The 47604-nt window shown below is 64.4% G+C and carries 45 protein-coding genes and 1 tRNA gene; 17 read left to right on the forward strand and 29 right to left on the reverse strand.

The annotated features are described in order from the left end of the window. Positions 1 to 1021: 1021 nt before the first annotated feature. Positions 1022 to 1189, forward strand: coding sequence for a hypothetical protein (locus tag AC0QTX_RS22265; RefSeq protein ID WP_474606010.1), 168 nt, complete (start codon positions 1022 to 1024; stop codon positions 1187 to 1189). A gap of 76 nt (positions 1190 to 1265) precedes the next feature. On the opposite strand, the gene AC0QTX_RS22270 is transcribed toward AC0QTX_RS22265, so the two are convergent. Both AC0QTX_RS22270 and AC0QTX_RS22275 read right to left on the reverse strand, forming a co-directional pair. Then, the gene (locus AC0QTX_RS22270; RefSeq protein WP_474606011.1) at positions 1266 to 1406 is read right to left on the reverse strand and encodes a hypothetical protein; all 141 of its coding nucleotides are present in this window, start codon (positions 1404 to 1406) and stop codon (positions 1266 to 1268) included. 499 nt (positions 1407 to 1905) lie between these two features. Beyond that, a complete protein-coding gene (locus AC0QTX_RS22275) occupies positions 1906 to 2598 on the reverse strand; it encodes a LuxR C-terminal-related transcriptional regulator (protein WP_474606012.1) in 693 nt (230 codons plus the stop codon). 743 nt (positions 2599 to 3341) lie between these two features. Between AC0QTX_RS22275 and AC0QTX_RS22280 the strand changes: the two genes are divergently transcribed. After that, positions 3342 to 4220 (forward strand): tyrosine-type recombinase/integrase, encoded by an 879-nt coding sequence (locus AC0QTX_RS22280; protein WP_474606013.1) that lies wholly within the window; start codon positions 3342 to 3344, stop codon positions 4218 to 4220. A gap of 67 nt (positions 4221 to 4287) precedes the next feature. Here the strand turns inward: AC0QTX_RS22280 and AC0QTX_RS22285 are convergent. Continuing rightward, positions 4288 to 4364, reverse strand: a tRNA-Arg gene (locus tag AC0QTX_RS22285). A 156-nt stretch (positions 4365 to 4520) separates the two neighbouring features. Here AC0QTX_RS22285 and AC0QTX_RS22290 point away from each other — a divergent pair. From AC0QTX_RS22290 to AC0QTX_RS22310, 5 genes are all read left to right on the forward strand, one after another. After that, positions 4521 to 4733, forward strand: a complete 213-nt coding sequence (locus AC0QTX_RS22290; RefSeq protein ID WP_199046244.1) for a sugar phosphorylase — start codon at positions 4521 to 4523, stop codon at positions 4731 to 4733. Positions 4734 to 4879: 146 nt separating this feature from the next. After that, entirely contained in the window at positions 4880 to 5026 is a 147-nt protein-coding gene (locus AC0QTX_RS22295) for a hypothetical protein (protein WP_474606014.1), read from the forward strand. After that, positions 5023 to 5238, forward strand: coding sequence for a hypothetical protein (locus AC0QTX_RS22300; protein ID WP_474606015.1), 216 nt, complete (start codon positions 5023 to 5025; stop codon positions 5236 to 5238). Before AC0QTX_RS22295 ends, AC0QTX_RS22300 begins: the two co-directional genes overlap by 4 nt. A 53-nt stretch (positions 5239 to 5291) precedes the next feature. Next, positions 5292 to 6116 (forward strand): thermonuclease family protein, encoded by an 825-nt coding sequence (locus AC0QTX_RS22305; RefSeq protein ID WP_474606016.1) that lies wholly within the window; start codon positions 5292 to 5294, stop codon positions 6114 to 6116. A 6-nt stretch (positions 6117 to 6122) separates the two neighbouring features. Continuing rightward, entirely contained in the window at positions 6123 to 7547 is a 1425-nt protein-coding gene (locus tag AC0QTX_RS22310; protein ID WP_474606017.1) for a M48 family metalloprotease, read from the forward strand. 84 nt (positions 7548 to 7631) lie between these two features. Here the strand turns inward: AC0QTX_RS22310 and AC0QTX_RS22315 are convergent, their stop codons facing one another. The 6 genes from AC0QTX_RS22315 to AC0QTX_RS22340 all read right to left on the reverse strand — a co-directional run bounded on the left by AC0QTX_RS22315 (position 7632) and on the right by AC0QTX_RS22340 (position 14705). Then, positions 7632 to 8504 (reverse strand): RNA polymerase factor sigma-32, encoded by an 873-nt coding sequence (locus AC0QTX_RS22315; protein WP_474606018.1) that lies wholly within the window; start codon positions 8502 to 8504, stop codon positions 7632 to 7634. 163 nt (positions 8505 to 8667) lie between these two features. Beyond that, a complete protein-coding gene (locus tag AC0QTX_RS22320) occupies positions 8668 to 9249 on the reverse strand; it encodes a CarD family transcriptional regulator (protein WP_474606019.1) in 582 nt (193 codons plus the stop codon). 359 nt (positions 9250 to 9608) lie between these two features. Then, positions 9609 to 9947 (reverse strand): ferredoxin FdxA, encoded by a 339-nt coding sequence (fdxA, locus tag AC0QTX_RS22325; protein ID WP_474606020.1) that lies wholly within the window; start codon positions 9945 to 9947, stop codon positions 9609 to 9611. A 161-nt stretch (positions 9948 to 10108) separates the two neighbouring features. Continuing rightward, positions 10109 to 10411, reverse strand: a complete 303-nt coding sequence (locus tag AC0QTX_RS22330) for an RNA-binding S4 domain-containing protein (protein ID WP_474606021.1) — start codon at positions 10409 to 10411, stop codon at positions 10109 to 10111. Between the two features lie 12 nt (positions 10412 to 10423). Then, entirely contained in the window at positions 10424 to 13657 is a 3234-nt protein-coding gene (locus AC0QTX_RS22335) for a helicase-related protein (RefSeq protein WP_474606022.1), read from the reverse strand. A 187-nt stretch (positions 13658 to 13844) separates the two neighbouring features. Further along, entirely contained in the window at positions 13845 to 14705 is an 861-nt protein-coding gene (locus tag AC0QTX_RS22340) for a DUF3108 domain-containing protein (RefSeq protein WP_474606023.1), read from the reverse strand. Positions 14706 to 14940: 235 nt separating this feature from the next. Here AC0QTX_RS22340 and rpmB point away from each other — a divergent pair, with 235 nt between their 5' ends. Together rpmB and AC0QTX_RS22350 are read left to right on the forward strand one after the other, a co-directional pair. Beyond that, the gene (gene rpmB / locus AC0QTX_RS22345) at positions 14941 to 15231 is read left to right on the forward strand and encodes a 50S ribosomal protein L28 (RefSeq protein WP_036358230.1); all 291 of its coding nucleotides are present in this window, start codon (positions 14941 to 14943) and stop codon (positions 15229 to 15231) included. A 96-nt stretch (positions 15232 to 15327) separates the two neighbouring features. Continuing rightward, entirely contained in the window at positions 15328 to 15951 is a 624-nt protein-coding gene (locus AC0QTX_RS22350; protein ID WP_474606024.1) for a queuosine precursor transporter, read from the forward strand. A 1-nt stretch (position 15952) separates the two neighbouring features. Here AC0QTX_RS22350 and AC0QTX_RS22355 read toward each other — a convergent pair whose 3' ends face one another. The 4 genes from AC0QTX_RS22355 to AC0QTX_RS22370 all read right to left on the reverse strand — a co-directional run bounded on the left by AC0QTX_RS22355 (position 15953) and on the right by AC0QTX_RS22370 (position 20776). After that, positions 15953 to 16957, reverse strand: coding sequence for an esterase-like activity of phytase family protein (locus AC0QTX_RS22355; protein ID WP_474606025.1), 1005 nt, complete (start codon positions 16955 to 16957; stop codon positions 15953 to 15955). After that, a complete protein-coding gene (gene cobT, locus AC0QTX_RS22360; RefSeq protein ID WP_474606026.1) occupies positions 16954 to 18855 on the reverse strand; it encodes a cobaltochelatase subunit CobT in 1902 nt (633 codons plus the stop codon). The genes AC0QTX_RS22355 and cobT overlap by 4 nt, the downstream gene beginning before the upstream one ends. A 188-nt stretch (positions 18856 to 19043) precedes the next feature. After that, the gene (gene cobS / locus AC0QTX_RS22365; protein WP_196263506.1) at positions 19044 to 20033 is read right to left on the reverse strand and encodes a cobaltochelatase subunit CobS; all 990 of its coding nucleotides are present in this window, start codon (positions 20031 to 20033) and stop codon (positions 19044 to 19046) included. A gap of 113 nt (positions 20034 to 20146) precedes the next feature. Next, on the reverse strand, positions 20147 to 20776 hold the full coding sequence (locus AC0QTX_RS22370) for a J domain-containing protein (RefSeq protein ID WP_474606027.1): 630 nt from the start codon (positions 20774 to 20776) through the stop codon (positions 20147 to 20149). A gap of 89 nt (positions 20777 to 20865) precedes the next feature. Here AC0QTX_RS22370 and AC0QTX_RS22375 point away from each other — a divergent pair, with 89 nt between their 5' ends. Next, positions 20866 to 21132 (forward strand): BolA family protein, encoded by a 267-nt coding sequence (locus tag AC0QTX_RS22375; RefSeq protein WP_474606028.1) that lies wholly within the window; start codon positions 20866 to 20868, stop codon positions 21130 to 21132. A gap of 137 nt (positions 21133 to 21269) precedes the next feature. Here the strand turns inward: AC0QTX_RS22375 and AC0QTX_RS22380 are convergent, their stop codons facing one another. Beyond that, entirely contained in the window at positions 21270 to 22436 is a 1167-nt protein-coding gene (locus AC0QTX_RS22380; protein ID WP_474606029.1) for an acetyl-CoA acetyltransferase, read from the reverse strand. Between the two features lie 157 nt (positions 22437 to 22593). Between AC0QTX_RS22380 and AC0QTX_RS22385 the strand changes: the two genes are divergently transcribed. Continuing rightward, complete coding sequence (locus AC0QTX_RS22385) at positions 22594 to 23172, forward strand: LOG family protein (RefSeq protein ID WP_474606030.1); 579 nt, start codon at positions 22594 to 22596, stop codon at positions 23170 to 23172. 7 nt (positions 23173 to 23179) lie between these two features. On the opposite strand, the gene AC0QTX_RS22390 is transcribed toward AC0QTX_RS22385, so the two are convergent. Both AC0QTX_RS22390 and AC0QTX_RS22395 read right to left on the reverse strand, forming a co-directional pair. Next, on the reverse strand, positions 23180 to 24334 hold the full coding sequence (locus tag AC0QTX_RS22390) for a 2OG-Fe(II) oxygenase (protein ID WP_474606031.1): 1155 nt from the start codon (positions 24332 to 24334) through the stop codon (positions 23180 to 23182). Positions 24335 to 24403: 69 nt separating this feature from the next. After that, on the reverse strand, positions 24404 to 25306 hold the full coding sequence (locus tag AC0QTX_RS22395; protein ID WP_474606032.1) for a DMT family transporter: 903 nt from the start codon (positions 25304 to 25306) through the stop codon (positions 24404 to 24406). A gap of 188 nt (positions 25307 to 25494) precedes the next feature. Here AC0QTX_RS22395 and AC0QTX_RS22400 point away from each other — a divergent pair, with 188 nt between their 5' ends. The 3 genes from AC0QTX_RS22400 to AC0QTX_RS22410 all read left to right on the forward strand — a co-directional run bounded on the left by AC0QTX_RS22400 (position 25495) and on the right by AC0QTX_RS22410 (position 29120). Next, entirely contained in the window at positions 25495 to 26883 is a 1389-nt protein-coding gene (locus tag AC0QTX_RS22400; protein ID WP_474606033.1) for a D-alanyl-D-alanine carboxypeptidase family protein, read from the forward strand. A gap of 183 nt (positions 26884 to 27066) precedes the next feature. Further along, complete coding sequence (locus AC0QTX_RS22405; protein ID WP_474606034.1) at positions 27067 to 27972, forward strand: DMT family transporter; 906 nt, start codon at positions 27067 to 27069, stop codon at positions 27970 to 27972. Between the two features lie 5 nt (positions 27973 to 27977). Beyond that, positions 27978 to 29120 (forward strand): CobW family GTP-binding protein, encoded by a 1143-nt coding sequence (locus AC0QTX_RS22410; protein WP_474606035.1) that lies wholly within the window; start codon positions 27978 to 27980, stop codon positions 29118 to 29120. 162 nt (positions 29121 to 29282) lie between these two features. Here AC0QTX_RS22410 and AC0QTX_RS22415 read toward each other — a convergent pair whose 3' ends face one another. The 3 genes from AC0QTX_RS22415 to AC0QTX_RS22425 are packed head-to-tail and all read right to left on the reverse strand — an operon-like array spanning position 29283 to position 31902. Further along, a complete protein-coding gene (locus AC0QTX_RS22415) occupies positions 29283 to 30050 on the reverse strand; it encodes an ABC transporter permease (RefSeq protein WP_474606036.1) in 768 nt (255 codons plus the stop codon). Positions 30051 to 30057: 7 nt separating this feature from the next. Beyond that, positions 30058 to 30849, reverse strand: coding sequence for an ABC transporter ATP-binding protein (locus AC0QTX_RS22420; RefSeq protein ID WP_474606037.1), 792 nt, complete (start codon positions 30847 to 30849; stop codon positions 30058 to 30060). Positions 30850 to 30906: 57 nt separating this feature from the next. Continuing rightward, on the reverse strand, positions 30907 to 31902 hold the full coding sequence (locus AC0QTX_RS22425; RefSeq protein WP_474606038.1) for an ABC transporter substrate-binding protein: 996 nt from the start codon (positions 31900 to 31902) through the stop codon (positions 30907 to 30909). Between the two features lie 340 nt (positions 31903 to 32242). Between AC0QTX_RS22425 and AC0QTX_RS22430 the strand changes: the two genes are divergently transcribed. Further along, complete coding sequence (locus tag AC0QTX_RS22430) at positions 32243 to 33250, forward strand: TerC family protein (RefSeq protein WP_474606039.1); 1008 nt, start codon at positions 32243 to 32245, stop codon at positions 33248 to 33250. A gap of 111 nt (positions 33251 to 33361) precedes the next feature. Here the strand turns inward: AC0QTX_RS22430 and AC0QTX_RS22435 are convergent, their stop codons facing one another. Then, positions 33362 to 33823 carry an Lrp/AsnC ligand binding domain-containing protein gene (locus AC0QTX_RS22435; protein ID WP_474606040.1) on the reverse strand — a complete coding sequence of 154 codons (462 nt, stop codon included), beginning with the start codon at positions 33821 to 33823 and terminating at the stop codon, positions 33362 to 33364. Positions 33824 to 33937: 114 nt separating this feature from the next. Between AC0QTX_RS22435 and putA the strand changes: the two genes are divergently transcribed. Next, positions 33938 to 37036: a bifunctional proline dehydrogenase/L-glutamate gamma-semialdehyde dehydrogenase PutA gene (gene putA, locus AC0QTX_RS22440; RefSeq protein WP_474606041.1), complete on the forward strand. Its 3099-nt coding sequence runs from the start codon at positions 33938 to 33940 to the stop codon at positions 37034 to 37036. Positions 37037 to 37169: 133 nt separating this feature from the next. On the opposite strand, the gene AC0QTX_RS22445 is transcribed toward putA, so the two are convergent. From AC0QTX_RS22445 to AC0QTX_RS22485, 9 genes are all read right to left on the reverse strand, one after another. Next, the gene (locus AC0QTX_RS22445) at positions 37170 to 37682 is read right to left on the reverse strand and encodes a 2'-5' RNA ligase family protein (protein ID WP_474606042.1); all 513 of its coding nucleotides are present in this window, start codon (positions 37680 to 37682) and stop codon (positions 37170 to 37172) included. Positions 37683 to 37720: 38 nt separating this feature from the next. Further along, positions 37721 to 38122, reverse strand: a complete 402-nt coding sequence (locus AC0QTX_RS22450) for a F0F1 ATP synthase subunit epsilon (protein WP_474606043.1) — start codon at positions 38120 to 38122, stop codon at positions 37721 to 37723. 108 nt (positions 38123 to 38230) lie between these two features. After that, positions 38231 to 39685 carry a F0F1 ATP synthase subunit beta gene (gene atpD, locus AC0QTX_RS22455; RefSeq protein WP_474606044.1) on the reverse strand — a complete coding sequence of 485 codons (1455 nt, stop codon included), beginning with the start codon at positions 39683 to 39685 and terminating at the stop codon, positions 38231 to 38233. A gap of 23 nt (positions 39686 to 39708) precedes the next feature. Further along, complete coding sequence (locus tag AC0QTX_RS22460) at positions 39709 to 40581, reverse strand: F0F1 ATP synthase subunit gamma (RefSeq protein ID WP_474606045.1); 873 nt, start codon at positions 40579 to 40581, stop codon at positions 39709 to 39711. 54 nt (positions 40582 to 40635) lie between these two features. Then, positions 40636 to 42165 (reverse strand): F0F1 ATP synthase subunit alpha, encoded by a 1530-nt coding sequence (gene atpA / locus AC0QTX_RS22465; RefSeq protein ID WP_474606046.1) that lies wholly within the window; start codon positions 42163 to 42165, stop codon positions 40636 to 40638. Then, positions 42165 to 42737, reverse strand: a complete 573-nt coding sequence (locus AC0QTX_RS22470; RefSeq protein ID WP_474606047.1) for a F0F1 ATP synthase subunit delta — start codon at positions 42735 to 42737, stop codon at positions 42165 to 42167. The genes atpA and AC0QTX_RS22470 overlap by 1 nt, the downstream gene beginning before the upstream one ends. 210 nt (positions 42738 to 42947) lie before the next feature. Next, positions 42948 to 43508 (reverse strand): histidine phosphatase family protein, encoded by a 561-nt coding sequence (locus AC0QTX_RS22475; RefSeq protein ID WP_474606048.1) that lies wholly within the window; start codon positions 43506 to 43508, stop codon positions 42948 to 42950. 26 nt (positions 43509 to 43534) lie between these two features. Beyond that, a complete protein-coding gene (locus AC0QTX_RS22480; RefSeq protein WP_474606049.1) occupies positions 43535 to 45697 on the reverse strand; it encodes a primosomal protein N' in 2163 nt (720 codons plus the stop codon). Positions 45698 to 45735: 38 nt separating this feature from the next. After that, entirely contained in the window at positions 45736 to 46371 is a 636-nt protein-coding gene (locus AC0QTX_RS22485) for a class I SAM-dependent methyltransferase (RefSeq protein WP_474606050.1), read from the reverse strand. 157 nt (positions 46372 to 46528) lie between these two features. Here AC0QTX_RS22485 and AC0QTX_RS22490 point away from each other — a divergent pair, with 157 nt between their 5' ends. Beyond that, entirely contained in the window at positions 46529 to 47434 is a 906-nt protein-coding gene (locus AC0QTX_RS22490; RefSeq protein WP_474606051.1) for a tyrosine recombinase XerC, read from the forward strand. Positions 47435 to 47604: the final 170 nt, after the last annotated feature.

Here is a 47604-nt window from a genome sequence, read left to right on the forward strand (position 1 = left end):
GGACGCCTCCCGGCCGACCACAACCAGCCCTATGGAGTCAGCTATCCCGATTCCACGCAACCGCTGCACGCTCTAAGAGCCAGTTCTGGCGATGGTCGGCCTTTGACGCTGAGAACGCCATAGCAGCCTTCAGATCCCACTCAGCGGGCCAAACAGTATGGGACCCTCAGGGCTATCGCTGCAACCTGCGTTAAGATCACGAAGGTATTACCGGCTGCGCCGGCTGGGCTGGAAAAGTGTGTTTTACTGGCCCTCTACATGATCACGGCGGACACTTACGAGATCATCTTCCAAATACGCTTAAAGGACAGAATTTCCGGTTCCATAAAGGGCCTTCTGCGAAATTCGTTTGCGCGTTGGTGCTGGTATGGCGGACAACCCCTCCGCTACATTTCCGAGGGAAACCGGCCGATCCGCGCCCCGTTCCCACCCACTTCCCCACCAGTGCGGTCCATGTCGTCCACGCCCACTGCTGAGCGGCTTTTCAGAATGACGAAATTGCGCGGCGGGTTTTCACGCGTGTATGTGACTGAGCCAAAGCGCCCATGAAAAAGGGCCGCGCTTGGTCTTGTGACCATGTTCGCAGCCCTTGAGCCCGTATTTGCCCCTACGGGAGTCTTCCTATTCCTACCTCTCCGGAGGTATGCAACAAGCATATAAACTTGAATTGGAATGTTAATCCTATTAAGAATTTAAATAATGGGCACATTTCTTCTTCCGTTTGTCGGCTACACGACAGACGGAAGAGGTTTGACTGAGTACATGGATCATACCGGCTTTGTTTTATTTGCCCCTACAGGCCGATCCTTGGAGCGCCCCTCGAAAGAGAGGGCGCTTTTCTTTTGATCGCACAGATTTTCAGGAAATTTAGCCTCGCTCTCCTAGCCATTCCATACTGGGGCTTATGCGAAAGTAGCTTGCGCTTTCAAGTGCATGGTTGCGCTGCAGCATAGGCCATCTGGTTGAATTTTTTCCCGAATGCAGGGCTGGTATAGGTTGGGTTCGCTGGAAGGAGAACCCGTTGAGACCCCAAGACCGCGACGAGCTCGCCAAGCGCCGGAAGCTGGAGGCGATCGAGGCCGAACTGGCGCGACACCGGAGAGTGGCCCATGTCACCGTACCCTTGGTTGTACTCCTGAACGCCGTGCTTCTGGCCCTGCTGGCCTACCATCTCTTCGGCCACAATTGAGCGCCGCCACTCGTGTTCCATACTGTGGGTTAAGCGAAATTCACCCTGCAATCCGCTACTTCGGTGTTCTTGAGCCTCAAGCGGGCTTCTCCGCGGTATCAAGTTCGGGGTGGTTCCGGACCAACTTTTCCCGATCCATGGCCAGGTTGTCCCAGGTCTTGGCCATCTCCAGAAGCTGATTGCGCTGCTCGCCCTCAGGCACCTGCTTGGCGAGCACCCGGCATTCTTCAGCGTGCTTTCTGTACTCTGCTGCGGTTTTTATCGTTCCCAAGGCATCTCACGAAGAAGTGCCTTTTATGGGGTGCGACGGCGGAACGGCAACAGCCCCGCCTTTGATCAGGCCAGAGCGTGCATGAAAAAGGGCCGCTCCCGATCTTGTGACCGTGTTCGCGACCCTTTGAACCGTATTTGCCCTACGGTGACGCCTGGATATCTACCTCGTCCGAGGTATGCAATAAGTACAAATCCCTAAGTCAGGACTGCCCGGTGTCAGAATACCGCAAGCAAACCTGATCTAAGCCAGTGACAGAGCGCATCTGAGCTGAATAGATGATCGTCATCGGGCCATTTTTTGCCCCTACGGTTCCGACACCTCAAGCGCCCTCTTCGGACGGGCGCTTTTTCTTGGCCGTCGCGGCCTTCTACTTTCATTCCATACTGCGCCTTCCGCGAAAGCGGACGTCAGCCGGCCAGACGCCGCCTCCACCTCATCGAGGTCACTGTGGATCTCGTTCATGGTCATCTGGGGCCGGTGCAAGGTGCTGTCTCGACCAATAATCAGCAACGGCCGCTGAGTTCTTTAACTTAAGTTTTCGTAGAATGGATTCTGCGTGAACTTTGACAGTTATGGTATCGATTCCAAGTACCCGCGCAATCTGCTTGTTAGTGGCTCCCTTCGTAAGCAGATGCAAAACTTGGATTTCCGAGCTGGACAACTCAGCCATCAAAGAAAGGGCGTTCATATCCCCTAAGGCAGGAGTACCGCCAGCTCCCTGAGATGAGGCAAGGCCTCTCCAAGTACTCTTTGTTCTATCCAAAAACTGATCGTAAGCAGCTTTTTTTCTTGCATATCCCTCTTCATCATCCAGATCGAAGAAAAGGATAAAGACGTGTTCGCGAATTGCCTCGCGAGTCGCCTGATCGTCGCGCCATGACCTGCCGCTCCTGTCCATCTGATGGTTGATGATCAGAGCTATCTCTTTCAGCAGCTCAATGGTGTCATCACACCCGAAATAGCGGCTGAGGAGGTCCTCTTCGCGAAACGACTGCTCAAGCCTATGCTCAATCTCTTGTGTGATTGAGCGTCCAGAAGCAGATGCCGCACGCTCTAATCTGTCACGCATCTCTTCGGTTGTTCTGAAACTGACAGGAGGGCGTCGTCCCTCTCTCTCAGCGGCTTTTTGAGCCATCGGTCTCACTTTCACAGTTTGTATTTAAATATACATACAGGGTCTTGACGTATGTGCAAGTGCCGTGAGAAACCACTTTTGTAGTTAAATATGCCTACAAGGAGGCATTCATCATGGAACCCGTTTGGAAGGAAGCACTTGAGGGCCTCGCTTTGTGCGTAGATCAAATGGGTCATGTCCTTGGCCTCGAACGTTCTGCTGCATACAAAGCCGTGTGGTCAGGACAAATTCCGAGCATCAGGATCGGTGGAGCCATCCGGGTTCCGACTGCTCCTCTGCGCCAAATGCTTGACCTTGATCAGGTAGAGGGTGCCTGATCAATGGCTACAACCACGCTCAACCTCCGTGTTCAGCCCTATCGTCTCCTTACGAAGACGGAGGCTGCGCATTACTGCCGTCGCTCAATCAGGAAATTCGAGGACCAATGCCCTGTAAGGCCTGTCCTCATGGCTGACGGGGATCGCCTGTGGGATGTTCGGGACCTCGATGGCTGGATTGATGGCCTCAAGACTGGAAAGTTGGACGACGCCGAAGCCATTGTTGCGAGGCTCGGATGACGGTAGTCCGGATCAAAGGCTTTCAGATCTTTAAGGACCGCCATGGAACATGGCGTTGCTATCATCGGAAGAGCCGCACATCAGTCGACTTGAATAAGGCCCCGCTGGGCTCCGCCGAGTTCTTCGCTGAGTGCTCAAGGATCACCGCCTTTGACTGCTGGGACCCCTAAGCCCGGTACGCTCGGGATGCTCATCAATGACTACCGCGCCCATCCTGCCTTCACAGATCTGGAGCCACGGACGCGTTCTGACTATCAGCGTGTATTTGATTATCTAAAGCCGATTGCAGACACTCCCCTCGTTCGCTTCGACAGACCCCTTATCGTGCAGATCCGTGACAAGGCTGCCGTCAGCAAAGGGCGAAAGTTCGCCAACGACGTGAAAGCCCGCTTTTCCGGGCTCTTCGGGTGGGGCGCAGAGCGCGGATATCTGGCTTCGAATGTTGCCTCGGGTATCAAGGATATCCGCCGCAAGAAGGGACTGCCTGACGCGAATCGACCTTGGAACGACGGGGAGCGGCACGCCGTTCTTGAGGCCATGCCGGATCACATGAAACCGGCGATAGCCTTGATGATGTTCACGGGGCTCGGTCCGAAGGATGCACTGACGCTTCCCAGAAGCTTTCACAAGGATGGGGAGATTGCCACCAAGCGCTCAAAGACGGGCTCTCCTGTCTTCTGGCCCATCCCCAATGAGTTGGCGGAGGTTCTCGGCAACGCTCCGAAGCACAATGCAACTACGCTCTGCGCAAACTCAAACGGCCTGCCATGGACCGAGAGCGGGTTTAGGGCATCCTGGCGCCCCATTCGGCTGAAGCTGGAGCAGGAAGGCCGCATTGGACCCGGCCTCACGCTTTACGGGCTTCGGAAGACTGTGGCCGTGTTTCTCCGTGAGATTGGCTACGATGAACGGACTATCGCTGATGCTCTTGGGCAGAAGACGATTGAGATGGCCCGTCATTACGCCAAGGGCGCTGATTTGCGCCCAAAGATGCGCAACGTGGTCAATTCCTTAGACACGGAACTGAGCAAACGGCGCACAAAAACTGTCAACCCTATGGGCTGAAAGTGTCAAACCCACCTGCAATCTAAATGGAGATGAAGAGAAAGATGAGTACTTACAGAGACATAGTTGGCGATCCCGGGAAGACTCGAACTTCCGACCTTCGGTTTAGGAAACCGCTGCTCTGTCCTGCTGAGCTACGGGACCGCTTGAGAGCAGGGCATTTAGCATGGTCGGCAGGGTCATTCCAGTGGGTTTCAAACCGGAGATCGGGATCGGGCGGCTCTTCCGGACGATTGCGGCGTCAGGCGGAAGGAACTCCCTACGGCCAAGCCGGTTGGTGAAGGCAACCGGAGGCACATCATGGCGCAGACGCTTCGCGATTTCCTGAAACAGGTCGAGAACCTTCCCCCAGACACCCTGCTCTGCGTCGCAGAGGTGGACGAGGCTTTCGCCGCCCATGTGGCGGAGATCGAGATCATCGAGGATGCCAAGCCCCAGAACCGGAAGGCGGAAGGCACCGAGGCGGTGGAACTCGGCAACGGCAAGGAACGGGTAGTGGTGATCCGCTGGTAGCCCCGGAAGGGCGCCGATTTCCTCGCGAAAACCCACGGATCTTGGCCGCAACAAATTGCCGGCGCTGGAATTGACTTGCCGAGGCGGCGGCATCCGGCCCCGGAGCGCCGCTCCAGGACGCCATGAAAATCGGTCAGGATCTCACCATGACGAAGAGCATCCCAGGCTTCCGCACGAACCCGGAAGGCATCCCGCAGGAAGGCCATGGCGGCTCGAACACCCATGACATCCAACGCCAGCAGGGCAAGGACGGCAACGGCGCCCAGAAGCGGCAGCAGGAGAAGAAGTCATGAGCAGCACCGGCAACCGCAGCAATCCGAACCAGACCCGCATCGCGGGCCACCAGGAGCACGACGAGCCCAGCCCCGATGCAGGCGGCAAGCCCGACATCGGCCGGCAGGGCGGCGCGACCCATCAGGAGAGCCGCGACCACAACAAGCACAACAACGCAGGGCAGAGCGGGCACAAGCCACAGCAGCACAGCCCGGAGCAGGAAAAGCACTGATCCGACCATTCCAAGCGTAGCCGTTTCATCGTGAAGGGTTATGATCCCGTCCCATGACGGGATCGACCCTGCGGATGCTGCTGGCCCTGTGCCTCGGACCTGCCCTGGACATGGGCACCCGGGAGGCTCTCGCGCAGGTGCCGCCCTCGATGCGCCGGCCTGCGGAGTGCGCCGGTAAGGCCCGACCCGACCGGCTGCAGGGCCTCACGCCGGAGGGCGATCTCATCCTGATGTCGGGCGGTCTGGCTCGGCTCGTGGGGATCCGTCTGCCCGACACCGCGCCCCACCGCGAGCAGGCCATCGCGTGGCTGCAGGCGCAAGCCGGCCATTCCGTCCTCGTGCAGGGGCCTGAGGGGCGCGACCGCTGGGACCGGCTTTCCGTCCGTATCCGATCGTCCGCCGAAACCCCGGCGCTCGACTGGGCGCACGGAACGGTCGAAGCCGGCCTCGCTCTGGTCGATGCGGGGCTGGACGGCGTCTTCTGCCAGCCCGAACTCCTCGCCTTTGAGGCCACAGCCCGCGAACGACGCCTTGGTGTTTGGTCCGATGAACGCTATAAGCCCCTTGATGCAAATCATTCCGAGCGCCTGCGCGAGCGGATCGGCAGCTTCGTGCTGGTCGAAGGCCGCATCAGGAGCATCGGCGAGCGCAAGCAGCGCACCTATTTGAACTTCGGGGGGCTCTGGGCAGAAGACTTCACAATCATCATCCCTAAGACAACCTGGAAGCAGATGTCGGATCGCGGCCTGGGCGTAGAGACGCTCGAAGGCCGGCGGATCAGGGCCCGAGGCATTTTGCAGCCTTGGCAAGGCACGGCTTTCTCGATTGTCATACCGGACATGATCGAACGTCTCGAGGGTGATCGTCTGCCACGATGAACGAGCATGATCAGAACACGTCGACCAAGTAGCACCGGAATCCTCGGCAGCCTCATGCTCGCAGTCATCCTTGCGGGCTGTTCCGGGTTCGGCGGAGATGTTTCTCTGCCGGCAAACGCCCCGCGGGTGATCAGCCCCGACCGCGACCGCGATCATGTGCGCCTCGTCAGGGCCTTCGGGGGCGAGGGCCGCGCCCCGCAGCTCCAGCAGCTCCTGACCGATGTGACGAACCGGCTCGTCATGGCCAGCGACAGGCCGGACGAATCCTTTCAGATCACGATCCTCAACTCGCCCGTGGTGAACGCCTTCGCCCTGCCGAACGGGCGCCTCTACGTGACCCGCGGACTCCTGGCGCTCGCCAACGATACGTCCGAGGTGGCCGCCGTCCTCTCCCACGAGATCGCCCACGTGACCCTGCGCCACGCTTCCCAGCGCAGCGAGCTACAGGCCCGCTCGGCCCTGATCGAGCGCGTGGCCGAGAACGTGCTGAACGATGCCGAGGAAGCGGCCGTGGCGCAGAACCAGTCCCGCTCGACCCTGGCCAGCTTCTCGCGGGCGCAGGAGCTCGAGGCGGATCAGACCGGCGTGAAGGTTCTGGCCCGCGCCGGCTTCGACCCCTTTGGGGCACCGCGGTTCCTGACATCCCTCGGGCGCTCGGGCACGAGTTCGGACAGCCAGACGGGAGACCGGTCGGCCTCCCACCCAAGCACCAACGATCGCGTCTCACGGGCCTTGCAGGCGGCGCGGCGGACGGGGCTGGCCGGCAGCGGCGAGGCCGGGCGGCTTGCCTACCTCACCGCCCTCGACGGGCTCGCCTATGGCGACGATCCCGCCGACGGCGTCGTGAAGGGCCGCCGCTTCATCCATTCCCGGCTCGGAGTCGCCTTCGAGGCGCCCGATGGCTTCAGCCTCGAGAACACCTCCCAGGCGGTGCTCGGATCCTCCGGCGACGGCGATCGCCGCCTGCTCTTCGATGCCGCCGACACCCCGGAGGGACAGAGCCTGGAAGACGTGCTGCGCTCCACCTGGACCGACACCATCGAGCCCGGCACCCTGACGACCGGCACGGTGAACGGCCTTCCCGTGGTGACGGCCCTGTCCAACGGCAAGGAATGGACCTTCCGCCTCTCGGCCATCCGGATCGGCAACACCACCTACCGGCTCATCATGGCGACCCGCGGCAACAGGGGCGATCTGGACCTGATCTTCCAGCAGACCCTGAACAGCGTCCGGCAGGTGCAGCCCGAGGAGGCAAGGCGGATCAGGCCGCTGAAGCTGCAGATCGTCACCGCCCAGCGGGGTGACACCGCGCAGACGCTCGCTGCCCGCATGCCGGTCGACCGCCCCCTGGACCGTTTCCTGCTGCTCAACGGGCTCGACAGGAACGCTCCTCTGAAGGTGGGGGAGCGCTACAAGATCGCGGTGGAATAAGAACCCTGCCGCCAGGCCCCAAAACAGCATCGGCGAGGCGGTTACCCGCCTCGCCGATCAGGATTTCAAGAGCGCCTGTGCGCCTTAGACGAAAGCCCCGGAGGCCTGGGGATAGCGCTCCACGAGGGCGCGCTTCAGCTTTTCCAGGGCGCGGTTTTCGATCTGGCGGACCCGTTCCTTCGAGATACCGAGACGGTCGCCGAGGAATTCCAGCGTCACCTGCTCGTCGTCGAGGCGGCGGGCGCGCAGGATGCGCAGCTCGCGTTCGTTGAGGACTTCGAGGGCTTGTTGCAGCCAGCGCACGCGGCGCTCCGTGTCGATCGAGTCGGTTACGGTCTCGTCGGGCAGAGGGCTGTTGTCGACGAGAAACTCGACGCGTTCCGCGGAATTCGACGAGTCGGCGTCCAGGACCGGTGCGTTGAGCGACGTGTCCGGTGCCGACAGGCGGGCATCCATAAGCGCCACATCGGCCTTCGAGACGCCGATCGCCTCTGCGATCTTCGCATGAACCTCCGAAGAGATGCGCTCTTCCCCGCCACGGGTGAGACGGGCGCGCAGGCGGCGCAAATTGAAGAAAAGGGCTTTTTGAGCGGAACTCGTTCCGCCGCGGACGATTGACCAGTTACGAAGGATGTAATCTTGCACGGAGGCGCGGATCCACCAGGTCGCATAGGTCGAGAAGCGGACCTCCCTTTCGGGCTCGAACCGGGCCGCGGCTTCCAGAAGACCCACATGGCCCTCCTGAACCAGATCGGCCATGGGCAGGCCATAATGGCGGAAACGGGCTGCCAGCGCGATCACCAGGCGCATATGGGCAGCAGTCAATTGATGAAGTGCCGCCTCATCGCGGTTCTCTTTCCAGCGCACGGCAAGAAGGTGCTCCTCTTCTCTTTCGAGAAAAGGTGCATTCATTGCAGCGCGGACGAACCGGCGGCGAACCCCTGAGATTTCTCCCATTGTGTCCTCTCCCTTGGCAGAGACACAACGAGCGAGGCCGCTAAAAGTTCACTTCTAACAGCCAAGTTCTGCAAAATAGATTCCGACCTTCGAAAAACAAGGTTTCGGACATAAAAAAGCCCGACCGAAGGCCGGGCTTTTGAAGATTCGGGAAAGCTTACGATCAGGCGGCCTCTTCCTGCAGATCGTCGCCCTCGGCATCGCCGTCTTCGGCGCCCTTGACGCGCCGCGGGGACTTGGCGAGGCTCTGCTCGATGAGCTTGAGGGCCTCCGTATCCGTGATCTTGTTCACGGCCGCGATCTCGCGCACGACCCGGTCGAGGGCGGATTCGTAAAGCTGGCGTTCGCTGTAGGACTGCTCGGGCTGGGCCTCGGAGCGGTAGAGATCGCGCACGACTTCCGTCACGGCGATCAGGTCGCCGGAATTGATCTTGGCCTCGTATTCCTGGGCGCGGCGCGACCACATGGTGCGCTTCACGCGGGCACGACCCGTCAGAACGTCCAGAGCCTTTTGGACCAGAGCCGGTTCGGCGAGCTTGCGCATGCCGACGCTGGAGGCTTTACCCGTCGGAACGCGAAGGACCATCTTGTCCTTGTCGAAGGAGACGACGTACAGCTCCAGTTTGAACCCTGCGATTTCCTGCTCTTCGATGGCCGTGATGCGGCCGACACCGTGAGCGGGATAGACGATCGCTTCACCGGACTTGAACCCAAGGCGCTGGGCGGACTTCTTGGCGGTTGTCATGCGAGAGAGGCCTCCTTGCATGGCCCTCGCCTGGACGGCGAGGGAGCTGTTGTCTCACTGGGCAGGGCCCCAGCGGAACGAGGATAGGATGTGAGTGTCACGGAACTTGACTATTCCGCTCGTCTCCCTGATGTAAGCCAGCGGCTACAAACGCTCATGCCCTTGACCAAGGCAGCAACGCTCCCTTAAGTCAAAGGACGCGGATCTTTGCTTCATTATGTGAACCGCCGGTCTGCGGGGACGGTGCACGGCTTGAGCGCAAGCGACGGCATTTATGGACCCTATCACAGGCCGGCCGAAAAAGCAAAAATATTTCAAAGCACAGCGTTAAGGGAGCCCACCTGAGTCAGGGCTGAAGCTTAGTCGCCTTCGCCGGGATTGGGCGAGAAGAACGCCTCGAACTTGCCCGCCACGCCGTCGAATTCCTTCGCGTCGCCGGGCGCATCCTTCTTGACGGTAATGTTGGGCCAGCTCTTGGCCATGTCGGCATTGAGCTTCAGCCATTGCTCGAGGCCCGGCTCCGCATCGGGCTTGATGGCCTCGGCCGGGCATTCCGGCTCGCAGACGCCGCAATCGATGCACTCGTCCGGGTGGATGACGAGCATGTTCTCGCCCTCGTAGAAACAATCGACCGGGCACACCTCGACGCAGTCCATGTATTTGCACTTGATGCAATTTTCAGTGACGACGTAGGTCATGAACGGTCCTTCGGGAGTCTGTTCCAATCGAGAGAGATGCTGCCGCTCTCGCGCATCGTGCGGAAAAGTGGATCCGGATTTCCGGTCCACACGATGCGCTCTTCAAGAATGGAGCATCGGATGGATCCAAAAAGTGCCAATCCAATTTTGGGTTCGATGCTCTAGCGGTTGTCAGGGTTGCTGACAAGCGCCCCGTTGTCCTGGCTGAGATCCAGGTAGAGCAGCCTTGCTTCCGTTGCAGGGCCCCGGCGCTCGCCGAGGGCCTCGACCCGGACCACGAGGGTGGCCCGGGGAAGTGCGATGGTCACCACGTCACCGACGGACACCGCCTTGGCGGCATTGTCGGTGCGCTGTCCGTTCAGGCGGACATAGCCGCTGGTCACCATCTTGGCGGCCAGCGTCCGGGTTTTCGCGAAACGCGCGAACCACAGCCACTTGTCGAGCCGCTGCCGGTCCTCACGCATGGCGTCAAGGCCTCACTTCTTGCTGTCCTCGAGCTGGGCCTTGAGGGCCATGAGCTTGGCGAAGGGCGAGTTCGGGTCCGGCTGCTTCTCGCGCCGGTCGCGACCGCCGTCATGACGGTTGTCGGCGCGCTTGTCGGGCCGGGGTCCGCGACGCTCCTCGCCACGGCGGCCTTCCCCATGACCTGCCCCATGACCTGCCCCATGACCTGCTCCATGGCCTGCGCCGCGCGGCGGACGGTTCTGGGGCCGGCCGCCCTCCCCCTGCCCTTCGCGGCGCTCGGGACGCGGTCGGCGCTCGCCCGCCTGATCGCCCTGGCCTGCTCCATGGCGCGGACGACGGTCGCCGCGATCCTGGCGCTGCTCAGGGCGCTCCGAACGTTCCCCCCGTTCGTGACGGCCGCCGCGGGCGTCGCGACCCTGACGGGCCTGCGCGCCTTCGTGATGGCGACGGCCCTGGCGCCAGACCTCGATCATCTCGGGCTCGGCAGGAGCCGTTTCCGCCGGGGCAGCCTCAGGCAAGGCGTCCGCGTCGGGAGCCATCGTCCCGCCTTCGGGCGAAGCCACGGCTTCGGCGGCGCTGGCCTCGACCTCCTGCTCGGAGACGGACGCCTCGGGAGCCTCGACGGCGACCGCACCGATTTCCTCGGTGCCGACCGCAGCCTCGGCTGCCTCGGCCGAGGCATTGTCGGCCGGAGCCTCCTCAGCCGGAGCGGCACTCTCACCCTCGGGTGGCGCGGGCTGGGGCTCGACGGCCCGCGGGGCCTCCACCAGCGGCACCGTTACGGCAGGACCGGGACGGCGCTCCATGACGTAGCCGAGGGACTTCAGGATCGTGGCGAAGTCCTCGCCGGCGCAGCCCACGAGAGACGTCATGGCAACGGTCGGCACGAAGCCCTCGCCATCGGCTGCGCCCGCCGGCGGCTCGCCGGGGGTGACGCCGGGACGATAGGCGATCGCAGGACGGATGAGGTCCGCCAGGCGTTCCAGGATGTCGACGCGCACGGCGCGGCCGCCGAGCACCCGGAAGCCTGCGGCCCGGTACAGCCCATGGCCGATCTCGGGATCGACCGGGATCGAGGTACGGCCGGACTGGGCGAGATGAGCGATCTCGTCGATGCCCTTCTGGTCGAGGCCGCCGTTCTGCAGCGCCCAGAGCTGGGTCGCGAGCACGCGGGGCGCCGGCTTCAGCAGGGCAGGCAGGTAAAGATGATAGGCGCCGAAGCGCACGCCTGCCTTGCGGAGCGCCGCTCGGGCTTCCTGATCAAGGCTGCGGACCTCGTTGAGAACCTTGGAACGCTCCAGAACGCCGAGCGCCTCCCCGATCTGGAACCCGATGCCGCGGGCCAGGCCCGTGAGTTCCTGGCTGTCCTCGAGCTGCAGCAGCGGGCCCAGCAGGCGCACCACATAGGCCTTGAGCCAGGCGCGCAGGCGATTGTCCACCTTGTCCCGGGCCGGACCGGTGAGATGCTCGTCCGAAAGGATGCGCAGGCGCGGCTCGAAGAGCTTGTCTCCGGGCTCCAGCTTGGCCACCGGGTCGCCCATCCACCGGATGGTGCCGTCGTTGGATAGCACGAGCATCGTGTCGGGGGTTTCGGCGAACCTTTCCGCCCGCGCCTCGATTTCGCCGGCCAGCGCCTTGCCGGCGGCATTGCGCAGGGTCTTGACCTCCGTGGTGTCGGCCTGGGGATCAGGCACGAAATGGAAGCCGTGCAGGTGACCGATGTGCTGACCTTCGACGGTGACGTCGCCGGTGGTCGTAATTTCCGCTTCGAGCATCTTGTTCTCTCTCAAGCGCCGCATGAGAACGCTCGTCCGCCGGTCGATGAACCTTTGGGCGAGGCGTTCATGGAGCGCATCCGATAGCTTGTCCTCTACCTGACGCGCAACATCCTGCCAATGCTCCGGATCCTTCAACCAATCGGGACGATTGGCAACGAAGGACCAGGTCCGGACCTGGGCGATGCGGTTGGAGAGGGTGTCGATATCCCCATCCGTCCGATCCATAGCGGACAGATGGCGGGCGAACCAGTCGGCCGGGATGGCCCCGTCCTTCATGAGAAAACGGTAGAGCTGGCCGACGAGATCCGCATGGGTCTGCGGCGAAACCTTGCGATAATCCGGAACCTGGCAGATCTGCCAGAGCCGTTCCACGGCGTATTGGGAGCGGGCCATGGCCTGGATGTCGTCCTCCCGGACCAGAACCTCGAGGGCCGTGACGTCCTCGCCCGTGGGAGCCCGCACGAGGCCATGTTCCCGCGGCTGGCTCCCAAGCGAATCGCGCAGGCGCGCAAGCGTGGAGAAATCGAGATCAGGATTGCGCCACTGCAGGATCCGCACCGGGTCGAAGGTGTGGTTTTCGAGGGCCTGGACGGTCTCCGCGTCGAAGGGCGGGCAGCGGCCGGAGGTGCCGAAGGTGCCGTCGCGCATGTAGCGGCCGGCGCGGCCGGCGATCTGGGCCAGCTCCGGGTTGTTCAGCTTGCGGAACTGGAACCCGTCGAACTTCTTGTCGGACGCGAAGGCCACGTGGTTCACGTCGAGGTTGAGGCCCATGCCGATGGCGTCGGTGGCGATGAGATAGTCCACGTCGCCGTTCTGGAAGAGCTCGACCTGGGCGTTGCGGGTCCGGGGCGACAGCGCGCCGAGCACCACGGCCGCGCCGCCGCTCTGGCGGCGGATGAGTTCGGCGATGCCGTAGACCTCCTCGGCCGAGAAGGCCACGATGGCCGAGCGCCGGGGCAGGCGCGAAACCTTCTTTTCGCCCGCGAAGGAGAGATTCGACAGGCGCGGCCGGGTGACCACGTGGACCCCGGGGATCAGCGCCTCGATCAGCGGGCGCATGGTGGCCGAGCCGATGAGCAGCGTCTCCTCGCGCCCGCGCTGGTTCAGCAGGCGGTCGGTGAAGACGTGGCCGCGATCGAGGTCGCTGGCGAGTTGGATCTCATCCACGGCCACGAAGGCAACGTCCAGATCCCGGGGCATCGCCTCGACGGTGGAGATCCAGTAGCGCGGCCGGTCCGGCTTGATCTTCTCCTCGCCGGTGACCAGGGCGACGTTGTGGGGGCCGGCCTTCTCCACCACCCGGTTGTAGACCTCTCGGGCGAGCAGGCGCAGGGGCAGGCCGATCATGCCGCTGTCATGGCCGAGCATGCGCTCGATGGCCAGATGGGTCTTGCCGGTATTGGTCGGGCCGAGCACGGCCGTGACGCCGCGCGAACGCGCCTGCGGGGGAAGGGAACGACGGGCCATGCCTGGATGTCGGGTAATGCTTGAACGTCCCGGATAACGAGAGGCTACAGGGCTGGACGCCGGAGCCGGGAGCCTTCTCTTCAAGGCAGCCTGGCCCTCGCGGCCGGCTGCGGGCTATGCCCTTATATGGGCACGAGCGCCGCTTTCGCTACCCGCAGCGGGCGCTTTCGTCAGGGATTTTCAGGTCTTATTGGACGGTGCCCGCCTTGACGGCATCATCCGCCCGCACAGCCCTGCGCGCCGGCGGGGACGCCTTGCCGTCCCCTTCCAGGGACCAGAGGGAAGCCTGCATTTCGCCCACACCGATCATCGTGCGCACGGAGACCTTCAGGGGAAAGAGCAGGCGCGGCCCCTCGACGGGAGCAAGCCACACGGACATGTCCCGGTTCTCCTGCATGAACTTGGTCGCCGGGCGTTCGGACCGATGGCCGGAGACCGGCACGTAGCGGGCATTGCAGACCAGAACCGGACCGGAATAGCCCGCCACCTCGATGGTCTTCGTCTCCGCGTAGCTGAGGACCACGTTCATGCGGGATGCCCCGTCGAAGACGGGAAGGGTCCGGTTGCAGTTGTCCGGATCGGTCAGGCTCTTCGACGCCAGGGCCGGCATGAGCAGCGCGCTCATGGGATCGACCACACCCTTCTTATCGACGGGCTTGACCGGAACCCGATCGGCCTTCGGCTCGAGGGGCGGGTCGATCTCGACCTCAGCCACCTGGCCACCCTTCAATCCCATGCGGACGCTGCGCTGGTTGTCGGAGGTCTTCGACACCACGGCGAAGCTCGCCGAGCGGGGCTTGGCCCCCGTGAGGGTGCCCGAAGCGGAAGCCTCACCCTTGCCGCCGGTCAGGATCATGGCGAGGCCGGTCAGCTTCGCATTGCCCTGCATCGTGTATTTCGACCCGCGGAAGGACGAGACCAGGTTTGCCTTCCCCAAAGGCAGGCCGGCCAGGGAGAGGTCGTACGTCACCGTGAGGGTCTGTCCTTGAGCGAACGAAGCCGTTCCGGCAAAGGCCAAGGTTGCGATAGCTGAAGCGATGAGGCGCATAGGGCTCTTCCGATAGTCTATTCTGTTGCATCGCACGAGATTCAGAATAAATGATGACCATGGTGCCGCAAAAAAACGAGGTGCGGCGTCGCACTATTCTTGACGCACACCCCCTTTTCGGCCTATAGGCTCGCACCTTCCAAGGACTTCTGGTGTCCGGCCGCGTGGGATCTGCGATCAGGCAAACCCGCGAATTGTGGTCGCGACCCTTTACAAGACGAATAGGATTGAACCCATGTCGCGCCGTTGCGAACTGACCGGCAAGGCCGTGCTGAGTGGCCACCTGGTGAGCCACTCGAACCGCAAGACGAAGCGGAAGTTCCTGCCGAACCTCTGCAACGTCACGCTCCAATCTGATGCTCTGCAGCGCTCCTTCCGCCTGCGCGTCACCGCCAATGCGCTCCGCTCGGTCGAGCACCGCGGCGGCCTCGACGCCTTCCTGGCCAAGGCCAAGGCTGAGGAGCTCTCCACCACCGCCCTGGCGGTGAAGCGCGAGCTCGAGAAGAAGCTCGCCGCAGCGAGCTGATCTCGGATTGCTGAAAAATCTGCTTTGCGGGCGGCCTCAGTGCCGCCCGTTTTGCGTTATCTGAAGGCTTAGGCATTGTCTGGAAGAGACCCGTCCATGACCCAGATCGACCGCCGCGACTTCCTCATTGCGCTCACCGCAATGACCCTGGTCGTCCTCTCGTCGAACATCCTGGTCCAGCATCCATTCACTCATTGGGGCATGGGCGACTACCTGACCTGGGGCGCCTTCAGCTATCCCTTCTCGTTCCTGGTCACCGACCTGTCCAACCGCCGCTTCGGGACGAAAGGCGCCCGTCGCGTGGTCTATGTCGGCTTCGTGCTGGCCGTGGCGCTCTCCGTCGTCCTGGCGACGCCGCGCATCGCCATCGCGTCGGGCTCCGCCTTTCTTGTGGCCCAGCTTCTCGACATCAGCATCTTCGCCCGCCTGCGCGACAAGGCCTGGTGGATGCCGCCCTTCATTTCCTCGGTGATCTCGTCGGGACTCGACACGGCGATCTTCTTCTCGTTCGCCTTCTATTGCGGCGTCGTGCCGGGCTTCGGCCTCACGATCAGCGAGATGCTGGGCCAGACGGGCATCGTGGACGAGTGCATCGCCCTCCCTTGGGTCAACCTCGCCGTCGCGGATTATGGGGTGAAGCTCGCGCTTGCCGCCATCGCGATCGCCCCCTACGGCGCGGTCCTGGCGCTCATGCGCCCACGGCTGCAGCGGCACGCCTGATCTAGGCGGCCAAGGCGAATTCGAGCAGCACGGTTTTCTGCAGCGAGCTGAAGTTGTTGTCGGAAATCAGGGAGATGACCGTCTCTCCGCCTTCCCGGTGAACCGCCACGCCTTCCATGTTGTCGACCTGATGCGAGGCCTCGCTCTCGTAGAGGGTCTCGCCGTCGACACGCGCTCCCGGCCGGAGAGCAGAGACCTCGATGCGGCGCAGGCGGCAGGCGAACCCGCCGAAGAGCGAGAACCGGCGCTCCAGGATCACGGCGTCGCCCTCGGGCAGAAAGGCCAGGTCGGTGACGTCATAGCCGCCGGTGAGAACCACCTGGAAGGTCCCCTGCCTGGATCCCGTGAGAATGAAGCCGCTTCCGCCCTCGGCGATGCCGACGAGAGCGCCGCTCAAGGCAGAGCGTTGCGGTGCGACGGCGAGCGCCTCCAGGCCACCATTGCTCGGCAGATCCCTCAGAGCCGCCGGAACAGGAATCGGAACGCCCCGGATGATGCTGCCCGCAGCATTGCGCTCGAAGCGGATGACGGCGTGGTTGCGCTCGGTGCCGATGAAGACGGCGTTGCCCGATAGCGCGAAGCTTTCCGTATCGTAGTAGCGCGACCGCCGCATCGGAACGCCATTGCTGAGGATCAGGGGCGACAGGACGGCACCGGACAAGCCCGAGAGGCGTCCATCCGCTGTCTCGATCCGGGCCTTCAGGATCTGCGCATTGTCCGCAAGGGCGATGACCTCCTGCCCGTTTCCCGAGCGCCACAGGCCGGAAAAGCCGCCGAAGGCCGATACATCGGAGCGCAGGACGATTCCAGAGCGGAACATCAGCGCGCCGAAGCGGCTGCGGTCGGGATCGGTGGTCGAGAGGCGGCTGATCGGCTGCGCGTCGACGCGGATGGCGGTTGCGCCCTTGAACGCCTGCGGACGCTGCGCCACGGCGACGCCTGTGCAGGCCAGGGACGCGACGGCGGCACCGCCGCCGATCAGGAAATTGCGCCGGGTCAGCCTCAAGCGTGAGCTCTGCGCCGAGGAGCCGCGCCACGGGCCGGCGGGCCCGCATTCTCCTCGAACAGCTCCGCAAGCTTCTCGGTCATGACGCCGCCGAGTTCCTCCGCGTCGACGATGGTCACGGCACGGCGGTAATACCGCGTCACGTCGTGGCCGATGCCGATGGCGATGAGCTCCACGGGGGAGCGGGTCTCGATCTCCTCGATCACGTAGCGCAGGTGCCGCTCGAGGTAATTGCCGGGGTTGACCGACAGGGTCGAGTCGTCCACCGGCGCGCCGTCCGAGATCACCATGAGGATGCGCCGCTGCTCGGGCCTGCCGAGCAAGCGCTTGTGCGCCCAGTCGAGGGCCTCGCCGTCGATGTTCTCCTTCAGCAGACCCTCGCGCATCATCAGGCCCAAGTTCTTGCGCGCCCGCCTCCAGGGTGCGTCCGCCGACTTGTAGATGATGTGGCGCAGGTCGTTGAGGCGGCCCGGATTGGCAGGCTTGCTGGCCTGCAGCCATGTCTCGCGCGCCTGCCCGCCCTTCCAGGCACGGGTGGTGAAGCCGAGGATCTCGACCTTCACGCCGCAGCGCTCGAGGGTGCGCGCCAGGATGTCCGCGCAGGTGGCCGCCACGGTGATCGGGCGCCCGCGCATGGAGCCGGAATTGTCGAGGAGCAGCGTCACCACCGTGTCGCGGAAGTTCGTGTCCTGCTCCTGCTTGAAGGAGAGCGGCTGGAACGGGTCCATGATGATGCGCGGCAGGCGCACGGGATCGAGCGTTCCCTCCTCAAGATCGAACTCCCAGGACCGGTTCTGCTGCGCCATGAGGCGGCGCTGCAGGCGGTTCGCAAGGCGCCCGACCACCCCTTGAAGATGGGCGAGCTGCTTGTCGAGATAGGCGCGAAGGCGCGTCAGCTCGTCCGCATCGCAGAGATCCTCCGCATGGATGATCTCGTCGAACTTGCCCGTATAAGCCTTGTAGTCCGGGCCCCGCGCCTCGTTGGAGCGGGACGGCGGGCGCCAGGATTCGCCGGCATCCTCCGACTCGGCTTCCTCGGATTCCTCGGGCAGCTCGCCGGAGGGGCCGTCGGCCTCTTCGGTGGCGCCGTCCTCCATCTCGTCGCTGGAATCCTCGCTGACCTCCACCTCGGCCCGGTCGCCCTGGCTTTCCTGCTCGGATTCGCCTTCGCCCTGCTGCTCCTGCTGGTCGGATTCGTTCTCGTCCTCGTTCTCCTCGTCCTCGGAATCGAGGGACGCCTCGTCGGCCATGTCGAGGGAGGAGAGCAGGTCGCGGATGTGGCGGGCGAAGCTGCGCTGGTTCTCGATGTTCTTGAGCAGGCCGTCGAGATCGCGGCCGGCGCGATCCTCGATGAAGTCGCGCCAGAGATCGACGATCTTGGCCGCCGAGGCGGGCGGCCTCTGCCCGGTCAGGCGCTCGCGCACCATGAGGGCCAAGGCGTCCTCGAGCGGCGCATCGGCCCGGTCCGTGATCTCCTCGTACTTGCCGCCGCGATGGTAGCGGTCCTCCAGCATGGCCGAGATGTTGGACGAGATGCCGGCCATGCGACGGGAGCCGATGGATTCCACGCGCGCCTGCTCGACCGCATCGAACACGGCACGCGCCGCCTGACCCTCGGGGGCGAGCTTCCGGTGCAGACTGGTGTCGTGGCAGGCGAGCCGCAGGGCCATGGCATCGGCATTGCCGCGCAGGATCGCCACGTCCTGGGCGGTCAGCCGCCGCGGCGGCTCCGGCAGGCGGGCCTTGTCCTGGCCCATGAGCACCGGCCGGTCGGACGCGAAGGCCACCTCGAGGTCGGGCTTGCGGGCGATGGCCTTCATGGTGCCGGCGATGGAGCGCTTCAGCGGCTCCGCCGGCGCTTCCTTCTTCTCACCTGGCTTGCGGTTCGAGATGGACATCTCACCTCCCTGACGCCCCGTTTCGTGTCATCCCCGCGAAGGCTAAGGATCCATAACCACGACAGGATGAGGATGGTTGCTCGCGTATCCACCTGATCCTGAACCGTTGGCGTTTATGGATTTCCTCGCTTTGCGCGGCCCTTCGGGTCGGGCTCGGCTTCCGCCGCCCCGGAATGACAGGGTTAGTTTTACGACAGCACCATGTTCACGGCGCTCTCCGGCAGTTCCTTGCCGAAGGAGCGCTGATAGAACTCGGCCACCAGGGCGCGCTCGAGCTCGTCGCACTTGTTGAGGAAGGTGACCCGGAAGGCGAAGCCCGTATCGCCGAAGATCTCGGCGTTCTCGGCCCAGGTGATCACCGTGCGCGGGCTCATGACGGTGGAGAGATCGCCGTTCATGAAGGCCGAGCGGGTGAGATCCGCCACCCGCACCATCTTGTTGACGATGTCGCGGCCCGACGCATCCTCCTGGTAGTGCTTCGCCTTGGAGAGGACGATGTCCACCTCCTTGTCGTGGGGCAGGTAGTTGAGCGTGGTCACGATGGACCAGCGGTCCATCTGGCCCTGGTTGATCTGCTGCGTGCCGTGATAGAGGCCCGACGTGTCGCCGAGACCCACCGTGTTGGCGGTGGCGAACAGCCGGAAGGCCGGATGGGGCCGGATCACGCGCTTCTGGTCGAGGAGCGTGAGCTTGCCCGACTGCTCCAGCACGCGCTGGATCACGAACATCACGTCCGGACGGCCGGCATCGTATTCGTCGAACACGAGGGCAACATTGTTCTGCAGCGCCCAGGGCAGGATTCCGTCCTGGAACGCCGTGACCTGCTTGCCCTCTTGGAGCACGATGGCGTCCTTGCCCACGAGATCGATGCGGGAAACGTGGCTGTCCAGGTTCACGCGCACGCAGGGCCAGTTGAGGCGCGCCGCCACCTGCTCGATATGGGTGGACTTGCCGGTGCCGTGATAGCCGGTGATCATCACCCGGCGGTTGCGGGCGAAGCCCGCCAGGATGGCGAGCGTCGTGTCCCGGTCGAAGAGATAATCGGGATCAAGATCGGGCACATGCTGTTCGGCTTGCGAAAAGGCCGGGACCTCCAGATCCGAGTCGATGCCGAAGACCTGTCGCACGGACACTTTCATGTCCGGCGTAAGGGTCGCTGTCTCGGTATGTGCCGTCATTGGGGCCTCTTCGTCTCGTCGGTGTCGTGAGAATGTCATGGGCTTCTTAAACCCCATGACGAGATGGTGCAATTTCCTAAAAGGCCTATCGGGTCCGCAAAAAGGATACCGTGTCAGCAGAGACCGGCACTTTTGAGGGTGTCGTGCGCCTTGATGATGTCGCGAAGGCGCTCCTCGAAGGAGCGGTCGCCGCCATTGGCGTCCGGATGGAAGCGCTTCACAAGGGCCTTGTACTGGGCCTTGATGGCCGGCCCATCGGCCGTTTCATCGAGGCCGAGGATATCCAGTGCGCGGCGCACCGCCCCCGTGTAGCGCGGTCGCTTGGGCTCGGGCGAGGCCCTGCGCGTGCGGGCCTGGGTGAAGTCCTCCCCTCGGAGAACCCCGAGCGGATCGACATATTCCCACTCGCGGGGCTCGGCCTTGGCGCCCTGTCCGTCGCCAGCGGCCGCGGAGTTCACCCCCATGGCCCAGGTCGGCCGATGGCCGATGACCGAATCCTTCTGGAAGGCGGCAACGGCGGTGTCGGACATGCCGGCGAAATAATTGTACGAAGCGTTGTACTCGCGCACATGCTGCAGGCAGAAGCGCCAGTACTGGCCCTCCCGATCCCGTCCTTTAGGCGCGCGGTACTCGCCCGCGGCCTTGCAGGCAGGATGCTCGCAGACAGGCCCCTTCGTCTCCTGAGGTTCGTCACAGGAGGACTTGATGCGGATGCGGTCGAAAAGAGGCGAGTTGAGATCCATGATTCAGCGATTATGAGTGGCTTCAGGTCCTGCGCCAAGGCCTGAGCGCTTTTGGCCGCAGACTCGTTCAAAAGGATTGATCAATCAGCATGACCCTCACCCACTGGATCACACAGACCTTGCAGGAGAACCTGCAGCCGACAGAACTGACCGTCACCGACGAATCAGAGAAGCATCACGGCCATGCGGGATGGCGGGAGGGCGGTGAAACTCACTTCCACGTTTATATCGTGTCTGAGGCCTTCTCCGGCAAGAGCCGGGTCGAACGTCACCGCCTCGTGAACGACACGCTGAAAGGCGCTTTCGACAGGGGCCTGCACGCTCTGGCCATTCAGGCCAAGGCGCCGGGGGAGTAGCGAAAAGCAACGCATTCTTTTCCCTCCCCCTTGTGGGGAGGGTCAGGGTGGGGGTGCCGGGGCCACACGTGGATAGGCACTCGCTCACACCCCCACCTCCAACTCCTCCCCACAAGGGGGAGGAGGGCTTCTGCATATTACTTGATCCGCTCGAGCACGCTCACATAGTTCGCCACGGCCGCGCCGCCCATGTTGAAGACGCCGCCCAGCACCGGGTCTTTCACCTGAATGCCGCCGGCCTCCTCGCAGAGCTGCATGGCGGAGAGCGCGTGCATGGACACGCCGGTGGCCCCGATGGGATGGCCCTTGGCCTTGAGGCCGCCGGAGGGGTTCACCGGCAGCTTGCCGTCGCGGTTCGTCCAGCCTTCCTTGACGGCGATCGCGCCCTGACCGCGAGGGGTCAGGCCCATGGCCTCGTACTCGATGAGCTCGGCGATGGTGAAGCAGTCGTGGGTTTCCACGAAGGACAGGTCGGAGAGCTGGATGCCGGCCTGGGATAGGGCCCGCTGCCAGGCTTCGGTGCAGCCCTCGAACTGGACGATGTCGCGCTTCGACAGGGGCAGGAAGTCCTGCGCATGCGCCGTGGCCCGGAAGGCGACCGCCCGCTTCATCCGCAGCGCCGTCTCCGTGTCGGCCAGCACCAGGGCCGCGGCGCCGTCGGACACCAGCGAGCAATCGGTGCGCTTCAAGGGGCCTGCCACGAACGGGTTCTTCTCGCTCTCTGCCCGGCAGAAGTCGAAACCCAGATCCTTGCGCATCTGGGCATAGGGGTTGTCGACGCCGTTCTTGTGGTTCTTGGAGGCGATCATCGCCAGCGCGTCGGACTGGTCGCCGTAGCGCTGGAAATAGGTGCCCGCGATCTTGCCGAACACACCGGCAAAGCCGCCGGGCGTTTCGCCATCCTCCGGAAGGTACGAAGCCTTGAGCAGATTCTTGCCGATCTCAGGCCCCGGCGTGCGGGTCATCTGCTCGACGCCTACCACCAGCACCGTCTTCGCCCGCTTGGCTTCGATGGTCTTGATCGCCTGGTGCACGGCCGCCGAGCCCGTGGCGCAGGCATTCTCGACCCGGGTCGCCGGCTTGAAGCGGAACCGGTCGTTGGCCTGGAACACCAGGGAAGCGGTGAAGTCCTGGGCTGAGAAGCCGGCGTTGAAATGGCCGAGCACCACCTCGTCCACGTCCTCGGGACCGATCCCGGCATGCTCCAGTGCCTCGTTGGTGACGCGGACGATCAGGCTCTCGACGGTCTCGGCATCGAGCTTGCCGAAGGGGGTGTGGGCCCAGCCGACGATGCAGGCGGTCATGGAGGTCTCCTCAAGGATTGCGGTGTTGAGCACAAGGTGGGCCTCTTTGGTTCATTCAGCAAGCCGGAGAATGGACGCTCAGGTATGCTTCCAGATCTTGAGCTCGGCTTCGTCCTGTCGTTCATCGATAGGCGAAGCGAATCATGAAGGGTAACCCATGCGCCTGTGCGTCTTCTGCGGCTCCAATGCCGGGCAGGATCCTGTCTATCTCGAGGCGGCCCGCGCTTTGGGCGAAACTCTGGCCGCCAATGGAATCGACCTGGTCTATGGCGGCGCTTCCGTCGGCCTCATGGGCGCCGTGGCCGATGCGGTTCTGGCGGGTGGCGGCCATGTGATCGGGGTGATGCCGCGGGCGCTGGTCGACAAGGAGATCGCCCATCGGGGTCTGAGCGATCTTCGGGTGGTGGGCTCCATGCATGAGCGGAAGGCCCTGATGGCGGAGCTCGCCGACGGGTTCATCGCCCTCCCCGGGGGTCTCGGCACCTTCGAGGAGTTGTTCGAGGTGTGGACCTGGGCGCAGCTCGGCTATCACCGCAAGCCTTGCGCGCTCCTGAATGCCGGCGGCTTCTACGACAAGCTGACCGACTTCCTGGACGACGTGGTGGAACGCGGCTTCGTGAAGCCTATCCACCGCGCCATGCTGATCGTGGAGAGCAACCCGGCTGCCCTGATTGAGGCCATTCGTGCTTACGAACCGCCCAGGGTCGACAAGTGGATCAAGGCGAGCGAGCGCTAACCCGGGATCACGATCTGTAGGCGCCGACACCCTCGCCGAGATGGGCATTGTTCGCCTCGCGTACCTTCGCGGCCTCCTCGTCATAGAGGAAGGGCAGGAAGGCGAAGCGCCGGCCCCTGGTGACACGGGAAACGGCGTGCAGGAGTGGGCACGAGAACACCACGGCGCCGCCGGGAGGAGCCTTGTAGCTGCGCGGCCCGTATTCCGGGAAACTCACCTCGCCGCCCTCGAAATCATGATTGAGGTTGATCGAGACCGCGAAGCGGCGATGGGCTGTGCCCTTGGTGGTGTTGTCCCGGTGAGCACGGAAATGGCCCCCGTCCTCGGCCGCATAGCAGGAGACGATGTAGCGCTCCATCCGTGAGGGCTTGAAGAAATGCACCCGCTCGATCTCGGGGTTGATGCGGCGGATGATGCGGTGCTGCACCTGCCGGATCAGATTGGGATCGGCAATGGTGTAGTCCTTGCGCCGCTTGTGGTTGGGGTCGTGCGCCGCGACGGTCTTGCCGTCGACCTCGCGCATGAAGCCGGATTCCTCGCCGCCATGCTCCTCGTAGAGGCCGATCAGGTGGCGGCAGAACTCGGGCTCGAACACGTCAGGGATGACGAGGACGGGTGCGGGAAGCTCGAAGCCCGCATAGTGGCTGACCGGCGGCAGGTCGCGCAGGTAAGCCATCACCTTCTCCCGGTCGCTGCCATCCTCTTCAAAGGGGAAAATCGCCCGTACGCGGAGGGATGGGTTGAGCACCATCCAGAAGCGGCGGATCGGGACGGGACCCTGCCCCGGCTGGACATTGCGCGGCAGGGCGCCGTAGAGGCGCCCGATCGTGCCGTCGAAATCCCAGAAGTGGCGGATGCCCGGGACGATCTGCCTGGCGCGGTCCTCGGACTGATCGGAAGGATCGACGCTCACGCCGAAGAGAGCGATCTTGTCGTCGTCGAAGAGGGAGCGGTGCTGGTCCTGAAACGAAGCCAAGGTCGCACGCCCGACCTCGTCCGAGCCCATGCCGTAAAAGCACAGGACGATGTAGCGGCCGGCCACCGTGTCGAAGCTGAAGTTCGGATTGCTGGTGGAGTTCTGTTTGAACCACGGCACCGGATCGCCCACCTGGAGCACACGATAGGCCGGTTGTACGGTTTCAGGAGCAGCAGCGTCGGTCATCGGTAATCCGAAATACGTTCACGGGTTTTGTAACGTTGTTCGTTATCACGCGGCTGCCGCAGCGACAAGTTAACGTTGGGACATGAGGAGCAGGGCAACCCCTGCAAGAATCAGCAGCATTCCAGAGAGCTCGCGCCGCGTTGTCGCCTGCGCCAGGAAGTGATGGGACACGGCCTGCGCCATCAGCACCTCGACCAGGGCGAGGGTGCGCACATTGGCCGCCGTGGTGAGCGCAAAGCCGATGAACCAGAACTGGGACGCCAGCGCCCCAAGGAAGCCTGCTCCCAGGGAGGGACGCCACGCGGCAAAGCTCGCCACCAGCGCCTTGCGGTCGAAGAGGCCAAGCCAGAGGAGGAGGACAGCAGTCTGCAGGCCGAGGCCCCAGACCAGGGTCGTGGAAGCCCGGATGAGCGCAGAGCCTCCGTCGAGGGACAGGATCGCGCCGCGAAAGCCGATGGCGGCCAAAGCGAAGAAGGCTCCCGAGGCGAGGCCGAAGAGAATGGGCCTGAGGCCCGACGAGGTCAGGCTCGTGCCCGGCTTCACGGACATGAGCAGCACGCCGCCTGTGGCCACCGCGATGGCCAGAGCCATGGCCGGGGTGAGCGGGTCGCCAAGGAGCGCCAATCCGAAGAGCGCCACCTGTACCGGCTCGGTCTTGGTATAGGCGGTGACCACGGAGAAGGCGCGCTCCTGCATGGCCGAGAGCATGAGCGCGGTGGCAAAAATCTGGGTCAAAGCACCCATGAGCGCATAGGCCAGGAAGGCGGCATTGGGTGCCGGGGGCGTTTCGCCGGTGGCGAGCCACATCGCCGTCAAGGCCAGGAGCGCGAAGGGGAAACCGTAGAGAAACCGGACCTGGGTCGCTCCTACGGTCCCAATGGTTTCAGTCAGGCGCCGCTGGGTGGCATTGCGGCCGGTTTGCGCTGCTGCGGCCAGAAGAGTCGCGGGAATCCAGAGGAGGGATGCACTCATATCGATCTTCAATCCGCGCGGCTCTTGCCACTCTCTTGCCATGGAATTCGTTAAGAAGGGGAGTTTAAGCAATCAATAAGCGGCCAAACCTAGCCAAGGCCAAGGTTTGGCACTAGAAATAGCCCAGCTGACAGGCGGGGCTGATCCATCCTCTCCTATCGTCGAACGAAGCCAAGGAGTCGTTCCGCATGAACGTTAGCCGTGTCCTCCGCGTGACAGCCTTTGCCCTTGCCGCCCTGATGAGCGGTTCGGCTCTGGCCGCCGGCGGCCCTGCGCTTGTCGTTGAAGTCGCATCCGGCCGTGTTCTCCACGCCGAGAGGGCGACCGATCCCTGGTTTCCGGCTTCCATCACCAAGCTGATGACGGCCTATGTGGCCCTCGACAAGATCCGCTCCGGCCAGATGAGCATGGATACGCTCCTCATCGTGTCCGAGGGCGCCGCCGCCCTGCCCCCGTCAAAGATGGGGTTCAAGCCCGGCACGGAGATCCGGCTCGACAACGCTCTCAAGATCATGATGGTGAAGTCGGCGAACGACGTCGCCGCCACCATCGCGGAGAATATCGGCGGGTCGATCGACGGCTTCTCAGAGCTGATGAACGCCCATGCCCAAAAGCTCGGCATGGTCTCGAGCCGCTTCGCCAACCCCCACGGCCTTCCCGACGAGCGCAACCAGACCACGGCGCGCGACATGGCGCTGCTCGCCCGCGCGCTGCTGACGGAGTTTCCGGACCACAAGGACCTGTTCGACATCGGCGCCGTTCAGTTCGGCCGCCGCATCATGCGCAACACCAACGGCCTTATCGGCCGCTATCCCGGCGCTGACGGCATGAAGACCGGTTTCATCTGCTCGTCCGGCTTCAACGTGGTGGCAAGCGCCCACCGCGACGGCCGCCACCTGATTACGGTCGTGCTAGGCGCTCCTTCCGCCAACGAGCGGACCATCAAGGCCGCCGAGCTGTTCGACCGCGGTTTCAACAGCAAAGTGAACTTCACCAATCCGGAGCTTGCGGCACTGCCGGCCTCGGGCAATGTCACGCCGCCGGACATGCGCCCGGTCATCTGCGACCGCCGTGGGCCGATGCCGCAGGAGGAAGACACTCCGGCCGTTGCTGAGACCGACAGCAACATCCCCAACCTGTTCTCCACGGAAGTGATGGCTTTTGCCGGCGCTGCCGCCGACAAGCCGGTGCGCACCGTGCTCGGGCCCCGCACCGCCGTGCAGCCGGAGCGCGTCTGGGTGGGGCTGAATCCCCCCAGCGAGGCCGAGATCGCCGCCCAGGCGGCGGCCGAAGCTGCGGCCGAGCAGGCGCGCAGGGCCAAGACCAAGAAGGCGGCTGCTCCCAAGAAAGGCAAGGCAGCGGCCAAGCAGGACGATGCCGCTGCGCAGGACGACACCAAGGCTGCCGAGAGCGAGCCCGCAAAGCCCACGGTCAAGAGCACGGACAAGGGCAAGACCCCGCCGCGGGTCAGCGTTACCGTCAAGCCGGTAACAGGCGCGAAGCCTGCGACGGACACCAAGGCCAAGGCGCCGCAAAAGGCGGACGCGGCCGGAAAGCCCAAATCCGTCGCGAACTGATCCGACAGGCCATCATTTCTCTGCAACGCCCGGTCACCCGCCGGGCGTTTTGCTTAGCGCGTCCAAAATGAAGCATCGGATCAATCCCAAAAGTGCAAATCCACTTTTGGGTCCGATACTCTGGCCCTTGCAATTCAGGGGCATCCGGGCAAACGCTTCGGGCCCTGCCACGCAAGTTTCAATATGAATCGCTCCTCCCCCGCCAGCGGCCTGCTCTTCGCCCTCGTCTCGGCGAGCCTCTATGGCTTCAACATCGTCTATGCCCGCATCGCCTCCTTTGCGGGCGCGAGCGGCTCGGCCATCGTGGTCTATCGGGTGTTCCTGATGCTGGTTCTGGTGGGCGTCGTGGCTGCGATCATGAGGACATCGCTCAAAGCCGCCAGAGAAGAGCGCGGCACCCTGCTCCTACTCGGCGTCGCCACGGCGTTCGTGGGCATCTGCTATCTCTCGTCCGTCGCCTATATCCCGGTCACGGTGGCGGCGGTGGTGTTCTACACCTTTCCGATCCTGATCGTGCTTGCGAGTCCTTTCGTGGAGGGCACAAGGCTCACGCCGACATTGCTGGGCGTCGTCGCCGTGGCCACCCTCGGCGTGGCTCTGGTCGTCGGCCCGGCCTTCGGCGATCTCGACTGGCGCGGCCTGGCGCTTGCTTTCGGAGCGAGCATCGCAACAGCGATTCAGTTCTTCGCTGCCGCACGCTGCCGCAGGACCGGCGTCATGGCCAAGACTTTCTGGATCCATGTGCTCGTCCTGCCCACCGCAGCGCTCATCAGCCTGGCGGTCGGACAGCTGGCGCCACCCTCCTCTCTGGCGGCTGCCCCTTTCGCGGTCGCCATGACGATCGGCGGCTACATCTTCGGCTTCGTGCTGCAGTTCCTGGCGCTCGGGCGCATCACGGCGGTCGCGGCCGGAATCATCTATTGCACCGAGCCGGTGGTGGCCGCCGTCTCGTCGGCTCTCATTCTCAATGAAGTCCTGTCCCCTCTGCAGATTGCAGGCGGTGCCCTTGTGCTGGGAGCCATCATGGCCAACGTTGTGCTGGAGCAGCGCCGCCTTAAAGGTGCGCCCCTGGTACCGATTGCGGATTGAACCCGATGACCAACAGCCCGATGACCCCACCCGCTCCTCTTCCGCTCACCATCCTCACGGGCTTTCTCGGCTCGGGCAAAACCACCCTGCTCAACCGGCTTCTGAAAGATCCTGCGCTGCAGGACAGCGTGGTGATCATCAACGAGTTCGGCGAGATCGGCCTCGACCATCTGCTGGTGGAGACGGTCGACGAGGGCATGGTGCTCCTCTCCGCCGGCTGTCTCTGCTGCACCGTGCGCGGCGATCTCATCGCGACGCTGGAGGATCTCCTGCGCAAGCGCGACAACGGCCGCATCATGCCGTTCAAGCGGGTGATCATCGAGACCACGGGCCTCGCCGATCCGGCCCCGATCCTGCATGCGGTGCTTTATCATCCGTATCTGTCCATGCGCTACGCCGTGGAAGGCGTGGTGACGGTGGTGGATGCGGTGAACGGGACTGCGACCCTCGACACTCACCGTGAGGCCGTGAAGCAGGCGGCGGTGGCCGAGCGCATCGTTCTCTCGAAAACCGACCTCGTGACCGATGAGTCAAAGCTTTCGGATCTGCGGAAGCGGCTGCATCAGCTCAATCCCGGCGCAACCCTGCTTGCAGCGGATGCGCCGGCCGAGGCCGTCGTCGCCGGTGGCCTCTACGATCTCGAAGGCAAGATCGCCGACGTAGCCGATTGGCTGAAGACGGAAGCGGTCGAAGAGGCCGAACGGGAAAGCCATGCGCACCAGCACGGGCATCACCACCATCACGGTCATGATCATCACCATCATCATGACGTGAACCGGCACGATGAGAAGATCCGCGCCTTCTGCCTCACGAGCGAGCAGCCGATACGCCAGGGCACACTCGACATGTTCTTGGATCTCCTGCGGTCTTCACAGGGGGCCAAGCTGCTGCGCGTGAAGGGGCTTGTGGCGCTGGCCGAGGATCCGGAGCATCCGGTCGTCATCCACGGCGTGCAGCACGTGATCCACGTACCGGCCGTGCTGCCGCGCTGGCCGAGCGAGGACCGGCGCAGCCGCATCGTGTTCATCGTGGACGATCTGGAGCGCGAGACCGTGGAGAAGCTTTGGGACGCGTTCCTCGGTCGTCCCGCCGTCGATCAGCCCGATGCGGCGGCCCTGTCGGACAATCCTCTGTCGTTGAGACGGTAGACGCTATCGGCCCTCCTCTCCCTTGTGGGGAGGAGTTGGAGGTGGGGGTGCTGGCGCCATACGTGCATAGGTTATCGCTCACACCCCCACCCCGGTCGCTACGCGACCACCCCTCCCCACAAGGGGGAGGGAAAAGCGCGCTGTGTTCCGTGAGAATTTACCTCATGCCGCCATCTGCGAGCGCTGCGCCCAGCCCGTCATGGAGCGTTCCGCGTAAGCCGTGATGGCGTACATGATCACGCCAAGCACCGCGAGCACCACGAGGGCGGCCCAGACGAGGGGCACCTCGAAGGCAGCGGATGCGCGCGTGAGCAGGTTGCCGATGCCCACATTCGACGCGTTCTGCTCGCCGATCACGGAGCCCACATAGGCGAGCGTGATCGCAACTTTGAGCGAACCGAAGAAATACGGCATGGCGCGCGGCACGCCCACCTTGAACACGATGTCCCGCTTGGAGGCGCCCAGCGCCCGCAGCACGTCCTCCATCTCGGGCTCCACGGTGGCGATGCCGGTCGCGACATTCACCACGATCGGGAAGAATGAGATCAGGAAGGCGGTCATCACCGGCGGCACCCAGCCGACGCCGAACCAGAACACCAGGATCGGCACCACGGCCACCTTGGGGATGGAGTTGAAGCCCACAAGCAGCGGATAGGTGCCCGCATTGATGAGCCGCGAGGAGCCCAGCACCATCCCGAGCAGGAGGCCGAAGCCGACCGCAAGGCCAAAGCCCGCGAGCGTCATCCAGAGGGTGTGCATGGCATGGTAGGTGAGCTGATTCCGGTATTCCCACACGGCCCAGAGAATCGTGGAGGGCGCCGGCAGGATGAAGCTCGAGATCTTTAAGGTACGGCAGAGGATCTCCCACAAGACGAAGAAGCCGACGGTGAAGACCCACGGCGCGAGGGCGAGCTTGTTCTTGGTTTTCATGTTGTCCTCACGCCGCCTGGCGCGCCTGCGCGATGTGGCCGCGCAATTCGTGAACGAGGGCGGAGAATTGCGGCGTGTAGGTGATCTCGAGATCGCGCGGCCTCGGAAACTCCACCTCGCGCTCGGCGACGATGCGTCCGGGCCGCGCGCTCATGCAGAAGATGCGGTCCGCCAGGAACGCCGCCTCGCGCAGGTCGTGCGTCACCAGGATGATCGTAACCTTCTGGGCCGCATGCAGGTCGCGCATCACGCACCACAATTCCTCGCGGGTGAAGCTGTCGAGGGCACCGAAGGGCTCGTCGAGCATCAGGAGCTTGGGCTCGTGGATGAGGGCACGGCAGAGGGAGGCGCGCTGCTGCATGCCGCCGGACAGCTGCCAGGGAAACTTATGGCCCTGCCCCTTCAGGCCGACCTGGGCCAGCAGGCTCTCGGCCTTGGCCACGTACTCGGCCTTGTGCCGGCGCAGCCGGGAGCGGTGCGGCTCCACGATTTCGAGCGGCAGGAGGATGTTGTCGAGGGTGGTGCGCCAGGGCAGCATGGTCGGGTTCTGGAACGCCATGCCGGCGAGCTTCACCGGCGCGCCCACTTGACTGCCGTCCACGATCACAGTGCCCTCGACGGGAAACTGCAGGCCGGTGGCGAGCTTCATCAGGGTGGACTTGCCACAGCCCGAGGGGCCGACGATGGCGGCGAACTCGCCTTGGTTCACCTTGAGGTTCAGGTTCTGGACCGCCGGCAAGCCGTCCTCGGCCCGCGCATAGACGTGGGTCACGTCGTGGATATCGACAAAGGGTTTCATGAGAAGCCGTTGAACCAAAAGAAAAAGCCCGGCTGGTCGACAGCCGGGCTCGTATGATCAGTTCACCTTGCGCTGATCGGCGGCCGGGAGGAACTCTTCCGTGAACACGGCATCCACTTCGGGCTTGGCCTTGTAGGTGAAGGTCAGGCCGATCTGGTCCAGGGCCTTGGCGAAGCGGGCCTTGTCGATGCCCCCGAAGCCGTTCTCCTTCACCCACGGGGTGATCATGTTCTGCTCCAGCACCATCCTGAGGCGCTCGAGCTCCACGTCCTTCTTGGCGACGTCGTTGCGCTTGATCACGGAGTCGACCGCGCTCGACGGATCCTTCACCGTGTCCTGCACGCCCTTCATGATCGCACGCAGCAGGCCCTTCACGGCCTCCGGCTTTTCCTGGGCGAATTTCTGCGAGACGATGATCGTGTTGCCGTAGAGGTCCACGCCGTAATTGCTCATGAGCATGACCACGATGTCGTCAGCCGGCACGCCACGGGACTTCAGGTTGATGAAGGAGGACATGGAGAAGCCGAAGACCGCATCGACCTCACCTTGAGCCAGCATCGGCTCGCGAACCGGGAAGCCTACGTTTTCGAACTTCATGGTGGAATCGTCGATCTTGTTGACCGCCTTGAAGATCGGCCATTGCGCGTAGGCCCCATCGGCCGCGGGAGCGCCGACCTTCTTACCCTGGAGGCTCGACACCTCCTTGCTGATGCCCCGGCTCTTGCGGCCGATGAGAGCGAAGGGTGGACGGTCGTAGATCACCATCACGGCCTTGATGTCGGTGCCGGGGTTCTCGTCGCGGAAACGCACGAGGGAGTTCACGTCGCCGAAGCCCACCTCATAGGTGCCCGACGCCACACGGGAGATCGGCTCGCGGGAGCCCGCTGCCGGATCGATGGTGACGTCGAGACCCTCGGCCTTGAAGTAGCCTTTGTCGAGGGCGACCGCGAAGGGTGCCGCCGGCCCTTCCCAGCGCCAGTCCAGGGAGAACCGCACCGGGGTCTGGGCCTGGGCAGCCGCGGACCCGAGAAGCACGGCAACACCCGCCAGCATGCCTCTGACCCACCTTGCCTTTGTAGAACGATCCACGCGCATCACCGTCACCTCTGTTTTATGGTCGGGAGCCTTGTGGCGCCCTTTTGGCTAACTGCCCTCTTCTTGACCATGCAATCAGATCGGTGCCCCGGGTCAAGTCTCTTGCCGGGGCATCTCTGCCTTTGGAACAGGCCTTTGACAAAAAATTGAGCAGAAATTCTCACGGCCAAGACTCTTGACGGCTTCAGGATCGCTCCCCACCTTGGTTCCCATCGGCGACCGGGCCCCTCTGGCAGGACGCAACCGCGACTGCGATGTCGGAGCCGATGCTTGAACAGAAGCAATCATAGGTCCGGTTATGCCAGAATTCCTGCTCATGGAATGGCTGGGGAAGCCCGTCTGGATATGGACGGCTTTCCTGAGCCTTGTCGTTTTTCTCCTCGCCTTCGATCTCGGTGTCCTGAACAGAAAGGACAAGGAGCTCGGCGTGAAGGAGAGCCTCCTGCTGTCCGCCTTCTACATCGGCATCGCGTCCGCTTTCGGTGCCTATATCTGGTGGTCGTACGAAACCGGCCTGCTCGTGACCGAAGACGGCACGCATGCGGGCATCTCCTACTTCACGGGCTTCTTCATCGAGAAGTCCCTGTCCATCGACAACGTCTTCGTGATTTCGCTGATCTTCAGCTATTTCGCGATCCCCCGGAAGTACCAGTACCGGGCCCTCGTGTGGGGCATCATCGGCGTCATCGTTCTGCGTGGCATCATGATCGCGGTGGGCGCCGCGCTGGTGCAGGAATACGCCTGGATGCTCTACATCTTCGGCGCGTTCCTGATCGCGACCGGGATCAAGATGCTGATCGTGCCCGAGAGCGATCCAGACATCGAGAAGAACCCGCTCGTCCGCTTCCTGCGCAAGCACATGCGGGTGACGAACCGCCTTCACGACCAGCACTTCTTCGTGCGGGAGCCCGATCTGAAGACGGGCAGGATCGTCACCTGGGCGACGCCGCTCTTCCTGGCCCTCGTGGTGATCAACGTCGCGGACCTGATCTTCGCGGTGGACTCGGTGCCGGCGATCTTCGCCATCACCACGGACACCTTCGTGGTCTACACGGCCAACATCATGGCGATCCTGGGTTTGCGGGCGCTCTACTTCGCGCTGGCCGCCATGGTGCACAGGTTCCACTACCTGAAATACGCCCTGGCGCTGGTGCTCGTGTTCATCGGCGGCAAGATCTTCTGGAACCAGCTCGTTGGCAAGCTCGACCCGACCATCTCGCTGGGCGTCACTCTCGCCCTGATCGCGGGCGGCGTCGTCTTCTCCCTCTGGAAGACAAGGAACGAGCAGGAGGCCGTCTCCGGCTGAGGATACTTCCACGTCATCACCGGCCTTGTGCCGGTGATCTCGCTTCGAAGAGCTCATCGGTTCTTATGATCGAGATGGCCGGGACAAGCCCGGCCATGACGTGTGTGGGCATCAAACCGGCAGCATGCCGTCGCTCTTCACCTCTTCCATCACCGCATAGGTGCGGGTCTCCTTCACGCCCGGCAGGGCGAGAAGGATCTCGCCGAGGAAGCGGCGGTAGGCGGCCATGTCGGCGACGCGGGTCTTCACCAGATAGTCGAAGCCGCCTGCCACCATGTGGCATTCCAGGACCTCGGGAGCGCGCTTCACGGCCTCGGCGAATTTCTCGAAAACGTCGGGCGTCGTCTTGTCGAGGGAGACCTCCACGAAGACCAGGAGCCCCAGCTCCAGACGGTGCGGGTCGAGCCGCGCCCCATAGCCGGCGATGAAGCCCTCCCGCTGCAGGCGCTTCACGCGATCGCTTGTGGACGTGGGAGACAGCCCGACCTTCTCGGCGAGGTCCACGGTGGCAATGCGGCCATCGGCCTGGAGAGCTTTGAGGATTTTGCGATCGGTGCGGTCAAGATCCGGCATTTTCACGGTCTCTCAGGTCAGCCACCGGATTTCTTAAGGCAGAACTCACGATTTTGCCATCGAAGCACGCCTCTTGGCCACCTATATTCCGGGAAACATCCAGAGGATAACCCGATGAGCCCTGCCCCCAGCCCCGCCCTGCCCTTCAACCCTCCCTTCGCGGAAGATGATAAGGCCATCGCGGCCAGGCTTCTCGCAGGCGCCAGGCTCTCTCCCGAGCGCGAGCGGCGGGTAGACGCGCAAGCCACGCGCCTGATCGACGCGATCCGCGCCAAGGGCGGCGGGCTCGGGGGCGTCGAGGAGATGCTGCGGGAATACGCGCTCTCCACCAAGGAGGGGCTGGCCCTCATGGTCCTGGCCGAGGCCCTGCTGCGGGTGCCGGATGCCGCCACGGCCGACCGGCTCATCGAGGACAAGCTCGGACAGGCAGATTTCGCCGGCCATGAGTCGAAGTCCGATGCCTTCCTCGTCTCGGCCTCGGCCTGGGCGCTCGGCATCACGGCGCGGGTCATCCAGCCGGGCGAAACACCGGAAAGCATCCTGGGCCAGCTCACCAAGCGTCTTGGACTTCCCGCCGTACGCACGGCGACACGCCAGGCCATGCGGGTCATGGGAAACCATTTCGTCCTCGGCCAGACCATCGAGGAAGCCCTGAAGCGGGCGGGCACCTCGAAGGGCCGCGTCTACCGCTATTCCTTCGACATGCTGGGCGAAGGCGCCCGCACCGCCGAGGATGCGCGTCGCTACTTCGAATCCTACGCGTCGGCCATCGACGCCATCGGCCGCTCCGCCGGCAACGAGCCATTGCCGAACCGCCCCGGGATCTCGGTGAAGCTTTCGGCCCTGCATCCGCGCTACGAGGCCACGAGCCGCGAGCGGGTCATGCGCGATCTCGTGCCGCTTGTCATCGAGCTTGCCCGACAGGCCAAGTCCTACGATCTCAACTTCACCGTCGATGCGGAGGAGGCCGACCGGCTCGAATTGTCGCTCGAGGTGATCGAGGCCGTGCTGGCCGATCCGTCGCTGGCCGACTGGAAAGGCTTCGGCCTTGCCATTCAATCCTATCAGAAGCGCGCCGGCTCGGTGATCGACGCCATTGCCGCCATGGCGGAGCGCCATAACCGCCAGCTGATGGTGCGCCTCGTGAAGGGCGCCTATTGGGACACGGAGGTGAAGCGCGCCCAGGAGCGCGGGCTCGACGACTACCCGGTCTTCACCCGCAAGGCGATGACCGATCTCCACTACATGGCCTGCGCCGAGAAGATGCTGTCCCTACGCCCGCGCATCTACCCGCAATTCGCCACCCACAACGCGCTCACCGTCGCATCCATCATCGAGCGCGCCGGCGGCACGGAAGGCTACGAGTTCCAGCGCCTGCACGGCATGGGCGAGGCGCTCTATGCACGCCTTCTGGAAGACAATCCGGGACTGGCCTGCCGCGCCTACGCACCGGTGGGCGGCCACCGCGATCTGCTCGCCTATCTCGTGCGCCGTCTTCTGGAGAACGGAGCGAACTCCTCTTTCGTCTCGGTGGCGGCGGACCCCAACGTTCCGGTCGAGGCCTTGCTGAAGCGCCCCGCCGACATCATCGTGTCCGCCGACAAGGCACGTCATCCCAAGGTGCCCCTGCCGCGTGATCTCTATGGGCCGGAGCGCGCCAATTCCCGAGGCGTGGAGTTCGGTCACCAGGCCTCCCTCGAAGCGCTGCTCGCTGACATTCGTACGAGTGGGCAGCAGAGCTTCAGGGCGGAGCCCCTGATCGACGGCAAGGCCGCATCGGGCACGTCCCGTCCGGTTGTCAGCCCCATCGACGGCGCGACGCTCGCAGGCTCCGTTACCGAGGCCTCACCGGACGTAGCCGACCGGGCCATGGCTGCTGCTCAGTCCGGCTTCGCAAAGTGGAGCCGCACCGACGCGACTACGCGTGCCAGGGCGCTGCTACGCGCTGCCGATCTCCTGGAAGAGCGTCGCGCGGCACTGCTTCACCTGCTGCAGGTGGAAGCCGGCAAGACCCTTGACGATGCGCTCTCCGAGGTGCGCGAGGCTGTCGATTTCCTGCGCTACTACGCCGTTCAGGGACGCGCCCTCTTCGGCGAAGGCGACCTCATGCCGGGTCCGACGGGCGAGAGCAACGTGCTGCGCCTGCGCGGCCGCGGCGTGTTCGTGGCGATCTCGCCCTGGAACTTCCCGCTCGCGATCTTTTTGGGCCAGGTCAGTGCCGCACTGATGGCCGGCAATGCGGTGGTTGCCAAGCCTGCCGAGCAGACGCCCCTGGTGGCGGATCTTGCCGTGCGCATTCTGCACGAGGCCGGCGTACCGAAGACGGCTCTTCATCTCGTTCCCGGTGACGGCCGCGTCGGCGCCCGTCTCGTCGAGCACAAGGACGTGGCCGGCGTGGTGTTCACCGGCTCGACGGAAGTTGCCCGGATCATCAACCGCACGCTGGCCAACAAGGACGCGGCCATCGTGCCGCTGATCGCCGAGACCGGCGGCATCAATGCCATGATCGTCGACGCGACGGCGCTGCCTGAGCAGGTCGCCGACGACGTGGTGACCTCGGCTTTCCGCTCCGCCGGCCAGCGCTGCTCGGCCCTGCGCCTGCTTTGCGTGCAGGAGGATGTGGCCGACCGCATGATCGAGATGATCGCCGGCAACGCCCGCGAGCTGAAGATCGCCGACCCGCGCGAGATTTCCACCCATGTAGGCCCTGTCATCGACCGCGAGGCCAAGGACAAGCTCGATGCACATGTGGCCGATATGAAGCGTCAGGCGAAAGTGCATTATGCCGGCGAGGCGCCGGCGAACGGCACCTACGTGGCGCCGCACATCTTCGAGCTGAACCGGCCGCACGATCTCGCTCAGGAAGTGTTCGGCCCGGTGCTCCACGTGGTCCGCTACAAGGCGAACGGGCTGGAGGAGGTACTGCGGTCGATCGAAGGCACAGGCTACGGTCTGACGCTCGGTGTTCATTCGCGCATCGACTCGACCGTCGAGCGCGTCGTCGAGGCCCTGTCGGTGGGCAACGTCTATGTGAACCGCAACATGATCGGCGCCGTGGTCGGCGTGCAGCCCTTCGGCGGCCATGGCCTCTCGGGAACGGGACCGAAGGCCGGCGGTCCCCATTACCTCCTGCGCTTCGCCACGGAGCAGACGGTGACGATCAACACGGCGGCCGCCGGCGGCAACGCGAACCTGATCGCCATGGGGGAGTAGCGCAACCAAGCCAGCTCGGTTTGCCACTGACACCCTCCGACGTCATCCCAGGACTTGTTCCTGGGATGACGTCTTCAACCCGGCGCAAGACGTGGATGGCCGTGACGAGCACGGCCATGACGTTCCGTTGGAGTTACAAAGCGAACGGAAAGCTGCGAACCCTCTCCCAGGGCCCTCCACGATACCACCACAAGTCCAGGGCTACGGCATCGGCCTGAAATGGTTGAAAGCTGTCCCTCAATTCCTCCAAGAGAGCCCTTGCCTGCGTCGGATCCACCTTGTTCTGAATCGTCACATGTGGGTTGTGGTTCTGCCGGTCCTGAGGCTTGAGCCAGTCGTTCCATGTCAGCGCGAAGTGACGGCGCATGTCCGTGAGTTCTGCGGATGCTAGAGCGTAGGCTACGCCACGTCCCAGTGGGCGCAGGCCTGTCACGTCGAGGCTGAAAGGCTTCTGATCCGACGTACGGTCTTCGATGTCCTGCTGGACTTTCGCGAGATACTCTCCCGGCAGGTGATGGAACAGCGTCAGGTGCGCCGGGATGAAGTTCCGCTCAGGGGGAAAATAGCGTCGTCGCTGCTCGTCGAAGAAGGCGAAGGAGCGGTCGTCGAGCTGAAGCGTGAGGATGAGCGGCGCGTGGTTGTCCATGAAAGAAAAACCCGGCTCGGGGCCGGGTTGTTTCAGGATCAGAAGTTCAGCGCCGCCTTGGCTTCGCGCAATTGCGCGACAGCCGATTCCGCCGCGTGCTTGGCGGCCGGATCGTTGGTGGCGTCGTAGTGCATCTCTGCCGTCAGGATCTCGCGATCGAGGATCTCCTGGGTGAGCTCCTCCTCCGGAAGAGCGCGCTCGGCCAGAACCGTGAGGCCGTTCTGGTTCACGTCGGCGAAGCCGCCGCGCACCAGGATCCGCCGCCCGTTGCCCGGGTTGCTGGTGATGACGAGGAAACCGGTCTTGAGGGCCGTCATCACCGGCGAGTGGCCGGCCAGAACCGTCATGTCGCCTTCGGTGGCCGGGAGCACCACGGCGTCGACGTCGCCGGAGAACAGCACGCGCTCGGGAGAGACGAGTTCGAAGTTGAAGGTAGCCATTGGAGCTCCTCGTCATCCCGGTGGTTTCGGGAATCGTTTGGGAGATACGCTTAAGACAAGAACATCCCGGAGCGTGCAGAGACGGCTCCGGGATGGTGTTCGACGCAGTTAAGCCGCTTCGGCAGCGAGGCGCTGGGCCTTCTCGACGGCTTCCTCGATGGTGCCGACCATGTAGAAGGCGGCCTCGGGGAGGTGGTCGTACTGGCCGTCGACCAGACCCTTGAAGCCCTTGATGGTGTCTTCAAGCGCCACGAGCTTGCCGGGCGAGCCGGTGAACACTTCGGCCACGTGGAAGGGCTGGGACAGGAAGCGCTCGATCTTGCGGGCGCGGGCGACGGTGAGCTTGTCCTCTTCCGAGAGCTCGTCCATGCCCAGGATCGCGATGATGTCTTGGAGCGCCTTGTAGCGCTGCAGCACCTGCTGGACCTGACGGGCGGTGTTGTAGTGCTCCTCGCCGACGATGGCGGCAGACAGCATGCGCGAGGTCGAGTCGAGCGGATCCACGGCCGGGTAGATGCCCTTTTCGGCGATCGAGCGCGAGAGAACGGTCGTGGCGTCGAGGTGGGCGAAGGAGGTGGCTGGAGCCGGGTCGGTCAGGTCGTCGGCGGGCACGTAGATGGCCTGCACCGAGGTGATCGAGCCCTTGGTGGTGGTGGTGATGCGCTCCTGCAGGGCGCCCATGTCGGTGGAGAGCGTCGGCTGATAGCCCACCGCCGAAGGAATACGGCCGAGGAGCGCCGACACCTCGGAGCCCGCCTGGGTGAAGCGGAAGATGTTGTCCACGAAGAACAGCACGTCCTGACCCTGGTCGCGGAAGTTCTCGGCGACGGTGAGGCCGGTGAGCGCGACGCGGGCGCGGGCGCCCGGGGGCTCATTCATCTGGCCGTACACGAGGGCGCACTTGGAGCCGGCAGCCGAGCCGTTCTCGTGCGGATTGACGTTCACCTTGGACTCGATCATCTCGTGATAGAGATCGTTGCCCTCACGGGTGCGCTCGCCGACGCCGGCGAACACGGAGTAGCCGCCGTGGGCCTTCGCGACGTTGTTGATGAGCTCCATGATCAGCACGGTCTTGCCGACGCCGGCACCGCCGAAGAGGCCGATCTTGCCGCCCTTGGCATAGGGCGCGAGCAGGTCGACGACCTTGATTCCCGTCACGAGGATCTGACCCTCGGTGGACTGCTCGGCGTAGGAAGGAGCCGGCTGGTGGATGGCGCGGATGCCTTCACCCACGATGGGACCAGCCTCGTCCACCGGCTCGCCGATGACGTTCATGATGCGGCCCAGGGTAGCGGTGCCGACGGGCACCGAGATGGGCGCGCCCGTGTCGGTGACCGGCTGGCCGCGGACGAGGCCCTCGGAGGTGTCCATGGCGATGCAGCGCACGGTGCTCTCGCCGAGCTGCTGCGCCACTTCGAGCACGAGGCGGTTGCCGCCGTTCGTGGTCTCGAGAGCGTTGAGGATCTCCGGCAGGTGGCCTTCGAACTGCACGTCGACGACGGCGCCGATGACCTGCGTGATGCGGCCGGTCGCGACGCGCGGGGTAGTGGCGGAATTGGCCATGTGTGGCTCCTCTCGGATGCTTGTCAGAGCGCCTCGGCGCCCGAAATGATTTCGATCAGTTCCTTGGTGATCATCGCCTGACGGGACCGGTTATAGGTCATCGTCTGCTTCTTGATCATTTCGCCCGCGTTGCGGGTCGCATTGTCCATGGCGCTCATGCGGGCGCCCTGTTCGGAAGCGGCGTTCTCGAGCAGCGCGCGGAAGATCTGCACGGTGAGGTTCCGCGGCAGGAGCGTCGCCAGGATCTCGCCTTCCTCGGGCTCGTAGTCGTAGACCGCGTCGGACGAGCCGGCGCCGGCCTCGATCTGGGCCGGGATGATCTGCTGCGCCGTCGGGATCTGGGCGATCACCGAGCGGAAGCGCGAGTAGAACAGGGTCGCCACGTCGAACTCGCCCGCCTCGAAGCGGGCAAGCACCTTCTGGGCGATCATGTCGCCCTGCTCGAACCCGAGCTGGCGCACGGAGCGCAGGTCGACGAGCTCGATGATTTGCTGGGCGAACTGGCGACGCAGAATGTCGTAGCCCTTCTTGCCCACGCAGATGATCTTGACCGTCTTGCCCTCGGCCATCAGCCGGTTGGCATGGTCGCGGGCAAGACGCGCGATCGAGGAGTTGAACGCGCCGCAGAGGCCGCGCTCGGCGGTGCAGACGATCAGCAGGTGAACCCGGTCGGAACCGGTGCCGGCCAGCAGTCGCGGCGTCTCGGGCCCGACGACGATGCCGGACGCGAGGTTGCCGAGCACCGAGGACATGCGCTCCGCATAGGGGCGCGCGGCTTCAGCCGCGGTCTGCGCGCGGCGCAGCTTCGCGGCGGCCACCATCTGCATGGCCTTGGTGATCTTCTGCGTCGCCTTGACCGAGGCGATGCGGTTACGAAGGTCTTTCAAGCTCGGCATCGAGCGGCCCTACCCTCTCCGGAAATCCGGCTGGATCCTAGGAAAACGGAGTCTTTACGAGAAAGACTTGGCAAAGTTCTGGACGACGTCCTTGAGCTTCGCCTCCGAGTCGCTCGACAGGTCCTTCGAAGCCCGGATGGCATCGAGGATATCGGCGTGCTTGCCGCGCAGGAGCGAGAGCAGCCCGTCCTCGAACGCCCGCACCCGGTTGAGGGGCAGGGTGTCGAGGTAGCCGTTCACGCCGGCATAGATCACGGCGACCTGCTCTTCCATCTTCAGCGGCGAGAACTGCGGCTGCTTCAGGAGCTCGGTCAGGCGCGAACCACGGTTCAGCAGGCGCTGGGTGGTGGCATCGAGGTCGGAGCCGAACTGGGCGAAGGCCGCCATCTCGCGGTACTGCGCCAGCTCGCCCTTGATCTTGCCCGCGACCTTCTTCATCGCCTTGGTCTGGGCCGAGGAGCCCACGCGCGACACGGAGAGGCCGACGTTCACCGCCGGGCGGATGCCCTGGTAGAACAGGTCCGTCTCGAGGAAGATCTGGCCGTCGGTGATCGAGATCACGTTGGTCGGAATATAGGCCGACACGTCGTTGGCCTGAGTCTCGATGACCGGCAGAGCGGTGAGCGAGCCCGCGCCCTGGCTGTCGTTGAGCTTAGCGGCACGCTCGAGCAGGCGGGAGTGCAGGTAGAACACGTCGCCCGGATAGGCCTCGCGGCCCGGCGGACGGCGCAGCAGCAGCGACATCTGGCGGTAGGCGACGGCCTGCTTGGACAGGTCGTCGTACACGATCACGGCATGCATGCCGTTGTCGCGGAAGAATTCGCCCATGGCGCAGCCCGAGAAGGGCGCCAGGAACTGCATCGGAGCCGGGTCGGATGCGGTGGCCGCGATGATGATGGAGTATTCCAGCGCGCCCTGCTCTTCGAGCACCTTCACGAACTGGGCGACCGTGGAGCGCTTCTGACCGACCGCGACGTAGACGCAGTACAGCTTTTGGCTCTCGTCGTCGCCCTGGTTGAGCGGCTTCTGGTTGAGGATCGTGTCGAGCACGACGGCGGTCTTGCCGGTCTGGCGGTCGCCGATGATCAGCTCGCGCTGGCCGCGGCCGACCGGGATCAGGGCGTCGATGGCCTTGAGGCCCGTCGCCATCGGCTCGTGCACCGACTTGCGCGGAATGATGCCGGGAGCCTTCACGTCCACGCGGCGGCGCTCGGTGGACTGGATCGGGCCCTTGCCGTCGATGGGGTTGCCGAGCGCGTCGACGACGCGGCCGAGCAGGCCCTTGCCGACCGGCACGTCCACGATGGCGCCCGTGCGCTTCACGGTCTGGCCTTCGGCGATCTCGCGGTCGGAGCCGAACACCACGACGCCGACGTTGTCGGTCTCGAGGTTGAGGGCCATGCCGCGCACGCCGCTCTCGAATTCGACCATCTCGCCGGCCTGAACCTTGTCGAGGCCATAGCAACGGGCGATACCGTCACCGACGGACAGAACCTGCCCGACTTCGGTGACTTCAGCTTCGGTACCGAAGTTCTTGATCTGCTCTTTGAGGATCGCGGAGATCTCAGCGGCTCGAATGTCCATCAGTGGACCTCTTTCATCGCTAGACGAATGGAATTGAGTTTGGTGCGCACCGAGGCATCCACCATGCGGGAGCCCATCTTCACGATGAGACCGCCGATGAGGCTCGGGTCGATTTTGACGTCGACAGCGACGTCAGCCTTGGCGACGTCGCGCAGCGCCGCCTTGATTTCGTTCAGCACGGTGTCGGACGGGGCCTCCGCCAGGGTAACCTGCGCCCGGACGATGCCCTTGGCGTCGGACACCAGATTCTGGAAGGCGCGGATCATGTCCGGCAGGACGAAGAGCCGGCGCTTGGAGGACACGAGGCGGATGAAATTGCCCGCAAGGCCCGTGATGCCGACCTTGTCGAGGATCGCACCGATCGCGTTCGACTGCTCCTCACCCGTGAAGATGGGATTGGTGATCAGGCGCTGCAAGTCGTCGCTGCCGCGGATCAGCTGGTCGAAGCGGGCGAGATCGCCGGCGACGGCGTCCACGGCGTTCGCTTCGCGGGCGAGCTCGAACAGTGCCGAAGCATAGCGCAACGCTACGCCCGACAGGAGGGGTCCTTCTTGGGAACCGCTTTGCGCCACGTAACCATCTCTCTCGTGTCATAACGGGCCTCGGACCGGGAAAGCCTGCGAACGCGGCATCCGGGAGACCCGTCAGGTGTGGAAATGAGCCTGGGGCGGGAGCCTTCTCCGCCCGTCAGGCGAGGGTGCACTAGCATGGGTTTTTACGAGGCGCAAGGCGAGCTGGGCCCTGTTTGGCCGGGAAAAACCGGGTGCCTGCCGGGGTGGGGCCTAAAGTTCCAGGGTGGCGACTTCGCAGTTCGCCAGGAAGCGGCCGGTGAGCCGGCTGAAGAAGGTGCCGTGGCCCACCACGGCGATCGTGGATTCCGGCCGCTCGGCGAGCCATGTCCGGAACCGCTCGACCCGCTCCTCGAACACATGGGCCGGCTCGTAGACGAAGCCCCGCTCGTTCACCTCGCCCTCGTTGTGCCACCAGACCTCCTCCAGATGGCCGAAGTGCAGGTGGGGGAAATCCTGGGCCAGATGGGAGACGGCGCGCCCCACGTCGCAGCTGCTCTCCAGGTGCTCCCGGTGAAGGCATTCCACCAGAATCGTCGGCGCGGCCGGATGATCCCCGAACAGCCCCATGGTGGTCTGGATCGCCCGGGTCAGCGGCGAGGTCACAATGAGTTCATAGGGATACTGGCGCAGCTCCGGCGCCCGCTCGGCCACCTGCTGCCGGCCAAGCTCTGTCAGGGGCGCATCGAAATGCCCCGGATCCTCCCCGTGCTCAACCCAATGGGCATTGAAGGTGGACTGGCCGTGGCGAATGCAATGAACGATCTTGGGCATGGTACCTGTCTTGATGATGTATTCGTTTAGAGAAAGCTCTGCGGATCCACATCGATGGAGACCCGCGTGTTCCCGCGGACCTTGGGGCAGCGAGCCATCCAACTCCGCAAGTAACCCTGGAGGTCCACCTCCCGTTCGGTCTTGACCAGCAGCCGGAAGCGGTAGCGGCCCCGGATTAGGGCGAGCGGGGCTTCGGCGGGCCCAAGCACCGTGACGCCGGGCGGCGGCTCCGCCACCAGCGCCATGGCGCGGGCATGGGCCTCCGCCGCCTCGCGCTCGGCGGCCGAGACGATGAGGGAGGCCAGGCGCCCGAAGGGCGGCAGCCCGGCCATCTCGCGCACCCGGGTCTCCTCCTCGTAGAACCGCTCCGCATCGCCGGAGATCAGGGCCGCAATGACCGGATGGTCCGGCTGCCAGGTCTGGACCAGAGCCCGTCCGGGCTTTTCGCCGCGCCCGGCGCGGCCCGTGACCTGCTGCAGCATCTGGAACGTGCGCTCGGCCGCCCGGGGATCGCCCGATGTGAGGCCGATATCGGCGTCGAGCACGCCCACCAGGGTCATGAGCGGGAAGTTGTGGCCCTTGGCCACGAGCTGGGTGCCGATGACGATGTCGAACTCGCCCGCCGCGATGGCGGCCAATTCCGCCCGCAGCCGCTCGGTGCCGCCGGGAAAATCGCTGGAGAGCACGATGCAGCGCTTGTCCGGGAACAGCGCCGCCGCCTCTTCGGCGATCCGCTCGACGCCGGGGCCGCACGGCACCAGGGAATCGACGCTGCCGCACTCGATGCACGCATGCGGCGTGCGCTCCACATGGCCGCAATGGTGGCAGACGAGGGAGCGACGGAACCGGTGCTCCACCAGCCAGGAGGAGCAGTTCGGGCATTCGTAGCGGTGGGCGCAGGCTCGGCAGAGGGTGAGCGGGGCGTAGCCGCGCCGATTGAGGAAGAGCAGGGCCTGCTCGCCGCGGGCGACCGTGTCTTCCACGGACATCACCAGGGTCGGCGAGAGCCAGCGCCCCTTCGGAATGGCTTCCTTGCGCAGGTCCACGGCCCGGATCTGCGGCAAGGAGCGGCCGCCGAAGCGTTCGGGCAGGCGCACATGGCGGTAGCGCCCGCGCTCCACGTTGACCCGGCTCTCGATGGACGGCGTGGCCGAGGCTAGGATCACGGAGGCGTTCTCGATCTTGCCGCGCACCACCGCCATGTCGCGGGCATGGTAATGCACCCCGTCGTCCTGCTTGTAGGCGGTCTCGTGCTCCTCATCGACCACGATCAGGCCGAGATCCGCGTAAGGCAGGAACAGGGCCGAGCGGGCGCCGGCCACCACCTTCGCCTCGCCCGAGGCGATGGCCGCATACATCCGCTCGCGCCTGCGGCCCGTGACGCCGGAATGCCAGGTGGCGGGCTTCACCCCGAAACGGGCGGCGAACCGGTCGAGGAATTGGGCCGTGAGTGCGATCTCGGGCATCAGGATCAGGGCCTGCCGGCCTTGGCGCACGGCCTCGGCCACGGCCTCGAAGTAAACCTCGGTCTTGCCGGAGCCCGTAACGCCCTCCAGCAGGATCACGGGCGGATGCTCCTCGCCCATGGCGGCGACGAGCTTTTCCGCCGCCTCGCCCTGGCCGTCGGAGAGAGCGGTGTCGCCAAAGGCGGGGTCGGGCATCCCGGCCACCGGCTCGGCCAGAAGCGCCACCGTCTCCAGGGTTCCCTCGTCGATCAGCCCGTCGATGACACCGTTGCTGACGCCGGCCGCGTGGGCGAGCTCGCTCTTGAGCCGCACGGCGCCATCCTGGGCGATCTCGACCACCTTCTGCCGTGCGGGCGTCATGCGCTTCGGCAGAGCGCCGGCCAGCCGCACCCCGACACGGGCGACCTCCTGCCGGTCGGCATCGGGAATCTTGAGTCCCATGGCAAGGGCCGAGCCCTTGGGCGCAAGCGTATACCAGGCAATCCAGTCCAGGAACTTGCGCATCTCGGGCGACAGATTCGGCGCATCGACGACGCCGGAGACCTTCTTCAGGTTGCCGCCCTGGCCCTCCCGCAACCCCCAGACGACGCCCACCACCTCACGGTTGGCGAGCGGCACCTGCACCACGTCGCCCTCCTCGAGGCCGAGGCCCTCCGGCACGGCATAGGAATAGGCCGTGTCCAGCGCCAGCGGGATGAGGACATCGACGATCTTGGCGGCCATCAGAATGCGGGAACGAGCAACGAAACCATGGCGACAGCTTAGACCCGATTTCCCTTCTCGAAAGCAAGCATGGTCCAGCTCACATCCCTGCGGCCAAGCATATCGGCAAACTCGTAGCGTTGGAGGAGTGAGAGGCCGGTGGCCTGCGCCTGCGACACCAGCGGATCGATGGGCACCGCGAACATCCGCCGACCGGCAGGCACGGGCCCTTTGCGAACGGTCATGAAGATCCGCCCCCCGGGAGCAAGCAGCTCCGCGATCCGCGGCAGGGCGCGGGTGCGCTCCGCCGCATCGAGATGCATCCATACGGCCGTCATCAGAATGAGATCGAACCGCACCGGACCGGCGTGGACCCTGGCCAGGTCCGGCAGGGAATCGTCGATCCAGACGATGTTCGAATCGGGATGAAGCCGCTGTGCATGGGCTCGCAGCTCGGCTGTCGGCTCGACCGCATGAACCTGAAACCCAAGCCGCGCCAGGGCCGCTGCGTCACGCCCCGTGCCGGTACCGACATCCATGGCCCGGCCACCGTCGGGCAGAAGATCCAAGAGCGGGCCATAGAGATCCTGGAACACCACACTTTCATAGGAATCGACGAGGCTGTCAGCCTGTTCGCCGTACCCTTCCGTTCCCGGAATGCTGCCCCTGTCCTGGTTCATCCTGTCCTGGTTCATGCGGATGCTCCCTCTTGCTGTTAAGGTGTCAGTAGCCCTCCGGCTTCATGGTTTGGCAAGATCGAAGGCGGATATTGTGACTGTGGCAGACGCACAAAACACAACCTCCATTCTCGATCTCGTCTTTCCCGGCGCGGACGACACCCGCACAGAGGCGATGGCATGGCTTGCCTCCCTGGCCAAGGAGCGGCGGCTCTCGGGAAAGACGGTCGAGGCCTATGCGCGGGACCTGCGGCAGTTCCTGGCCTTCCTGACGAATCATCTCGGCGAGCCGCCGGGGGTCAAAGGGATCCTGGGCCTGAAACCCTTGGACATCCGCGCTTTCCTGGCGGCCCGTCGGATGGATTCGGTGGGAAGCCGCTCGCTGATGCGCCAGCTTGCGGCCCTGCGCTCCTTTGCCCGGCATCTGGAGCGGGAGGGGCACGGCACCGCCTCGGCCTTTGCGGCGATTCGCACCCCCAAGGTGGACAAGAACCTGCCGCGCCCCCTCTCCGCCGCCTCGGCCGTCGCCGTGACGGATGCGGAAACCAGAGCGGGAGAGAACCGCAAGCCCTGGATCCTGGCGCGGGACGCGGCCGTGCTGTCGCTGCTCTACGGAGCGGGGCTGCGCATTTCCGAGGCGCTCGGCCTGCAGCGCCGGGACGCGCCCGTGAACGGCATCGATGCCATCACCGTCACCGGCAAGGGGGCCAAGATGCGCAGCGTGCCGGTGATTCCGCCGATCCAGCGGGCCGTGGAGCAGTATCTGGAACTCTGCCCCTATGCGGTCCCGCCCGAGGGACCGCTCTTCGTCGGGGCCCGCGGCGGGCCGCTCTCGCCCCGCATCATTCAGCTGGCCGTGGAGGAGCTGCGCGGCGCGCTCGGCCTGCCCGACAGCGCCACGCCCCATGCCCTGCGCCATTCCTTCGCCACGCATCTGCTGGCCAAGGGCGGCGACCTGCGGGGCATTCAGGAACTCCTGGGCCACGCCTCGCTCTCGACCACGCAGCTCTACACGAAGGTGGATGCGGCCCGGCTGTTGGATGCGTTCAACGCCGCCCATCCGAGGGCACGGGTGAAATAGCTTCCAATCCTCATCCCGGACGGCGGAGCCGATCCGGGATCGTATGCGGGATCAGGCGCTGGATCCTCACCGCTGTCATCCCCGCGCAGGCGTGGATCCATAACCACGACGTCTCAGAAAGAGACGAGCAGCGTCGTGCATTGATTTTACAATGTCGGCGGTGATGGATC

The organism is Microvirga sp. jy35, from assembly GCF_056148915.1.

Bases quoted from the DNA above. Each gene is read 5' to 3' on its own strand.
- AC0QTX_RS22425 (WP_474606038.1), bottom strand. From the start codon at position 31,902: ATGCTGGCGGGTGTTGCCGTGCTTCTCGGGTCCGCGGCTGCCCAGGCC.
- AC0QTX_RS22405 (WP_474606034.1), top strand. From the start codon at position 27,067: ATGAATCGCTCCTCCCCCGCCAGCGGCCTGCTCTTCGCCCTCGTCTCG.
- AC0QTX_RS22280 (WP_474606013.1), top strand. From the start codon at position 3,342: ATGCTCATCAATGACTACCGCGCCCATCCTGCCTTCACAGATCTGGAG.
- AC0QTX_RS22490 (WP_474606051.1), top strand. From the start codon at position 46,529: ATGGCATGGCTTGCCTCCCTGGCCAAGGAGCGGCGGCTCTCGGGAAAG.
- fdxA (WP_474606020.1), bottom strand. From the start codon at position 9,947: ATGACCTACGTCGTCACTGAAAATTGCATCAAGTGCAAATACATGGAC.
- AC0QTX_RS22350 (WP_474606024.1), top strand. From the start codon at position 15,328: ATGACCCAGATCGACCGCCGCGACTTCCTCATTGCGCTCACCGCAATG.
- AC0QTX_RS22420 (WP_474606037.1), bottom strand. From the start codon at position 30,849: ATGAAACCCTTTGTCGATATCCACGACGTGACCCACGTCTATGCGCGG.
- AC0QTX_RS22335 (WP_474606022.1), bottom strand. From the start codon at position 13,657: ATGGCCCGTCGTTCCCTTCCCCCGCAGGCGCGTTCGCGCGGCGTCACG.
- AC0QTX_RS22450 (WP_474606043.1), bottom strand. From the start codon at position 38,122: ATGGCTACCTTCAACTTCGAACTCGTCTCTCCCGAGCGCGTGCTGTTC.
- AC0QTX_RS22290 (WP_199046244.1), top strand. From the start codon at position 4,521: ATGGCGCAGACGCTTCGCGATTTCCTGAAACAGGTCGAGAACCTTCCC.
- AC0QTX_RS22370 (WP_474606027.1), bottom strand. From the start codon at position 20,776: ATGGATCTCAACTCGCCTCTTTTCGACCGCATCCGCATCAAGTCCTCC.
- AC0QTX_RS22415 (WP_474606036.1), bottom strand. From the start codon at position 30,050: ATGAAAACCAAGAACAAGCTCGCCCTCGCGCCGTGGGTCTTCACCGTC.
- atpA (WP_474606046.1), bottom strand. From the start codon at position 42,165: ATGGACATTCGAGCCGCTGAGATCTCCGCGATCCTCAAAGAGCAGATC.
- atpD (WP_474606044.1), bottom strand. From the start codon at position 39,685: ATGGCCAATTCCGCCACTACCCCGCGCGTCGCGACCGGCCGCATCACG.
- AC0QTX_RS22310 (WP_474606017.1), top strand. From the start codon at position 6,123: ATGATCAGAACACGTCGACCAAGTAGCACCGGAATCCTCGGCAGCCTC.
- AC0QTX_RS22435 (WP_474606040.1), bottom strand. From the start codon at position 33,823: ATGCCGGATCTTGACCGCACCGATCGCAAAATCCTCAAAGCTCTCCAG.
- AC0QTX_RS22320 (WP_474606019.1), bottom strand. From the start codon at position 9,249: ATGACAACCGCCAAGAAGTCCGCCCAGCGCCTTGGGTTCAAGTCCGGT.
- AC0QTX_RS22385 (WP_474606030.1), top strand. From the start codon at position 22,594: ATGCGCCTGTGCGTCTTCTGCGGCTCCAATGCCGGGCAGGATCCTGTC.
- AC0QTX_RS22430 (WP_474606039.1), top strand. From the start codon at position 32,243: ATGCCAGAATTCCTGCTCATGGAATGGCTGGGGAAGCCCGTCTGGATA.
- AC0QTX_RS22460 (WP_474606045.1), bottom strand. From the start codon at position 40,581: ATGCCGAGCTTGAAAGACCTTCGTAACCGCATCGCCTCGGTCAAGGCG.
- AC0QTX_RS22275 (WP_474606012.1), bottom strand. From the start codon at position 2,598: ATGGCTCAAAAAGCCGCTGAGAGAGAGGGACGACGCCCTCCTGTCAGT.
- cobT (WP_474606026.1), bottom strand. From the start codon at position 18,855: ATGTCCATCTCGAACCGCAAGCCAGGTGAGAAGAAGGAAGCGCCGGCG.
- rpmB (WP_036358230.1), top strand. From the start codon at position 14,941: ATGTCGCGCCGTTGCGAACTGACCGGCAAGGCCGTGCTGAGTGGCCAC.
- AC0QTX_RS22410 (WP_474606035.1), top strand. From the start codon at position 27,978: ATGACCAACAGCCCGATGACCCCACCCGCTCCTCTTCCGCTCACCATC.
- AC0QTX_RS22300 (WP_474606015.1), top strand. From the start codon at position 5,023: ATGAGCAGCACCGGCAACCGCAGCAATCCGAACCAGACCCGCATCGCG.
- cobS (WP_196263506.1), bottom strand. From the start codon at position 20,033: ATGACGGCACATACCGAGACAGCGACCCTTACGCCGGACATGAAAGTG.
- AC0QTX_RS22295 (WP_474606014.1), top strand. From the start codon at position 4,880: ATGACGAAGAGCATCCCAGGCTTCCGCACGAACCCGGAAGGCATCCCG.
- AC0QTX_RS22485 (WP_474606050.1), bottom strand. From the start codon at position 46,371: ATGAACCAGGACAGGATGAACCAGGACAGGGGCAGCATTCCGGGAACG.
- putA (WP_474606041.1), top strand. From the start codon at position 33,938: ATGAGCCCTGCCCCCAGCCCCGCCCTGCCCTTCAACCCTCCCTTCGCG.
- AC0QTX_RS22330 (WP_474606021.1), bottom strand. From the start codon at position 10,411: ATGCGTGAGGACCGGCAGCGGCTCGACAAGTGGCTGTGGTTCGCGCGT.
- AC0QTX_RS22390 (WP_474606031.1), bottom strand. From the start codon at position 24,334: ATGACCGACGCTGCTGCTCCTGAAACCGTACAACCGGCCTATCGTGTG.
- AC0QTX_RS22375 (WP_474606028.1), top strand. From the start codon at position 20,866: ATGACCCTCACCCACTGGATCACACAGACCTTGCAGGAGAACCTGCAG.
- AC0QTX_RS22400 (WP_474606033.1), top strand. From the start codon at position 25,495: ATGAACGTTAGCCGTGTCCTCCGCGTGACAGCCTTTGCCCTTGCCGCC.
- AC0QTX_RS22480 (WP_474606049.1), bottom strand. From the start codon at position 45,697: ATGGCCGCCAAGATCGTCGATGTCCTCATCCCGCTGGCGCTGGACACG.
- AC0QTX_RS22445 (WP_474606042.1), bottom strand. From the start codon at position 37,682: ATGGACAACCACGCGCCGCTCATCCTCACGCTTCAGCTCGACGACCGC.
- AC0QTX_RS22305 (WP_474606016.1), top strand. From the start codon at position 5,292: ATGACGGGATCGACCCTGCGGATGCTGCTGGCCCTGTGCCTCGGACCT.
- AC0QTX_RS22395 (WP_474606032.1), bottom strand. From the start codon at position 25,306: ATGAGTGCATCCCTCCTCTGGATTCCCGCGACTCTTCTGGCCGCAGCA.
- AC0QTX_RS22380 (WP_474606029.1), bottom strand. From the start codon at position 22,436: ATGACCGCCTGCATCGTCGGCTGGGCCCACACCCCCTTCGGCAAGCTC.
- AC0QTX_RS22315 (WP_474606018.1), bottom strand. From the start codon at position 8,504: ATGGGAGAAATCTCAGGGGTTCGCCGCCGGTTCGTCCGCGCTGCAATG.
- AC0QTX_RS22340 (WP_474606023.1), bottom strand. From the start codon at position 14,705: ATGCGCCTCATCGCTTCAGCTATCGCAACCTTGGCCTTTGCCGGAACG.
- AC0QTX_RS22475 (WP_474606048.1), bottom strand. From the start codon at position 43,508: ATGCCCAAGATCGTTCATTGCATTCGCCACGGCCAGTCCACCTTCAAT.